This window comes from Streptomyces daghestanicus (assembly GCF_020521275.1).
In the GTDB taxonomy this organism is placed as follows: domain Bacteria; phylum Actinomycetota; class Actinomycetes; order Streptomycetales; family Streptomycetaceae; genus Streptomyces; species Streptomyces griseoviridis.
In genome coordinates this window covers 1,358,619-1,412,730 of record NZ_BNDX01000002.1, presented here as the reverse complement: position 1 = coordinate 1,412,730, position 54,112 = coordinate 1,358,619, and the positions used below count along the sequence as shown (strand labels likewise).

59 protein-coding genes and 1 pseudogene (2 of these 60 only partly in view) are annotated in these 54,112 nt (G+C 74.5%); 34 read left to right on the top strand and 26 right to left on the bottom strand.

Going from position 1 to position 54,112, the window contains the following annotated elements; genetic code table 11:
• The 8 genes from Sdagh_RS06290 to Sdagh_RS06255 all read left to right on the top strand — a co-directional run.
• A protein-coding gene (locus tag Sdagh_RS06290; protein WP_190078109.1) for an NAD(P)/FAD-dependent oxidoreductase crosses the window boundary here: on the top strand, positions 1–953 show its 3' portion. 724 nt of this gene lie to the left of the window's left edge; 953 of the gene's 1,677 nt are visible here — the last part of the coding sequence; the start codon falls outside the window, past its left edge; the stop codon is at positions 951–953.
• Positions 950–2,407, top strand: a complete 1,458-nt coding sequence (locus Sdagh_RS06285; RefSeq protein WP_226534650.1) for an ATP-binding protein — start codon at positions 950–952, stop codon at positions 2,405–2,407. Before Sdagh_RS06290 ends, Sdagh_RS06285 begins: the two co-directional genes overlap by 4 nt.
• The gene (locus tag Sdagh_RS06280; protein WP_189420516.1) at positions 2,404–2,766 is read left to right on the top strand and encodes a UBP-type zinc finger domain-containing protein; all 363 of its coding nucleotides are present in this window, start codon (positions 2,404–2,406) and stop codon (positions 2,764–2,766) included. The genes Sdagh_RS06285 and Sdagh_RS06280 overlap by 4 nt, the downstream gene beginning before the upstream one ends.
• A 58-nt stretch (positions 2,767–2,824) precedes the next feature.
• A complete protein-coding gene (locus Sdagh_RS06275; protein ID WP_190078110.1) occupies positions 2,825–4,159 on the top strand; it encodes a CAP domain-containing protein in 1,335 nt (444 codons plus the stop codon).
• Between the two features lie 64 nt (positions 4,160–4,223).
• Positions 4,224–4,901, top strand: coding sequence for an AIM24 family protein (locus Sdagh_RS06270; protein WP_189420520.1), 678 nt, complete (start codon positions 4,224–4,226; stop codon positions 4,899–4,901).
• Positions 4,902–4,918: 17 nt separating this feature from the next.
• Positions 4,919–5,878, top strand: coding sequence for a threonine/serine dehydratase family protein (locus Sdagh_RS06265; protein WP_190010960.1), 960 nt, complete (start codon positions 4,919–4,921; stop codon positions 5,876–5,878).
• Positions 5,879–5,935: 57 nt separating this feature from the next.
• Positions 5,936–6,913 (top strand): LLM class F420-dependent oxidoreductase, encoded by a 978-nt coding sequence (locus tag Sdagh_RS06260; protein WP_189420522.1) that lies wholly within the window; start codon positions 5,936–5,938, stop codon positions 6,911–6,913.
• Positions 6,914–7,012: 99 nt separating this feature from the next.
• Positions 7,013–7,438, top strand: a complete 426-nt coding sequence (locus Sdagh_RS06255) for an SsgA family sporulation/cell division regulator (RefSeq protein WP_189420524.1) — start codon at positions 7,013–7,015, stop codon at positions 7,436–7,438.
• Positions 7,439–7,446: 8 nt separating this feature from the next.
• Here the strand turns inward: Sdagh_RS06255 and Sdagh_RS06250 are convergent, their stop codons facing one another.
• Positions 7,447–7,938, bottom strand: coding sequence for a DUF6328 family protein (locus Sdagh_RS06250; protein ID WP_189420526.1), 492 nt, complete (start codon positions 7,936–7,938; stop codon positions 7,447–7,449).
• 147 nt (positions 7,939–8,085) lie between these two features.
• Here Sdagh_RS06250 and Sdagh_RS06245 point away from each other — a divergent pair, with 147 nt between their 5' ends.
• Complete coding sequence (locus tag Sdagh_RS06245; protein WP_189420528.1) at positions 8,086–8,433, top strand: hypothetical protein; 348 nt, start codon at positions 8,086–8,088, stop codon at positions 8,431–8,433.
• A 30-nt stretch (positions 8,434–8,463) separates the two neighbouring features.
• Here the strand turns inward: Sdagh_RS06245 and Sdagh_RS06240 are convergent, their stop codons facing one another.
• Both Sdagh_RS06240 and Sdagh_RS06235 read right to left on the bottom strand, forming a co-directional pair.
• Positions 8,464–9,447, bottom strand: coding sequence for an aldo/keto reductase (locus Sdagh_RS06240; RefSeq protein ID WP_189420530.1), 984 nt, complete (start codon positions 9,445–9,447; stop codon positions 8,464–8,466).
• Positions 9,448–9,460: 13 nt separating this feature from the next.
• Positions 9,461–10,696, bottom strand: a complete 1,236-nt coding sequence (locus Sdagh_RS06235) for an FAD-dependent monooxygenase (protein WP_190078111.1) — start codon at positions 10,694–10,696, stop codon at positions 9,461–9,463.
• Between the two features lie 137 nt (positions 10,697–10,833).
• On the opposite strand from Sdagh_RS06235, the gene Sdagh_RS06230 reads away from it, so the two are divergent.
• Entirely contained in the window at positions 10,834–11,283 is a 450-nt protein-coding gene (locus Sdagh_RS06230; protein WP_189420535.1) for an SRPBCC family protein, read from the top strand.
• A gap of 15 nt (positions 11,284–11,298) precedes the next feature.
• On the opposite strand, the gene Sdagh_RS06225 is transcribed toward Sdagh_RS06230, so the two are convergent.
• Positions 11,299–12,003, bottom strand: a complete 705-nt coding sequence (locus Sdagh_RS06225; protein WP_189420537.1) for a ribonuclease H family protein — start codon at positions 12,001–12,003, stop codon at positions 11,299–11,301.
• A 98-nt stretch (positions 12,004–12,101) separates the two neighbouring features.
• Positions 12,102–12,590: a VOC family protein gene (locus Sdagh_RS06220; RefSeq protein ID WP_189420539.1), complete on the bottom strand. Its 489-nt coding sequence runs from the start codon at positions 12,588–12,590 to the stop codon at positions 12,102–12,104.
• A gap of 121 nt (positions 12,591–12,711) precedes the next feature.
• On the opposite strand from Sdagh_RS06220, the gene Sdagh_RS06215 reads away from it, so the two are divergent.
• The 3 genes from Sdagh_RS06215 (at position 12,712) to Sdagh_RS06205 (ending at position 15,289) form a co-directional block, all read left to right on the top strand.
• A complete protein-coding gene (locus Sdagh_RS06215) occupies positions 12,712–13,929 on the top strand; it encodes an epoxide hydrolase family protein (RefSeq protein ID WP_226534726.1) in 1,218 nt (405 codons plus the stop codon).
• 110 nt (positions 13,930–14,039) lie between these two features.
• Positions 14,040–14,684, top strand: a complete 645-nt coding sequence (locus Sdagh_RS06210) for an ATP-dependent Clp protease proteolytic subunit (protein WP_189420543.1) — start codon at positions 14,040–14,042, stop codon at positions 14,682–14,684.
• Positions 14,685–14,686: 2 nt separating this feature from the next.
• On the top strand, positions 14,687–15,289 hold the full coding sequence (locus tag Sdagh_RS06205; protein WP_189420545.1) for a ClpP family protease: 603 nt from the start codon (positions 14,687–14,689) through the stop codon (positions 15,287–15,289).
• A 67-nt stretch (positions 15,290–15,356) separates the two neighbouring features.
• On the opposite strand, the gene Sdagh_RS06200 is transcribed toward Sdagh_RS06205, so the two are convergent.
• Complete coding sequence (locus Sdagh_RS06200) at positions 15,357–15,773, bottom strand: helix-turn-helix domain-containing protein (protein ID WP_189420546.1); 417 nt, start codon at positions 15,771–15,773, stop codon at positions 15,357–15,359.
• Positions 15,774–16,016: 243 nt separating this feature from the next.
• Here Sdagh_RS06200 and Sdagh_RS06195 point away from each other — a divergent pair, with 243 nt between their 5' ends.
• Positions 16,017–16,904 (top strand): RNA polymerase sigma factor SigF, encoded by an 888-nt coding sequence (locus Sdagh_RS06195; protein WP_189420548.1) that lies wholly within the window; start codon positions 16,017–16,019, stop codon positions 16,902–16,904.
• Positions 16,905–17,016: 112 nt separating this feature from the next.
• On the opposite strand, the gene Sdagh_RS06190 is transcribed toward Sdagh_RS06195, so the two are convergent.
• A complete protein-coding gene (locus Sdagh_RS06190) occupies positions 17,017–17,472 on the bottom strand; it encodes an ATP-binding protein (RefSeq protein ID WP_189420550.1) in 456 nt (151 codons plus the stop codon).
• A 188-nt stretch (positions 17,473–17,660) separates the two neighbouring features.
• Between Sdagh_RS06190 and Sdagh_RS06185 the strand changes: the two genes are divergently transcribed.
• Genes Sdagh_RS06185 through Sdagh_RS06175 form a run of 3 tightly spaced genes read left to right on the top strand, consistent with a single transcriptional unit; the run spans position 17,661 to position 18,819 of the window.
• Positions 17,661–17,807: a hypothetical protein gene (locus tag Sdagh_RS06185; RefSeq protein WP_189420552.1), complete on the top strand. Its 147-nt coding sequence runs from the start codon at positions 17,661–17,663 to the stop codon at positions 17,805–17,807.
• A complete protein-coding gene (locus tag Sdagh_RS06180) occupies positions 17,804–18,406 on the top strand; it encodes a PRC-barrel domain-containing protein (RefSeq protein WP_189420555.1) in 603 nt (200 codons plus the stop codon). Before Sdagh_RS06185 ends, Sdagh_RS06180 begins: the two co-directional genes overlap by 4 nt.
• Positions 18,403–18,819: a PRC-barrel domain-containing protein gene (locus tag Sdagh_RS06175; RefSeq protein ID WP_189420557.1), complete on the top strand. Its 417-nt coding sequence runs from the start codon at positions 18,403–18,405 to the stop codon at positions 18,817–18,819. The genes Sdagh_RS06180 and Sdagh_RS06175 overlap by 4 nt, the downstream gene beginning before the upstream one ends.
• 238 nt (positions 18,820–19,057) lie before the next feature.
• On the opposite strand, the gene Sdagh_RS06170 is transcribed toward Sdagh_RS06175, so the two are convergent.
• Positions 19,058–19,549, bottom strand: a complete 492-nt coding sequence (locus Sdagh_RS06170; protein WP_189420559.1) for a carboxymuconolactone decarboxylase family protein — start codon at positions 19,547–19,549, stop codon at positions 19,058–19,060.
• 131 nt (positions 19,550–19,680) lie between these two features.
• Here Sdagh_RS06170 and Sdagh_RS06165 point away from each other — a divergent pair, with 131 nt between their 5' ends.
• Positions 19,681–20,616 carry an RNA polymerase sigma-70 factor gene (locus tag Sdagh_RS06165; RefSeq protein ID WP_190078112.1) on the top strand — a complete coding sequence of 312 codons (936 nt, stop codon included), beginning with the start codon at positions 19,681–19,683 and terminating at the stop codon, positions 20,614–20,616.
• A gap of 22 nt (positions 20,617–20,638) precedes the next feature.
• On the opposite strand, the gene Sdagh_RS06160 is transcribed toward Sdagh_RS06165, so the two are convergent.
• Positions 20,639–21,049, bottom strand: coding sequence for a hypothetical protein (locus Sdagh_RS06160; protein WP_189420563.1), 411 nt, complete (start codon positions 21,047–21,049; stop codon positions 20,639–20,641).
• Between the two features lie 187 nt (positions 21,050–21,236).
• Positions 21,237–22,226 (bottom strand): L-glyceraldehyde 3-phosphate reductase, encoded by a 990-nt coding sequence (mgrA, locus tag Sdagh_RS06155; RefSeq protein WP_189420565.1) that lies wholly within the window; start codon positions 22,224–22,226, stop codon positions 21,237–21,239.
• 114 nt (positions 22,227–22,340) lie between these two features.
• On the opposite strand from mgrA, the gene Sdagh_RS06150 reads away from it, so the two are divergent.
• Both Sdagh_RS06150 and Sdagh_RS06145 read left to right on the top strand, forming a co-directional pair.
• On the top strand, positions 22,341–23,225 hold the full coding sequence (locus tag Sdagh_RS06150) for a LysR family transcriptional regulator (RefSeq protein ID WP_190078113.1): 885 nt from the start codon (positions 22,341–22,343) through the stop codon (positions 23,223–23,225).
• Positions 23,226–23,251: 26 nt separating this feature from the next.
• Entirely contained in the window at positions 23,252–23,767 is a 516-nt protein-coding gene (locus Sdagh_RS06145; protein ID WP_189420758.1) for a mycothiol transferase, read from the top strand.
• On the opposite strand, the gene Sdagh_RS06140 is transcribed toward Sdagh_RS06145, so the two are convergent.
• The 3 genes from Sdagh_RS06140 to Sdagh_RS06130 form a co-directional block, all read right to left on the bottom strand.
• Complete coding sequence (locus Sdagh_RS06140) at positions 23,749–24,822, bottom strand: adenosine deaminase (protein ID WP_189420569.1); 1,074 nt, start codon at positions 24,820–24,822, stop codon at positions 23,749–23,751. The genes Sdagh_RS06145 and Sdagh_RS06140 overlap by 19 nt on opposite strands.
• On the bottom strand, positions 24,819–25,229 hold the full coding sequence (locus tag Sdagh_RS06135; protein WP_189420571.1) for a VOC family protein: 411 nt from the start codon (positions 25,227–25,229) through the stop codon (positions 24,819–24,821). The genes Sdagh_RS06140 and Sdagh_RS06135 overlap by 4 nt, the downstream gene beginning before the upstream one ends.
• A gap of 172 nt (positions 25,230–25,401) precedes the next feature.
• On the bottom strand, positions 25,402–26,289 hold the full coding sequence (locus Sdagh_RS06130; protein ID WP_189420573.1) for a glycoside hydrolase family 19 protein: 888 nt from the start codon (positions 26,287–26,289) through the stop codon (positions 25,402–25,404).
• A 209-nt stretch (positions 26,290–26,498) separates the two neighbouring features.
• Here Sdagh_RS06130 and Sdagh_RS06125 point away from each other — a divergent pair, with 209 nt between their 5' ends.
• Entirely contained in the window at positions 26,499–27,551 is a 1,053-nt protein-coding gene (locus tag Sdagh_RS06125; protein ID WP_189420576.1) for an acyl-CoA dehydrogenase family protein, read from the top strand.
• Positions 27,552–27,588: 37 nt separating this feature from the next.
• On the opposite strand, the gene Sdagh_RS06120 is transcribed toward Sdagh_RS06125, so the two are convergent.
• Positions 27,589–27,756 carry a DUF8839 family protein gene (locus Sdagh_RS06120; RefSeq protein WP_190010922.1) on the bottom strand — a complete coding sequence of 56 codons (168 nt, stop codon included), beginning with the start codon at positions 27,754–27,756 and terminating at the stop codon, positions 27,589–27,591.
• A gap of 200 nt (positions 27,757–27,956) precedes the next feature.
• Between Sdagh_RS06120 and Sdagh_RS06115 the strand changes: the two genes are divergently transcribed.
• Together Sdagh_RS06115 and Sdagh_RS06110 are read left to right on the top strand one after the other, a co-directional pair.
• Complete coding sequence (locus Sdagh_RS06115; RefSeq protein ID WP_190010921.1) at positions 27,957–29,552, top strand: SDR family oxidoreductase; 1,596 nt, start codon at positions 27,957–27,959, stop codon at positions 29,550–29,552.
• 45 nt (positions 29,553–29,597) lie between these two features.
• On the top strand, positions 29,598–30,980 hold the full coding sequence (locus Sdagh_RS06110) for a cryptochrome/photolyase family protein (protein WP_190078114.1): 1,383 nt from the start codon (positions 29,598–29,600) through the stop codon (positions 30,978–30,980).
• On the opposite strand, the pseudogene Sdagh_RS06105 reads toward Sdagh_RS06110, so the two are convergent.
• Positions 30,973–31,976, bottom strand: a pseudogene (locus tag Sdagh_RS06105) (MerR family transcriptional regulator). The gene Sdagh_RS06110 and the pseudogene Sdagh_RS06105 overlap by 8 nt on opposite strands.
• Positions 31,977–32,067: 91 nt before the next feature.
• On the opposite strand from Sdagh_RS06105, the gene Sdagh_RS06100 reads away from it, so the two are divergent.
• The 3 genes from Sdagh_RS06100 (at position 32,068) to Sdagh_RS06090 (ending at position 33,523) form a co-directional block, all read left to right on the top strand.
• Positions 32,068–32,517, top strand: a complete 450-nt coding sequence (locus tag Sdagh_RS06100) for an SPW repeat protein (RefSeq protein WP_189420583.1) — start codon at positions 32,068–32,070, stop codon at positions 32,515–32,517.
• A gap of 138 nt (positions 32,518–32,655) precedes the next feature.
• Positions 32,656–32,919, top strand: a complete 264-nt coding sequence (locus Sdagh_RS06095; RefSeq protein WP_189420586.1) for a GlsB/YeaQ/YmgE family stress response membrane protein — start codon at positions 32,656–32,658, stop codon at positions 32,917–32,919.
• Positions 32,920–33,037: 118 nt separating this feature from the next.
• Positions 33,038–33,523, top strand: coding sequence for a nucleoside deaminase (locus Sdagh_RS06090; protein WP_189420588.1), 486 nt, complete (start codon positions 33,038–33,040; stop codon positions 33,521–33,523).
• A 19-nt stretch (positions 33,524–33,542) separates the two neighbouring features.
• Here the strand turns inward: Sdagh_RS06090 and Sdagh_RS06085 are convergent, their stop codons facing one another.
• Complete coding sequence (locus tag Sdagh_RS06085; protein ID WP_190078115.1) at positions 33,543–34,280, bottom strand: chaplin; 738 nt, start codon at positions 34,278–34,280, stop codon at positions 33,543–33,545.
• A gap of 225 nt (positions 34,281–34,505) precedes the next feature.
• On the opposite strand from Sdagh_RS06085, the gene Sdagh_RS06080 reads away from it, so the two are divergent.
• Positions 34,506–36,119 carry an alpha/beta hydrolase gene (locus tag Sdagh_RS06080; protein ID WP_190078116.1) on the top strand — a complete coding sequence of 538 codons (1,614 nt, stop codon included), beginning with the start codon at positions 34,506–34,508 and terminating at the stop codon, positions 36,117–36,119.
• Positions 36,120–36,127: 8 nt separating this feature from the next.
• Here the strand turns inward: Sdagh_RS06080 and asnB are convergent, their stop codons facing one another.
• Entirely contained in the window at positions 36,128–37,969 is a 1,842-nt protein-coding gene (gene asnB, locus Sdagh_RS06075) for an asparagine synthase (glutamine-hydrolyzing) (RefSeq protein ID WP_189420594.1), read from the bottom strand.
• Positions 37,970–38,308: 339 nt separating this feature from the next.
• Here asnB and Sdagh_RS06070 point away from each other — a divergent pair, with 339 nt between their 5' ends.
• The 3 genes from Sdagh_RS06070 to Sdagh_RS06060 all read left to right on the top strand — a co-directional run bounded on the left by Sdagh_RS06070 (position 38,309) and on the right by Sdagh_RS06060 (position 42,052).
• Positions 38,309–39,403: a baeRF3 domain-containing protein gene (locus tag Sdagh_RS06070; protein ID WP_189420596.1), complete on the top strand. Its 1,095-nt coding sequence runs from the start codon at positions 38,309–38,311 to the stop codon at positions 39,401–39,403.
• Positions 39,404–39,486: 83 nt separating this feature from the next.
• A complete protein-coding gene (locus Sdagh_RS06065) occupies positions 39,487–40,512 on the top strand; it encodes a Gfo/Idh/MocA family protein (protein WP_189420599.1) in 1,026 nt (341 codons plus the stop codon).
• 247 nt (positions 40,513–40,759) lie between these two features.
• On the top strand, positions 40,760–42,052 hold the full coding sequence (locus tag Sdagh_RS06060; protein ID WP_190078117.1) for a PAS domain-containing protein: 1,293 nt from the start codon (positions 40,760–40,762) through the stop codon (positions 42,050–42,052).
• Here the strand turns inward: Sdagh_RS06060 and Sdagh_RS06055 are convergent.
• Positions 42,049–43,545, bottom strand: a complete 1,497-nt coding sequence (locus Sdagh_RS06055; RefSeq protein WP_189420604.1) for a DNA-binding protein NsdB — start codon at positions 43,543–43,545, stop codon at positions 42,049–42,051. The genes Sdagh_RS06060 and Sdagh_RS06055 overlap by 4 nt on opposite strands.
• A gap of 266 nt (positions 43,546–43,811) precedes the next feature.
• Between Sdagh_RS06055 and Sdagh_RS06050 the strand changes: the two genes are divergently transcribed.
• Both Sdagh_RS06050 and Sdagh_RS06045 read left to right on the top strand, forming a co-directional pair.
• Entirely contained in the window at positions 43,812–44,942 is a 1,131-nt protein-coding gene (locus Sdagh_RS06050) for an aminoglycoside phosphotransferase family protein (RefSeq protein WP_189420606.1), read from the top strand.
• Between the two features lie 259 nt (positions 44,943–45,201).
• Entirely contained in the window at positions 45,202–47,103 is a 1,902-nt protein-coding gene (locus Sdagh_RS06045) for an N-acetylmuramoyl-L-alanine amidase (protein ID WP_190078118.1), read from the top strand.
• 10 nt (positions 47,104–47,113) lie between these two features.
• Here the strand turns inward: Sdagh_RS06045 and Sdagh_RS06040 are convergent, their stop codons facing one another.
• The 7 genes from Sdagh_RS06040 to Sdagh_RS06010 all read right to left on the bottom strand — a co-directional run bounded on the left by Sdagh_RS06040 (position 47,114) and on the right by Sdagh_RS06010 (position 52,430).
• Positions 47,114–47,611, bottom strand: coding sequence for a hypothetical protein (locus tag Sdagh_RS06040; protein ID WP_189420610.1), 498 nt, complete (start codon positions 47,609–47,611; stop codon positions 47,114–47,116).
• 89 nt (positions 47,612–47,700) lie between these two features.
• Positions 47,701–48,609: a universal stress protein gene (locus Sdagh_RS06035; RefSeq protein ID WP_189420612.1), complete on the bottom strand. Its 909-nt coding sequence runs from the start codon at positions 48,607–48,609 to the stop codon at positions 47,701–47,703.
• Between the two features lie 36 nt (positions 48,610–48,645).
• Positions 48,646–48,888: a DUF397 domain-containing protein gene (locus Sdagh_RS06030; RefSeq protein WP_189420614.1), complete on the bottom strand. Its 243-nt coding sequence runs from the start codon at positions 48,886–48,888 to the stop codon at positions 48,646–48,648.
• A gap of 141 nt (positions 48,889–49,029) precedes the next feature.
• Positions 49,030–49,221: a DUF2795 domain-containing protein gene (locus Sdagh_RS06025; protein WP_189420616.1), complete on the bottom strand. Its 192-nt coding sequence runs from the start codon at positions 49,219–49,221 to the stop codon at positions 49,030–49,032.
• Between the two features lie 79 nt (positions 49,222–49,300).
• Positions 49,301–50,890, bottom strand: coding sequence for a phytoene desaturase family protein (locus Sdagh_RS06020; protein ID WP_190078119.1), 1,590 nt, complete (start codon positions 50,888–50,890; stop codon positions 49,301–49,303).
• 177 nt (positions 50,891–51,067) lie between these two features.
• Entirely contained in the window at positions 51,068–51,940 is an 873-nt protein-coding gene (locus tag Sdagh_RS06015) for an oxygenase MpaB family protein (RefSeq protein ID WP_226534639.1), read from the bottom strand.
• A 115-nt stretch (positions 51,941–52,055) separates the two neighbouring features.
• A complete protein-coding gene (locus Sdagh_RS06010; RefSeq protein WP_189420620.1) occupies positions 52,056–52,430 on the bottom strand; it encodes a four-helix bundle copper-binding protein in 375 nt (124 codons plus the stop codon).
• A 163-nt stretch (positions 52,431–52,593) separates the two neighbouring features.
• On the opposite strand from Sdagh_RS06010, the gene Sdagh_RS06005 reads away from it, so the two are divergent.
• Positions 52,594–52,953 (top strand): DUF6479 family protein, encoded by a 360-nt coding sequence (locus Sdagh_RS06005; protein WP_189420622.1) that lies wholly within the window; start codon positions 52,594–52,596, stop codon positions 52,951–52,953.
• 39 nt (positions 52,954–52,992) lie between these two features.
• On the top strand, positions 52,993–53,343 hold the full coding sequence (locus Sdagh_RS06000) for a DUF8129 domain-containing protein (RefSeq protein ID WP_189420624.1): 351 nt from the start codon (positions 52,993–52,995) through the stop codon (positions 53,341–53,343).
• A gap of 206 nt (positions 53,344–53,549) precedes the next feature.
• Here the strand turns inward: Sdagh_RS06000 and Sdagh_RS05995 are convergent, their stop codons facing one another.
• Positions 53,550–54,112 carry the 3' end of a LamG-like jellyroll fold domain-containing protein gene (locus Sdagh_RS05995; RefSeq protein WP_190078120.1) on the bottom strand. 1,453 nt of this gene lie beyond the right edge of the window, so the window shows 563 of its 2,016 coding nt (coding positions 1,454–2,016); its start codon lies beyond the right edge, outside the window — the gene reads right to left on this strand; its stop codon occupies positions 53,550–53,552.

Sequence of the window (54,112 nt, the reverse complement as noted above, 5' to 3'; positions counted from 1 at the left end):
CGGCCGGGCTGGGCGCGGCCGTGTACGGGGCGTCGGAGGGGCTGCGCACGGTCCTGGTGGAGCGGTCGGCGACCGGCGGGCAGGCCGGGCAGAGCAGCCGCATCGAGAACTACCTGGGCTTCCCCGACGGCGTCTCCGGCGCCCAGCTCACCGACCGGGCCCGGCGGCAGGCGGCCAAGTTCGGCGCCGAGATCCTCACCGCGCGGGAGGTGACCGGCCTGGAGGTCAACGGGGCGGCGCGCACGGTGCGGTTCTCCGACGGCTCGGCCATCGCCGCGCACAGCGTGATCCTGGCCACCGGCGTCTCCTACCGGGAGCTGACCGCGCCGGGCACCGAGGCCCTGACCGGCTGCGGTGTCTTCTACGGCTCGGCGCTGACCGAGGCGGCGGCCTGCCAGGGCAACGACGTGTACATCGTCGGCGGCGCCAACTCCGCCGGACAGGCGGCGATGTACCTGGCCCGGGGCGCCAAGTCGGTGACGCTGCTGGTGCGCGGGGAGTCGCTGGCGGCGTCGATGTCCCACTACCTGATCCAGCAGATCGAGGAGACGCCCAACATCGTGGTCCGCTGCGGCACGGTCGTGGAGTCCGCGCACGGCGACGGCCGGCTGGAGGGGCTGACACTGCGGGACGCGCACAGCGGGCAGCGCGAACTGGTCGACGCGCAGTGGCTGTTCGTGTTCATCGGCGCGGCCCCGCTCACCGACTGGCTGGACGGCACGGTGGAGCGGGACGAGCGCGGGTTCATCCTGGCCGGGCCCGACCTGACCGCCGACGGGCGCCCGCCGGCCGGCTGGGAGCCCGACCGGGCGCCGTACCACCTGGAGACCAGCGTGCCGGGTGTCTTCGTGGCGGGCGACGCCCGGCACGAGTCCGCCAAGCGGGTCGCGTCCGCCGTAGGAGAGGGTGCCATGGCCGTGATGCTCGTCCACCGGTATCTGGAGCAGTCGTGAGCGGGCGGCCGATGCCGTGCAGCCCCGGTGAGATCGGTTCGCTGTTCCTGTTCGAGAAGCTCTCCCCCGAGCAGCTCGGGCGGCTGTGCGCCGAGGGCCGGGTGGAGCTGTTCGAACCCGGCCCGGTGTACGCCGAGGGCGACCCCGCCACCTGCTTCTACGTGCTGCTGGAGGGCACGGCGGTGCTGTCGCGGCGGGTCGGCGGGGACGACGTGGAGACCAACCGGACCTCCCAGCGCGGGGTGTACGCCGGGGCGATGCAGGCGTACCTCGGGGACCGGGTGCCGCAGGTCTACACCAATTCTCTGCGGGTGACCGCGCCGACCCGGTTCTTCGTGCTGCCCGCGGACACCTTCGCGGGCGTGGTGCAGGAGTGGTTCCCGATGGCCGTGCACCTGCTGGAGGGGCTGTTCTTCGGGTCGAAGAACACCCAGCGGGCCGTCGGGCAGCGCGAGCGGCTGCTGGCGCTGGGTTCGTTGTCGGCCGGGCTCACCCATGAGCTGAACAACCCGGCCGCCGCGGCGGTACGGGCCACCGCCTCGCTGCGCGAGCGGGTGGCGAAGATGCGGCACAAGCTGAGGGTGATCGCCGAGGGGCCGTTCTCCCGGGAGGCGCTGGCCGCGCTCATCGACATCCAGGACCGCACCGCCGAGCGGGTGGCGAAGGCGCCCGTGCTGAGCCCGATGGAGGCCGCCGACCGGGAGGACGCGGTCACCGACTGGCTGGACGGCCACGGCATCCGGGACGGCTGGCAGCTCGCGCCGACCTTCGTGCAGGCCGGGCTGGACAGCGAGTGGCTGGACCAGGTCGCGGCGGCCGTGGACGAGGAGATCCTGCCGAACGCGGTGGGCTGGCTCAACTACACGGTCGAGACCGAACTGCTGATGAACGAGATCGGTGACTCCACCGCCCGCATCTCCCACCTGGTCGACGCGGCCAAGCAGTACTCCCAGCTCGACCGGGCCCCCTACCGCAGCGCCGACGTCCACGAACTCCTCGACTCCACGCTGCTGATGCTGTCGGGCAAGATCGGCCCGCGGATCAAGGTGGTCAAGGAGTACGACCGCACCCTCCCGGACGTGCCCGCCCATCCGGCGGAGCTGAACCAGGTGTGGACCAACCTGATCGACAACGCGGTGTCCGCGATGGACTCGGCCGGCGGCGAGGGCACGCTGACCGTGCGGACGGCCCGCGTCCACGACCGGCTGCTGGTGGAGTTCCGCGACACCGGCCCCGGGGTGCCCGCGGAGATCCGCGACCGGATCTTCGATCCCTTCTTCACCACCAAGCCGGTGGGCGAGGGCACCGGGCTCGGCCTGGACATCTCCTGGCGGATCGTGGTCAACAAGCACCACGGCGCCCTCCAGGTGGACTCCCGGCCGGGCGACACCCGTTTCCAGGTGCTGCTGCCGCTGACCGCGGCGGCACCCGACCCGACCGAGGAGCCGGTATGAACGACGTACGCGACGACAGCGGTATCGACCCCGTCGTCCCGCCGAGCGGCGCGGGCTGCGCCGAGTGCGAGAGCGCGGGCGGCTGGTGGTTCCACCTGCGGCGCTGCGCGGCCTGCGGTCACGTGGGCTGCTGCGACAGCTCGCCGGGACAGCACGCCACCGCCCACTTCCGGACCACCGGCCACCCGGTGGTGCAGAGCTACGAACCCGGCGAGGACTGGTTCTGGGACTACGCGGCGGACGAGCTGCGCGCCTCCGGGCCGGCCCTCGCACCGCCGGTGAGCCACCCCGAGGGCCAGCCGGCGCCCGGACCGGCGGGCCGGGTCCCGGCGGACTGGGCGCGCTCGCTGCGCGGCTGACCCGCGTTCCACCGCCGGGCCGGGGAACCACCGGGGCGTTCGGCCCGTTCTGGGAGTCATGAAGGAGTTGGTCCCGGGCGGCAACCTCCCCCTGCCCGCAGGTCCCGTGCAGGTCCGGGTGCCCGGCGGCTTCGACGTGTCCGCGCTGATCACGGACGACGGCGGAAAGGTCGCCGGGGACGCGGACTTCGTCTTCTACAACCAGCCCGAGGCCCCCGGAGCCCGGCTGGCCCCGGCCGACGGCACCCTCACCGTCGATCCGCGCGGGCTGCGGGCCGGGGCGACCCGGGTGACGATCGCCGTCAGCGCAGCCGACCCGGACACCGCGCTGCGCCTGCTGCCCGCGCCCGCGCTGCGGCTGACGGGCCCGGACGGCGCGGCGCTGGCCCGGTTCACCCCGCCGCGCCCGGACCGGGAGACGGTGCTGCTGCTCGCCGAGCTGTACCGGCGCGGCGACGGCTGGAAGCTCCGCGCCCTGGGGCAGGGGTACGCGGACGGACTGGCCGGTCTCGCCCGCGACTTCGGCGTCGACGTGGACGACGGCCCCCCGGCGGCCGGCGACGGCGACTTCCTGCTGCCCGCCCCGGCCGCCGGTGACTTCCTGCTCCCCGCACCGGCCGGCGACGGCTTCCTGGACCGGGTGAACTCCGCCCGCGCCGCCGCCGGTTCGCCGCCGGTCGCCCTGGACGCCCGGCTGACCGAAGCGGCCCGCGCGCACGCCTCCGCGATGGCCGAGGCGGGCGCCCTGAGCGTCCAGACCCGGGACGGGGTCTCCGTCTACCGGCGCGCCCTGGCCGCCGGATACCCGTTCCTGACGGTCGGCGAGCACCTGGTGTCCGGCCCGCGCACCCCCGCCGAGTTCGTCAGGTACTGCCTGGGTGCCGACCGCACCCGGCGTGCCCTGTGCGACGCGGCGTTCACCCACGTCGGGCTTGCCCACGTCACCGGCGGTCCGGCGGGCGACACCTACTGGACGGCGCTGTGGGCCGCGCCGCTGACCCCTGGCGGGCTGGCCCGCACCGTCGCCGAGGTGGTCGCGCTGACCAACCGGGAGCGGGCCGCGGCGGGGCTGCCGCCGCTGGCCGCCGACCCCCGGCTGACCGCCGCGGCGCAGGCGCACAGCGCGGACATGGTGGCGCGGGACTTCTACTCCCACACCTCCCCCGGCGGCGCGGGGCCCCAGGACCGGGCCGTCGCCGCGGGCGCCGCGTACGGCACGACCGGGGAGAACATCGCCTGCGGCCAGCGCTCCCCGGCCGACGTGGTGGAGGGCTGGATGAACAGCCCGGGGCACCGCGCCAACATCCTCGCCCCCGGCTTCACCCACCTCGGGGCGGGACTGGCCGGCGGCGGGCGGGCGGGCACGTACTGGACGCAGCTCTTCGGTGGCTGACCGTCCCGGAACCGGTGGGCGGCCGATCCTGGCGGAAGCCGGCCGTCCGGGACAGGATGCCCGCATGAAGGGTGACCTCTTTTCCAGCGAGCACATGGTGCGGCCCGCGCAGGCGCCGGGTATGACCGTCGAGAACTCCAAATGCATCCGGTACGCGGTGGACGGCGAGATGCTCGCCCGCCAGGGCGCCATGGTCGCCTACCGCGGCGACCTCCAGTTCGAGCGCAAGGGCCAAGGCGTGGGCGGCATGCTCAAGCGCGCGGTCACCGGCGAGGGCCTGCCGCTGATGGCGGTGCGCGGACAGGGCGAGGCCTGGTTCGCCCACGAGGCGCAGAACTGCTTCGTCGTCGAGGTCGGCCAGGGCGACGAGTTCACCGTCAACGGCCGCAACGTGCTCTGTTTCGACGCCTCGTTGTCGTACCGCATCGCCACCGTGAAGGGCGCCGGGATCGCCGGGGGCGGCCTGTTCAACAGCGTCTTCACCGGCCAGGGCCGGCTGGGGCTGGTGTGCGAGGGCACGCCGCTGGTCATCCCGGTCTCGCCGCAGTACCCGGTGTACGTCGACACCGACGCGGTCGTCGGATGGACGGCCGGGCTCCAGCCCTCGCTGCACCGCTCGCAGTCCATCGGCTCGATGCTGCGCGGCGGTTCCGGCGAGGCGGTGCAGCTGATGCTCCAGGGCCAGGGGCACGTCGTGGTCCGGCCCAGCGAGGCGACCCCGCAGAAGGCACAACAACACTGAGAGGCACTTCCTTGAGCTTGGTCACGATCACGGAGATCGAAGCCGCCGCGCGGCGCGTCGCCGGGCACGTCGTCCGCACCCCCACGGTCCCCAGCCCCGGCCTGTCCGGCCTGCTCGGCGTGGAGGTCACGGCGAAGCTGGAGCTGCTGCAGCGCACCGGCTCCTTCAAGGCGCGCGGCGCGGTGGCGAAGCTGCTGTCGCTGACCCCGGCCGAACGGGCCGCCGGGGTGGTCGCGGTCAGCGGCGGCAACCACGGCATCGCGCTGGCGGTGATGGCCGCCGCCCTGGACATGAAGGCGACCGTGGTGATGCCGCGGTCGGCGCCCGCCCGTTCGGTGCGCACCGCCGAGGACGCCGGGGCGGTGGTGCGGCTGACGGACTCCATGGCCGAGGCGTTCGCGCTGGCCGAGCGGCTGGGCACGGAGGGGCTGACGCCGGTGCACCCCTTCGACGACCCGGTGGTGATCGCCGGGCAGGGCACCGTCGGGCTGGAGCTGGCCGACGACGCCGGCGAGCTGACCGACGTCCTGGTGAGCATCGGGGGCGGCGGGCTGGTCTCGGGCGTCGCGGCGGCGCTGCGGGCCCGGCGTCCGGACGTCCGCGTGTGGGGGGTGGAGACGGAGGGCGCCGAGGCGATGTCCCGGGCGCTCGCGGCGGGCGGGCCGGTACGGGTGGAGGTGTCGTCGATCAGCTCCACGCTGAGCGCCCCGGCCGTCTCCCGGCTGACGTACGACCATGTGTCGGCGCTGGTCACCGAGGTGCTGGTGGTGCCCGACCGGGAGGCCGTGCGGGGGTCGCTGGAGCTGGCCGAGCACGCGAAGGTGTGGACCGAGCCGGCCGCCGGCTGTCTGCTGCCCGCCGCCCGGCGGGTGATCGAGCGGGTCGGCCCCGGCGCCCGGCTCGGCCTGGTGGTGTGCGGGGGCAACGCGACGGTCGCCGACATGGCGGCCTGGTCCGCCCGCTTCGGGCTGGAGTGAGCGCCGGCCGCCGGGTTCCGCCCGTTTTCCCCCGGCCCGGACGGGGACCCGGCGGTCATGGTGCACATCGGATACACAATGATGACCGAGCAGGCCGGCCCCCGGGAGCTGGTCGGCCACCTGGTACGGGCCGAGGAGGCGGGCTTCGACTTCTCCGTCACCTCCGACCACTACTTCCCGTGGCTGCGTTCACAGGGGCACTCCCCGTACGCGTGGAGCGTGCTGGGCGCGGCGGCGCAGGCGACCAGCCGCATCCCGCTGATGACGTACGTGACGTGTCCGACGATGCGGTACCACCCGGCGGTGGTCGCGCAGAAGGCGGCCACCATGCAGCTGCTGTCCGAGGGACGGTTCCGGCTGGGGCTCGGCTCGGGCGAGAACCTCAACGAGCACGTGGTGGGCCGGGGCTGGCCGGCCGCCGACGTACGGCACGAGATGTTCCAGGAGGCCGTCGAGATCATCCGGGCCCTCTTCGACGGCGGCCACGTGAACTACCGGGGCAAGCACTTCGACGTGGAGTCCGCCAAGCTGTGGGACCTGCCCGACAGCCCGCCGCCCATCGGCATGGCCGTCTCCGGCGAGCAGTCCTGCGCGCTGGCGGGCCGCCTCGCCGACCTGGTGATCGCGACCGAGCCGAAGCCGGACCTGCTGGAGTCCTTCGACCGGCACGGCGGCGCGGGCAAGCCGCGGGTGGGCCAGTTGCCGGTGTCGTACGACCCGGACCGGGAGACGGCGGTGCGCCGCGCCCATGACCAGTTCCGCTGGTTCGGCAACGGATGGAAGGTGAACTCCGAGCTGCCGCACCCGGATTCCTTCCAGGCGGCCACCCAGTTCGTCACGCCGGACGACGTCGCCGCGTCGATCCCGTGCGGCGACGACCCGGAAACCTTCGTCGAGGCGGTGCGGCCCTACGCCGAGGCCGGGTTCACCGAGATCGCGCTGGTGCAGATCGGCGGCGAGTCCCAGCCGGCCTTCCTGGACTGGTCCGAGAAGACGCTGCTGCCCGCGCTGCGCGAGGCGCTGGGCGGCTCCTGAGAGTCACGGATCGAGTACATCACCCGGTCGCCGGAGCATTTTCCCGGTTCCGGGGGTACCAGGAGGGTTCCAGGCAGGTTCTTTCCCGGAGGCCCTTTCGTGAACTCCCCCGTGCACCAGACCCTCGTCGTGCAGCTCCAGGCGGGCGAGACGGACCGCTGCCCCGTCTTCGCCCACCTGGCGTACGACGCGGCGGACCCGTTCGCGCTCACCGTGGTCTTCAGCCACGACGGCCATGTGCTGGCCCGCTGGACGCTGGACCGCGAGATGGTCGCCGAGGGTCTGCTGCGGCCGGTCGGGATCGGTGACGTGCGGATGCGCCCGGTGTCCAACGGGACGCTGGACGAGCTGCGGCTGGAGTTCCTGGGCGATCCCCGGACGGACGGGGACCGCCATCACGCGGTGGTGTACGCCTGGGCCCCGGCGGTCTCCGCCTTCCTGCGGGACACGTACGCCGTCGTCCCGCAGGGCCAGGAGGAGGTCCGGGTCGACGACTTCCTGGCGGAGGTCATCGCCGGGGGCTGAGCGGCGGGTCAGTCCGCCGTGTGGCGGTGGCGGGTCCACAGCGGCAGGACGAACCAGCACAGCAGGTACCAGGCGACGACCCCCGCCACCAGGTAGGGCACGAACCCGTCGTGCGTGGCGACCCGCAGGATCAGCAGCAGGGACGCGGTCGTGGTGGCGAGCAGCAGCACCAGGCCGAGCAGGGTGAGCCGGGAGGCCCAGCGCACGGCCTGCGGCTTGACGCGCCGTCCGGAGACGAGGCGGTGCAGGGAGACCGGCCCGATCAGCGCGCCCGTCGCGGCGGCGCCGAGGACGACGGTGATCAGGTAGATGGTCCGGTCGGTGTCCGACAACTGCTCGTACTTGGGCTGGAAGACGACGGTCAGCAGGAAGCCGAAGAGGATCTGCACGCCCATCTGGGCGACCCGGACCTCCTGGATCAGTTCCGTCCACATCCGGTCGGCGCGCTCCTCCTCGGTCTCGTCGCGCCCCCGCCGCCTGCCCGTCCCCGCGTCCGTCACTGAATCCTCCCGGTGGTCGTGGCCTGCCGGACCTTTTCCCGGGTTCCCCGAAGTCAGGCGCGCTTGACGCACATATGTGCTGTTTGGCGGGCGCGGGCACGGTTACACGGACGGCGACCGGAACACCGTACGAGGAGGTCGTCAAGGATGTCCGACACGCAGCTCACCGTGACGCTGGACGGCGGCGGGATCGAGGACGCGCGGGCGGTGGTGCGCGCGCTGGAAGGCGTGTTCGGGGCGCCGGACGACCTCCCGGCGGACGAGCGGGCGACGGTCCGCACCGCCACGTTCAGCTCATCGTCGGCCCCCGAGCCGTCCGGGGCACCCGAGTCCGGCGGCGGGCGGCTGTCCGCGCCGGTGACGGTGACCGTGCAGGGCACCCCGCAGGCCGTGGCGGCGGCGAGCGAGACGCTGGCCCGCGCCTTCACCACCAGCGACGAGGGCGCCGCCTCCGGCGACCAGGAGCAGGAGCGGGAACTCCACCTGGTGCCGTGAGGCGGCGCCACGGGGGTCTGCCGGCGGGGTCTACCAGCGGCCCTCGACCTGGGCCTTGATACGGCGCTCGTACAGCTCGGTGATCGCGTCGAGCGTGGCGTCGGACAGGTCGGGCAGCGCGGCGGTGGCGGCGTTGGCGCGGGCCTGCTCGGGCGAGCGGGCGCCGGGGATGACCGTGGTCACGCCGGGCTGCCGCACGATCCAGCCCAGCGCGAGCTGGGCCGGGGTGTAGCCCTCGGGGGCGAGCGCGGCGAACTCGGCGGCGGCCTCGACGCCCGTCGCGTAGTCCACCCCGGAGAAGGTCTCGCCCTGGTCGAAGGCCTCGCCGTGCCGGTTGAAGGAGCGGTGGTCGTCGGCGGCGAAGACGGTGTCCTCGGTGTACTTCCCGGACAGCAGGCCGGAGGCGAGCGGCACCCGGGCGATGATCCCGACGCCGGCCTTCCGGGCCGCCGGGAGGACCTCGGCGAGCGGCTTCATCCGGAACGGGTTGAGGATGATCTGCACGCTGGCGACGTTCGGCCGCGCGAGCGCGGTGAGCGCCTCGGCGCAGGTCTCGACGCTGACGCCGTACGCCTTGATCCGCTCCTCGGCGACCAGGGTGTCCAGGGCGTCGAACACCTCGTCCGAGGAGTAGACGGGCGTGGGCGGGCAGTGCAGCTGGACGAGGTCGAGGACGTCCGTGCCGAGGTTGCGGCGGGAGCGGTCGTTCCAGGCGCGGAAGTTGTCCAGGACGTAGTTCTCGGGGAGCTGCTCGGCGCGGCGTCCCATCTTGGTGGCGACGGTGATGTCCAGCTCGGGCCGGGACCGCAGGAACGTGGCGATGGTCTGCTCGCTGCGGCCGTCGCCGTAGACGTCGGCGGTGTCGAAGAAGGTCACCCCGGCCTCGGCCGCGGCCTCCAGGACCGCGAGGGCCTCGGTGTCGTCGACGTCGCCCCAGTCGGCGCCCAGCTGCCAGGTGCCCAGGCCGATGACGGAGGCGTGCTGCCCGGACCTGTCGAATGCGCGTTCTTCCATGGGCGTCAGTGTGTCATCCGTCCGCCCGTGCCAGGGCTCTGGCCTGCGCGGTGCGGGCCAGGTGCCGGCCGAGCCGCCGCTTGAGCGCCCGCGCCGGCGCGAACTGTCCGGCGGCCCGGTCCAGCCGGTGGTAGAGGCGGGGCGGGAGGTACGGCAGCAGCGGCGAGTGGCGCTGGCCGAGCAGGGCGAACATCTGCTCCGGGGGGAGGGCGAGGTAGCGGGGCAGGTTCTCGTAGAACCGGGCGCTGTAGCGGGCGGCGCTCTGCACGGGGAGCAGGGCGGCCCGGCGTTCGCGTTCGTAGCGGGCCAGGGCGTCGGACAGGGCGGGGCGCGCGCGCCGGGCGCGGGGCACGCGCAGGGCGGCGGCCAGGGCGGCGGCGTCCTCCAGGGCCAGGGTGGTGCCGGCGCCGATGGAGTAGTGCGTGGTGTGGGCGGCGTCGCCGAGCAGGACCAGGTTGCCGTGGGACCAGGTGCGGTTGGTCAGGGTGCGGAAGGGCTGCCACGGGAGCGGGCCGCCGCCGGGGCGGGGCCGGGTGGTCAGCGGGTGTCCGTCGAGCAGGCCGGCGAAGAGTTTCTCCAGGAGCACCAGCCCCTCCCCCTCGTCCGCGCGGTCCAGGCCGAGGCCGGTCCAGGTCTCGGGGGCGCACTCGACGACACAGGTGCTGTGCGCGGGGCCGTAGCCGTATCCGTAGGCCCAGATCCAGCCGTGGGCGGTCTCGGTGAAGGCGAAGGTGAACGCGTCGAAGACCTTGGTGGTGCCGAGCCAGAGGTAGCGGTTGCGGCCGGGCCGCACCCGGGTGCCGAAGGCTCCGGCGTGCCGGCCGCGCACGGCGCTGCCCGCGCCGTCGGCGGCGACGACGAGGTCGGCGGCGGGCGGATGCGCGCCGGTGATCTCGTCGCCGTACGCCAGCCGGACGCCGAGCGAGCGGGCGCGGGCGGCGAGGATCTCCAGCAGCCGGTGCCGTCCGATGCCGTGGCCGGTGTCGCCGCGGTGCCGGACCGTCGCCCCGCCGACGTGGGCGACGCCGTCCCGCCAGCTGACCGAGTGCTCCTCGACGGCGCGCGCGGACTCGGGGTCGTGCCGGTGGAGGGCGTCCAGCAGGGGACGCCAGTAGGTCACGCCCCAGCCGTAGGTGGAGCCCTCGGGGTCGCGTTCGTGGACGGTGACGTCGTGGCCGGGGTCGTCCCGCTTCAGCAGGATCGACAGGTACAGCCCGGCGGGGCCGCCACCGACGCAGGCGATCTCCATACAGCCTCCTCGAAGCGTGACACAACGGTCATATAGGGCGAGGCTACCGTCACGTGACGGGCATTCAGGAGATTCGCCCCGAGGACGCCGGGTACTCGGCCCATCCACCCGACGCAAGCCGAAGGAGGCAGAACCTGATGTCGCAGGTCGAGGAGTCCATCGAGGTCGGCGTGCCGGTCCACACCGCCTACAACCAGTGGACCCAGTTCGAGTCGTTCCCCGAGTTCATGAGCGGCGTGGAGCGGATCGAGCAGCGCACGGACACGCTCACCCACTGGGTGACGAGCGTGGACGGCGTGCACCGGGAGTTCGACGCGCGGATCACCGAGCAGATCCCGGACGAGCGGGTCGCGTGGACCACGGTCGACGGCGAGACCCGGCAGGCGGGGGTGGTCACCTTCCACCGCCTGGACGACGAGCACACCAAGGTGATGCTGCAGATGGAGTTCCGCCCCGACGGGCTCGCCGAGAAGGTGGGCGACAAGCTCGGGGTCGTGCAGCGGCAGACCAAGGGCGACCTGAAGCGGTTCAAGGAGTTCATCGAGCGGCGCGGCCGGGAGACCGGTGGCTGGCGCGGCGCGGTCTGACCCACCGCGCCCGGGTCACCCCGCGGCCGCGGTGCGGCACTCCGGGTGGCCCCAGCCCTGCGCGTTCTTGGCGATGGGCTCGCCGGCCGCGTAGGAGCGTCCGCACAGGCAGCGCCCGGCGAACTTCGCCTTGATCGTCCGCGTGCCGCCTCCGCCCCCGCCGCCCTTCCGGGCGGTGGGGGCTTTCCTGCGCGGGGCCCTGCCCGCCGGGGCGTCCGGCGCGGGCGGCGGTTCGGGGGAGCCGAGGGCGCTGCCCGCCGTCTCCTGAACGGTGGCGGCCTGGCTGGCGGCGCGGTCCGCGAAGTCGTTGAGCCGGTCGCCGTCGACCTGGTGCGCGGGCACGTAGCGGAACTCGACCGAGCGGCCGTCGAGCAGCGCGTCGATCCGGACGACCAGTTCCTGGTTGGCGACCGGCTTGCCGGCCGACGTCTTCCAGCCGTTGCGCTTCCAGCCGGGCAGCCAGGTCGTGACCGCCTTCATCGCGTACTGGGAGTCCATCCGGATCTCCAGCGGCACCGCCGGGTCGGTGGCGGCCAGCAGCCGCTCCAGCGCCGTGAGTTCGGCGACGTTGTTGGTGGCCCGGCCCAGCGGCCCGGCCTCCCAGCGGTCCGGGATCTCGCTGTCGTCGGCGACGACCCAGGCCCAGGCGGCCGGACCGGGATTGCCCTTCGAGGCCCCGTCGCACGCGGCCACAACACGTTCACGCATGGCCCCGATCATGCCATGGCCGGGCGGGGCCCCCGGGCGGGGTCCACGGGACGCCGGGATCTCCGGCGGCTCGGCGAAACGCCCGCCGCCCCGGCACCGCACCGCGTGGGTCACTCGCCGGCGAACGCCTTCTCCAGCGCGGCGATGTCCAGCTTGCGCATCGACATCATCGCCTCGTTCGCGCGGGCCACCTTCGCCGGGTCGCGGTCGGCGAACATCTCGATGAGCCGCTCCGGCACGACCTGCCAGGACACCCCGAACCGGTCCTTGACCCAGCCGCAGGGGCCCTGCTCGCCGCCGTCCTCGGTCAGCCGGGCCGCGTAGTGGTCGACCTCCTCCTGGGTGTCGCACATCACCTGGAAGGAGATCGCCTCGTTGAAGGTGAACTGCGGTCCGCCGTTGAGGCCGACGAACTTCTGCCCGTTGGCGGTGAACTCGACGGTCATGGGCTTCGCGGAGGCCGTGCCGGACCCCTCCGGGTAGCGGATGACGTCGCCGACCCGGGAGCCGGAGCCCTCGAAGACCGAGACGTAGTAGTGGGCGGCCTCCTCCGCCTGGTCGTCGAACCACAGACACGTGATGAATCCGTCGGTGACCATTGCTGCCTCCTGGGCGTGTGGACGCGGTCATCTGTGTGGACCGGCCCGCGGCCCGGAACTCATCGGCCGCGCGGCAATCCCGTCGACCGGACACCTCCGCCGCGTCTACCATCCGCCGGTGATCTCCTCCACGCCCGCCGAGGGCTCCCCCGTCTCCCTGCGCCCCTTCCGCCTGGACGTGCCGCAGCGCGACCTCGACGACCTGTACGACCGCCTGGACCGGACCCGCTGGCCGGACCAGCCCGCCGGGGCGGGCTGGTCGTACGGGGTGGAGCGGGAGTATCTGCGGGAGCTGGTGCGGTACTGGCGCCACGACTACGACTGGCGGGCCGCCGAGGCCGAGCTGAACACCTGGCCGCAGTTCACCACGGTCGTCGACGGCGCGACCGTGCACTTCGCCCATGTCCGCTCCCCCGAGCCGGACGCCACCCCGCTGCTGGTCACCCACGGCTGGCCGGGGTCGGTCGCGGAGTTCCTCGACGTGGTGGGGCCGCTGACCGACCCGGCCGCGCACGGCGGGGACCCGGCCGACGCCTTCCACGTCGTGCTGCCGAGCGTGCCCGGCTTCGGCCTGTCCGGACCGGCGCCGGACACCGGCTGGGAGGCGGGCCGGATCGCGGACGCCTGGGCCGAGCTGATGCGCCGCCTCGGCTACGGGCGCTACGGCCTCCAGGGCGGCGACTGGGGCGCGGGGATCTCCCGCGAGCTGGGCCGCGTCCACCCGGACCGGGTGATCGGCGTGCACCTCAATCTGCTGCCGGGCGCGCAGCAGGCCACCGAGCCGACCGCCGCGGAACTGGCCGGGCTCGACCCCGCCGAACAGGAGCGCACCTGGCGGTCGTGGCGCCGCTACGACGCCTGGGCCCGGGAGGGCACCGGGTACGCCGCCCTCCAGGCGACCCGGCCGCAGACCCTGGCGTACGCGCTGACCGACTCCCCGGTCGGGCAGCTCGCCTGGATCGTGGAGAAGTTCGCCGAGTGGACCGACTCCGAGACGTTCCCGGAGGAGGCCGTCGACCGCGACCGGCTGCTGACCAATGTGATGCTGTACTGGCTCACCGGTACGGCGGGCTCGTCGGCCCGCGTCTACTACGAGCGGGCGCACGCCACCGGCCGCAGGGCCGCCCCCGAGGAGCCCTCCGCCGCCCCGACCGCGCTGGCCTTCTTCGCCGCCGACCCGCAGATCCCGCTGCGGCACAAGGCGGAACGCACCGAGAACCTGGTCCGCTTCACGGAGTTCGACCGGGGGGGCCACTTCGCGGCGCTGGAGCAGCCGGAGCTGCTCGTCGGCGACGTACGCGCCTTCTTCCGGCAGCTGCGCGAGGGCCGGGCGGGCTGACGGCTCTGCCCTGGGCGAATCTGCCGCGGGCAGAGAAACCCCTGGTGGGGGCGGCCCCGGGCCGACAGTGGGGACGACGGCACCGTCCGGACGAAGACGAAGGAGCGCCGATGTCCCCTTTCACCACCCCTCTCGTGCTGCCGCGCGCCGAGGAGGACGGCACCCGCCCGAGCCGGTTCGACGACCAGCTCGCCGCGCAGTTGCTCGCCCAGCGGATCGTCGTGCTGGGCACCCAGGTCGACGAGGTCTCCGCGAACCGGGTCTGCGCCCAGTTGCTGATCCTGTCCGCCGAGGACCCGCGCACCGACATCAGCCTGTACATCAACTCCCCCGGCGGCTCGGTCCACGCGGGGCTGGCCGTCTACGACACGATGCGGCTGATCCCCAACGACGTCTCCACCCTCGCCGTGGGGTTCGCCGCCAGCATGGGCCAGTTCCTGCTGAGCGTGGGCGCGGCGGGCAAGCGGTACTCGCTGCCGAACGCGCGGATCATGATGCACCAGCCGTCGGCGGGGATCGGCGGCACCACCGCCGACATCGAGATCCAGGCGGACAACCTGGAGTTCACCAAGCGGACCATCGAGCGGATCACCGCCGAGCACACCGGCCAGTCACCCGAGACGATCTCCCGGGACGGCGACCGGGACCGCTGGTTCACGGCCGAGGAGGCCCGGGAGTACGGGATCGTGGACCGGGTGGTGGAGTCCCTCGCGGACGTCCGCCCGGCCGTCACGCGGCGACGGATGGGACTGTGACCATGGGGACCTACACCATCCCGAACGTCGTCGAACGCACCCCGCAGGGCGAACGGTCCTACGACGTGTTCAGCCGGCTGCTGGCGGAGCGGATCATCTTCCTCGGCACCGAGATCGACGACGGCGTGGCCAACGTCGTCATCGCGCAGCTCCTGCACCTGGAGTCGTCGGCGCCGGAGCACGAGATCTCGATCTACCTGAACTCCCCCGGCGGCTCGTACACCTCGCTGATGGCGATCTACGACACCATGACGTTCGTCCAGGCGCCGATCTCGACGTACTGCGTCGGGCAGGCGGCGTCCACGGCGGCGGTGCTGCTGGCGGGCGGCGACCCGGGGCGGCGGTTCGTGCTGGAGCACGCGCGGGTCCTGCTCGGGCAGCCGGCCAGCGGCGGACGCCAGGGCACGGTCTCCGATCTGGCGCTCCAGGCCAAGGAGATGGTGCGCATCCGCTCCCAGGTGGAGGAGGTGCTGTCCCGGCACACCGGTCACGAGATCGCGGCGCTGCGCGCGGACATGGACCGCGACAAGGTGTTCACCGCGCACGAGGCGGTGGCGTACGGGCTGGCCGACGAGGTGCTCAGCCGGCGGCAGGTCAGGGTCTGACCCCCCTCCCCCCACCGCCGGCGGCTCCCGGTGCCCGCGCGTGGGGCGCCGGGAGCCGCCGGCGCGGTCAGGCCGCCAGGCAGAGCCCGTCGAACCGGGACGACGTGGCGCCCCGGCCGCCGGCCGGGTGCCGGGCGGTGACACGGACCAGCTCCCCGTGGACGCGGGTCAGCAGGTCGCCGAGGTTCAGCCCGAGCGCCCGCGCGGCGGCGGCCAGCACCTCCGAGGACGCCTCCTTGCGGCCGCGCTCCACCTCCGACAGGTACGGCATGGAGATCCGGGCCGCCTCGGCCACGTCCTTCAGCGTCCGCTCCTGCGCGAGGCGTTCGCGGCGCAGCACGTCGCCGACCAGGTCGCGCCAGAGCGGCTCGCGGGGCAGGGGCGCCGGGGGCTGCGGGGGCCGCGCGGCGGGGCGGGCCGCCGGGCGCGCGGCGTGCGGGCGTAAGGGGATGACACGGGCTTCGTCCGATGTGTGGCTGCTCACCCTCCCAGCCTAGGAAGGCTCCGTGGGAAGGGAAGGGAGCGGTGTTCCGCCCTGAGGGAAACCCCGGGGGGACCGGGGCGGCGGGCCGCCCGGGGCGCTGACGTGTGGCCGGGCTGCGGCCCGGATATCCTGGGCGGGACGGTATCCGCCGTGACCGGGACGCAAGTGCCGACGTGACCTGGGAATCCGCACCGCCGAAGGATGTAGGGAGACGTCGAGACCGTGACTTTCGTGGGAGAGGCAATGGACACGGACACCGCCGTGATCCGGCCGGGGGCGCGGCGCGCCGGGAACACCACCGGGACGTGGACGGGCGAGGCGTCGGGAGCCGTGGACGGCCGGTCCGTGGCGCCGCGTGACGCGCGGGAGCTGTCCCGGCAGTTCTTCCGGCGGCTGGCCGAGCTGGAGGAGGGCACCCGCGAGTACCAGTACGCGCGGGGCACCCTGATCGAGATGAACATGTCCCTGGTGCGCTTCGCCGCGGGCCGGTTCCGCGGCCGGGGCGACGACATGGAGGACGTGGTCCAGACCGGCATGATCGGCCTGATCAAGGCGATCGACCGGTTCGAGCTGTCGCGCGAGGTGGAGTTCACCTCGTTCGCGCTGCCGTACATCGTCGGTGAGATCAAGCGCTTCTTCCGGGACACCACCTGGGCGGTGCACGTGCCGCGCCGGCTCCAGGAGCTGCGTGTCGAGCTGTCCCGGGCCCGTGAGGAGCTGTCCAGCCGGCTGGACCGCGAGCCGACCGTCGCGGAGCTGGCCACGCTGCTGAACATCGGCGAGGACCAGGTGATCGAGGCTCAGATCGCCGCCAACGGCTACCACTCCTCCTCCCTGGACGCCGCACTCACCGGTGACGGTCCCGAGGGCGGCGAGGCGGTGCTGGCGGACTTCATCGGCGTGGAGGAGCACGGGCTGCGGCTCGTGGAGGACTTCCACTCGCTGGCCCCGCTGATGGCCGAACTCAGCGACCGCGACCGGCAGATCCTGCACCTGCGGTTCGTGGAGGAGGCCACCCAGGCGGAGATCGGCGAGCGGCTCGGCTGCACGCAGATGCACGTCTCCCGGCTGATCAAGCGGATCATCGCCCGGCTGCGCGCGGGCATGCTGGACGACCTGGACCGCGTCTGACCCGCACCCCGGACCGACCGGTCGGCGGCCGCCCTCCTCCGGGGGCGGCCGTCGTGCTGTGCCGGGTCGTACGCGTCGTGCCGTACGGGGCCGTACGGGGCCGTACGCCGGGTCAGTCCCCGGTGAGCGGGACGACCGCGCGGACCCGCTTGCCGACCGGGACGCGTTCCACCACGAGTTCGGCGGCCAGCGCGTGCACGATCTCCAGGCCGTGCCGGCCGACCCGTTCGGGATCGCGCGGGAAACGCTTGGGCAGCGCCGCGCTGCTGTCGTAGACGGACACCGTCACCGACGTGTCCGTGCCCTCCAGCTCCAGGATGTACGGCCCCTTGCTGTGCCGGTCGGCGTTGGTGACCAGCTCGCTCACCACCAGAAGGACGGCGCCGTCGGCGGGGCGGCCGATCTCCGCGCACCACTCGGTCCTCAGCTGCTCGAGGAAGAGCGACGCGAAGGCACGCGCCTCGGCGATGCATCCCGGATCGCCGGTGTAGTGTGCCGCCCGCCGTAGCGGTTCCACGGGCACGTCGAAACCAGTCGGTATCACTGCCCCGTCCAGGTGGTCGATCATGCGTTTCTCTCTCGGAAGCCGGACTGGCCGGACGCTGCTGCACCAGTGCGCATACCCAGGCGGCGCCCGAGCAGTCCCCCCCGACCCGCCCTGCGGGAATTGTCACAGGCGGGCGGGGCACCCGGTGGGTGACGGGACCGGCCGCGGGTGGCCGGGGCGGAGCACCCGAGGAGCACCGGAGGTGGGCGGTGGCCTGGTGGACATGGCTGGTCGTGGCGGTCGCGGTGCTGGTCGCCGCGGTGCTGCTGGCGCTGGCCGTACAGGCCCGGCGGCGGTCGGGCACGGTCGTCGCGGTGCGCCACGGGCGCCGCTCGGGCGGGAAGGGCGTGCGGTGAACGAGCTGATGGCCGCGCGGAGCCTGACCACCCGGCCGGTGGTGACCCTGGGCGGGGACGCGGTGGCGCAGGTGAAGGACACCGTCTTCGACGCGGAGGCCGGCCGGATCACGGGGTTCACGCTGAGCGGCCGGGGTCTGCTGTCCGGTCCGCTGCGGCAGAGCCTGCCCTGGTCCGCGGTGCATGCCCTGGGCCATGACGCGGTGGTGATCCGGGACCGGCGGGAGCTGGCGGACACGGCCGCCGTGGTGGCCCGGCGGGAGGCCGCGCAGGGCCGGGTGCTGGGCGCGCGGGTGCTGACGGACGCGGGCGCCGATGTCGGCACGGTGCTGGACGTGGTGGTGGAGGGCGGGGACAGCGGCCGGGTGGTCGGCTTCCGGGTGGCCGCGAGCAAGGACCTGGCCCCCGGCTCCAGACGCCGCCGGCGCCAGGTGTACGTGCCGCGCGGCGAGACGCTCGCCGTGTCCGGCCGGGCGCTGGTGATGCCCGCCGACGCGGTCCGGCACGTCGTCGGCGGGCTGGCGGAGCTGGCCGCGCTGACCGGTGGCGGGCCGGGCCGCCGGAGTGGTCCCGAGAGTGGGGAAGGCCCGCTGTCATGACGTTCTTCTCCGAACTGCGCGGCCTGCCCGTGCTCACCGTGACCGACGCGGCGGAGCTGGGCGAGGTCCGCTCCCTGACCGTCGACGCCGCCTCGGGCACCGTCACCCACCTGCGGGTCCGCGGCCGGCGTCCGCGCCGGGAGACCGTGCTGCCCTGGGCGGCCGTGCACGCCGTCGGGCCGGACGCCGTACTGGTCCGCTCGGCCGACCCCGCCGACCCGGCGCCGCCGCCGCACGACCCGGTGGACCGCCGGGTGCTGACGGACGCGGGCGACGAGCGGGGCACCGTCCGGGACCTCGCCTTCGACCCCGGCACCGGCCGGATGCGGTCGGTCGTCACCACCCTCGGGGAGATACCGGCCGACCGGCTGCTGGGCCTCGGCGACCACGCCCTGATGATCCGCGCCGGGTGAGGGCACCGCCGGGCGGCACACCGTCGAGGTGCCCCTCGGGCGGGGGCTGCCGGACGGCCTCGGCGGCCTGGGCGGCGGGCCGTCCGGGGAGCTGCGCCCCCGGCCCCGGTCGCGGGTGGCGGCGCTCCGCGACCGGCGGCCGGGTTCCTCGGCGCGCCGCTCGTGCGCCCGGCACGCCGCCGGGCGGCGCGGCACCGGACCGTTTCCGCGTGGCCCCGGTGCCCCGCCGCCCGTCCGCTCACCCGTGGAATCCGGCGAACGCCCCCACCTCGTAGGAGCCGCCCTTCTGCCCGGTGATCACCGCGAGCCGGTTGGCGGCGTTGATCAGCGCGACCTGGCAGACCAGCGCGGCCGTCAGGTCGTCGTCGAAGTGCTCGCGCACCTGGCTCCAGGTCTCGTCGGACACGCCCCGGTGGGCGTCCGCGAGCCGGGTGCCCTCCTCGGCGAGCGCCAGCGCGGCCCGCTCGGCGTCGGTGAAGACCGTGGACTCGCGCCAGGTGGCGACCAGGCCGAGCCGGACCGCGCTCTCCCCCGCCGCCGCGGCCTCCTTGACGTGCATGTCGACGCAGTGCCCGCAGCCGTTGACCTGGCTGGCGCGCAGCGACACCAGCTCCTGCAGGGACTTCGGCAGCGACGATTGCTGGATCACCAGGGCGGTCCCCGCGAACCGCTTGGCGAACCTGGCGGCGAGATCGTTCTCGAACAGGTCGAACCGGGCTTCGTTCCCCATGATGTGGTCCTCACTCGTGTTCCGGTGCCGGATGCCCACAGGACGCCGCCGTCCCGTGCCCTGTGACGGACGGCGAGGGTGATGTACGTCACCGGCCGGGGCTGTCACGGCGGCGCGGCGGGCGGCGTCTCGTGCACGTGACATCGACGGAGCCGGACGGACGGGAGCGACGGGTGGAGCACGGACACGGCGAGGACGCCACCGAGGCGTTCGTGGCGCATCGCAATCTGCTGTTCACCGTCGCCTACGAGCTGCTGGGTTCGGCGGCCGACGCCGAGGACGTCCTCCAGGAGACCTGGCTGCGGTGGGCGGGCGTCGACCTCGGCGCGGTACGGGACCGGCGGGCCTATCTGGTGCGGATCGCCACCCGGCAGGCGCTGGGCCGGCTCCGCGCGCTGGGCCGCCGCCGGGAGTCCTACGTCGGTTCCTGGCTGCCCGAGCCGCTGCTGACCGCCCCGGACGTGGCCGAGGACGTCGAACTGGCCGAAAGCGTCTCGATGGCCATGCTGCTGGTGCTGGAGACGCTGGCCCCCACCGAGCGGGCCGTCTTCGTACTGCGCGAGGTGTTCGGCCTCGGGCACGACGAGATCGCCGAGGCCGTCGGGAAGAGCCCGGCCGGGGTCCGGCAGATCGCGCACCGGGCCCGCGCCCATGTCGCCGCCCGCCGGCCCCGCGCGGCCGTCTCCGCCGCCGACACCCGCAGCGCGCTGGACGCGTTCCGCCGGGCGGTGGAGACCGGCGACCTCCAGGGCCTGCTGGACGTCCTCGCCCCGGACGTCGTCCTGCTGGGCGACGGTGGTGGCGTGAAACAGGCCGTCCTGCGGCCCGTCGAGGGCGCCGGCAAGGTGGCCCGGCTGCTGATCGCCGGGATGGGCCGGCTGACCTCCTCGGTGGCGCTGCGCCCCGCCGTGGTCAACGGCTGGCCGGCGCTGGTCGTCCGGCTCGACGGCGAACTGGACACCGTGGTCGCGGCCCACGTCGAGGACGGCCTGATCACCGGCCTGTACACCGTGCGCAACCCCGAGAAGCTGGCGTACATGGACCGGGAGACGCGACTGAGCCGCTGAGGCGGGGCGCGACGGGCTCGGCTCAGGCGACGGGGAGGACCAGGGCCGGCCCGGTGCGCTGCATGCGCAGGGCGTCCACGGACTCCGCGAGCAGTTCGTACTCGGTCGTCTCGTCGCTGGTGGCGACCCGCACCAGCCGCCCGGCGGCCAGTTCCTCGCCGACCAGTTCCTGCTGTACGGCGTCGGCGCACCAGGCGCGCAGCACCCGCGGCACGTCCGGGGCGTCGTCGGCGACCGGTGTCAGCGCGCCGCGCGGCAGGTGGGGCCGGTCGGGCTGCGGATCGAGCCGCTCGGCGATCCAGGAGGCCCGGTCGCGCAGCCACCACAGGGCGAGGGCGAGGGTCGGCGCACGGTAGGTTCCCAACGGGACGCCGATCCGCCGCCCGTCGCAGACTCCGTAGGCGGTGACATGGCACAGGAACTCGTCGTGCACGTCTCCCCTCCCCCGTCGCATGGCCCGTGTGCTGTGGGTGAGGACGCTGTCGCGTGGCGTGATGCGCCCTAGGAGTCGAGTATGTTCACCACTGAACCACTGTCACCATGGCTTTCCGGCCAGTCTCTTGGCATATTCAGAGGTTCGACTGGCCGGTTCCTTTCGGGCCGAAGGGAAGGGCCGCTCGTCAGCCGACGATCTCGTCGATCCGGGCCAGCTCCTCGGCGTCGAAGTCCAGGTTGCCGACGGCCGCGACGCTGTCCGCGAGCTGCTCCGGACTGCTCGCGCCGACCAGCGCGGAGGTCACCCGGCCCCCGCGGAGCACCCAGGCCAGGGCCATCTGCGCCAGGGACTGGCCGCGGGACTTGGCGATGCCGTCCAGTTCGCGCAGCTTGGCGACCAGGTCCTCGGTGACCGCGTCGGAGTCGAGGAACGGGCTGTCGCTCGCCGCCCGCGAGCCCTCCGGGATGCCGTCGAGGTAACGGGCCGTCAGCAGGCCCTGCTCCAGCGGGGAGTAGGCGATGGAGCCCGTCTCCAGCTCGTCGAGGGTGTCGAGCAGGCCCTCGGTCTCGGGGCGGCGGTCCAGCATCGAGTAGCGCGGCTGGTGGATCAGCAGCGGGGTGCCGAGGTCGGCGAGGATGCGGGCGGCCTCGCGGGTCTGCTCCGCCGAGTAGTTGGAGACGCCGACGTAGAGGGCCTTGCCCTGCCGCACCGCCGAGTGCAGGGCGCCCATCGTCTCCTCCAGCGGAGTCTCCGGGTCCGGGCGGTGCGAGTAGAAGATGTCGACGTACTCCAGGCCCATCCGCTTCAGGCTCTGGTCCAGGGAGGACAGCAGGTACTTGCGCGAGCCCCATTCGCCGTACGGGCCGGGCCACATCAGGTAGCCGGCCTTGGTGGAGATGACCAGTTCGTCGCGGTACGGCGCGAAGTCGTCCTTCAGGGCCTCGCCGAGCGCGGACTCGGCGGCGCCGGGCGGCGGCCCGTAGTTGTTGGCGAGGTCGAAGTGGGTGACGCCGAGGTCGAAGGCGCGGCGCAGGATGGCGCGCTGGGTCTCCACGGGGCGGTCCGGGCCGAAGTTGTGCCACAGGCCGAGCGAGAGCGCGGGGAGCTTCAGGCCGCTGCGTCCGGTGCGCCGGTAGGGCAGGGTCGCGTAGCGGTCGGGGTGTGCGGTGTACAACGCGTCTCCATGGGGATTGCGACGAGGGGTGGGACCGGTCCTACTCTGGCCCGTCGCGCGGCGAGCGGTCCAACAGGAGAATCCGATGGGATTCAGCGACTAGGCTTCTCAGTCGTGGAACTACGCCATCTCCAGCACTTCGTCGCGGTCGCCGAGGACCAGCACTTCACCCGGGCGGCGGAGCGGCTGGTGGTCTCCCAGTCGGGGCTGTCGGCGTCGATCCGGACGCTGGAGCGGGAGCTGCGGGCACCGCTGTTCGTGCGGACCACGCGCCGGGTGACGCTGACCGAGGCCGGCCGGGCGCTGCTCGGCGAGGCGCAGCGCATCCTCGCGCAGGTGCGGGCGGCGCACGAGGCGGTCGCGGCGGTGCAGGGCGTGCTGCGCGGCACGCTGTCGGTCGGCACCGAGCAGTGCATCGCCGGGGTGCCGGTGGCGAGGCTGCTGGCCGCGTTCCGGCGCCGCCATCCGGACGTGGAGATCCGGCTGCGGCAGGCGGGCTCCGGCGAACTGGCGGAGGAGGTCGCCGCGGGCCGCCTGGACCTGGCGTTCGCCTACCGGACCCGGGGGGACACGGACCGGCTGCGCTCGGTGGCGCTGTCGTCGGAGCCGATGACCGTGCTGTGCCACCCGGGCCACCGGCTCGCCGAGCACGGCGCGGTGCTGGCACTGTCCGACCTGGCCGGCGAGGTCTTCGTCGACTTCCACCCGGACTGGGGGCCGCGCCGGGTCACCGACACCGCGTTCGCCGCGGCGGACGTGGGGCGCACCGTCGCGCTGGAGGTCAACGACGTCCACGGGCTGCTCGACCTGGTCGACGAGAACCTGGGCGTCGCCGTCGTCCCGCGGCATTTCCGGCACAAGCGGGCCTCCCTCACCTCGCTGCCGCTGAAGGAGGCCGACGAGGTGCGGTACGAGACCGTCGCCCTGCTCCCGCCGGCGCAGGCCACCAGCCCGGCGGCCCGGGCGCTGATGGGACTGCTGGAATCGGGGAGCGCCTGAGGAGCGGGTGCGTCATGGTGGACCGTATGCATGCCAAGGACATTCTCATCGAAGGCTACGGACGCATCCGGGAAGAGGTCCACGCCGCCGTCGACGGCTTGGGCCCCGACGACCTGGCCGCCCGGCCCGCCGCCGACGCCAACTCCATCGCCTGGCTGATCTGGCACCTCACCCGGGTCCAGGACGACCACGTCGCGGACGCGTTCGGCCTGGGCCAGGTGTGGCTGACCGAGGGCTGGGAGGGACGCTTCGACCTCGGCCTGCCCGCGCGGGACACCGGCTACGGCCACAGCCCGGCACAGGTCGCGAAGGTGCGGGTCGCCTCCGCCGACCTGCTGACCGGCTACTACGACGCCGTGCACGAGCAGACCCTCGGCGCCCTGCGCGCGCTGTCCGCCACGGACCTGGAGCGGGTGGTGGACGACAGCTGGGACCCGCCGGTCACCCTGGCCGTGCGGCTGGTCAGCGTGCTGTCGGACGACCTCCAGCACGCCGGCCAGGCCGCCTACGCGCGCGGGCTCCTTCAGAGCACCGGGGCGTAACCGGGCAGGACCACGTCCTCGATCAGGGCGTTGCGCTCGTCGAACGGGAGGAAGGCGCTCTTGAGGGCGTTCACCGTGACCGTGCGCAGGTCCTCGGCCGTCCAGCCGGCCTCCTCCACCAGGAGGGACATCTCCCGGGTCATCGTCGTGCCGGAGACCAGCCGGTTGTCGGTGTTGACGGTGACCCGGAAGCCGAGGTCCTTCAGCGCGGTGACGGGGTGCTCCGCGACGGAGGCCGCGGCGCCGGTCTGGAGGTTGGAGGTGGGGCACATCTCCAGGGCGATCCGGCGGTCGCGCACCCAGCCGGCCAGCCGGCCGAGCTTGCCGGCCGCGAGGTCGGGGATGTCGTCGGTGAGGCGCACGCCGTGCCCGATGCGCTGGGCGCCGCACACCTGGACGGCCTGGTGGATGCTGGGCAGGCCGTACGCCTCGCCGGCGTGGATGGTGAACGGCACGTTCTCGCGCCGCAGGTGCTCGAAGGCGGCGAGGTGGGCGGCGGGCGGGAAGCCGTCCTCGGCGCCGGCGATGTCGAAGCCGACGACGCCCGCGTCCCGGAACGCCACCGCGAGGTCGGCCGCCTCGCCGACCCGGTCGAACATCCGCATCCCGCAGAGCAGGGTGCGGACCTGGACCGGTGTCCCGGCGGCCGCCGCCTTCGCCATGCCGGCGGCCAGGCCCTCCTGCACGGTCTCGACCACCTCGGGCAGGGTCAGCCCGCGCTCCAGCATCAGCTCGGGGGCGTAGCGCACCTCGCCGTAGACCACACCGTCGGCGGCCAGGTCGAGGACGTACTCCTCGGCCGCGCGCAGCAGGCCCTCGCGGGTCTGGAGCACGGCGAGGGTGTGCTCGAAGGTGGCGATGTAGCGCACCAGGTCACCGGAGTTCGCGGCGTCGTAGAACCAGGCGGCGAGCCCGTCGGGGTCGCCGGCCGGCAGGGTGTGCCCGGCCTCGCGGGCCAGTTCCACCACGGTCGCGGGGCGCAGGCCGCCGTCGAGGTGGTCGTGGAGCACGGCCTTGGGGAGCCGGCGGAGGGTCTCGGTGTCGAGCGTGGTCATGCGGTGGTGTCCTCGGTCGTGGAGCGGGGCTGGAGCAGGTCCCAGCGGTTGCCGTAGAGGTCCTGGAAGACGGCGACCGAGCCGTACGGCTCGTGCCGCGGCTCCTCCAGGAAGGTCACCCCGGCCGCCGTCATCCGGGCGTGGTCCCGGGCGAAGTCGTCGGTGTGCAGGAAGAAGCCGACGCGCCCGCCGGTCTGGTCGCCGACCCGGGCCCGCTGGTCCGCGCCCTTGGCCCGGGCCAGCAGCAGCGCGGTGCCGCCGGGGCGGGCCGGCTCGACGACGACCCAGCGCGAGCCGTCGGGCCGCGGCGTGTCCTCGGCGAGCCGGAAGCCGAGGGCACCGGTGTAGAAGCGGACGGCCTCGTCGTAGTCGTCGACGAGGAGGGCGACCAGCGCGATGCGGGACATCGGAACCTCTCCTGGGGGGTGAGGGGAGAGGGTAGTACGAGAACAGTTATACGTAAAACTGCCCGCGTTCGCGCCCTGTGGGCGGGCGCGGGCACCCGGGTGCCGTCCGTGCGCGGCGCGGGGGCCGGTACGGCGGACGGGGAGGTCGCCGCACCGGCCCCCGCGGTGCGGGTCAGCAGTAGAGGTTGCCGCCCGGGTCGACGCCGAGGATCTGGGCGAAGCGCTGATAGGTCGACACCCGGCTCTGCACCTGCGCGGGGTTGCCGCCGTCGCACTCCAGGGAGCCGTTGATGGCGCGGATGGTGTGGCCGAAACCGGCGCCGTTGACCATGGCGTTGTGCGGGGTCATGCTGCCGGGACCGGACTGGGTGTTCCAGTACCACAGGCCGGTCTTCCAGGCCACGGCCGCGTCGTTCTGCACCAGCCAGGGGTTGCCCAGCAGGTCGATGCCGAGTGCGTCGCCCGCGGCCTTGTAGTTGAAGTTCCAGCTCAGCTGGATCGGGCCGCGGCCGTAGTAGGCCGCCTGGCCGGCCGGGCAGCCGTAGGGCTGGCTCCAGTCGCAGTAGTGCGGGTAGTTGGCGGTGTTCTGCTCGACGATGTGCACGAGACCGCCGGTCTCGTGGCTGACGTTGGCGAGGAAGGCGGCGGCCTCCCGCTTCTTCGTGGTGTCGCTGCCGGTGGTGGCGAAGCCGGGGTAGGCGCTGAGCGCGGCGGTGAGCCCGCCGTAGGTGTAGAAGCCGTTCCGGCTCGGGAACATCTGGTTGAACTGGGCCTCGGTGACCACGAAGGTGCCGACCGGGGTGGAGCCGCTGTCGCAGCCGTACGGCTCCCAGTACCAGGTGCTGATGGTGGGGTCGTAGCCGGGGTTGGCGTGCTCGGCGATGTAGGCCTTGCCGTCGGTGTAGCGGACGATGTCGCCGGCCGCGTAGGACTTGCCCGCCACCCAGCTCGGGTAGCTCGAACAGGCGGCGGCGGAGGCGGGCGTGGCCGGTACGAGGGCGGGCACGGCACCGGCGAGGGCGAGGACGGCCACGGCCGCGGAGAGACGACGTCTCGACACGGGATCAACTCCTTCACGGAGCACGGCCGCTCCCCCGGGCGTGCCGGGGCAGGGAGGAACCGGGCCTGGTGGGGGACGGCCGTGGTGGGGGGTGGGTGAGCACACTCAACCGTATTGGTATGTACCAGTCAAGGGTGTAGACCAGTCAACTCCACGCCGGACGGACCGGGTTGCGGGCGCGACGCCGGGCGGCTCGTCAGAATCGGCTCATGACCACGACACCGCACCCCCTCGTCACCCGTGCCCGGCGGCTCGCGGACGAGCTGCTCGTCCCCTCCGCGTCCCGCGTCGACCAGGAGGGCGTCCCGGTCTCCCACATCGGGGCCGTCCGGCGTTCCGGGCTGCTGGGGGTGAGCGCGCCCGGGGAGTACGGCGGGGCGGGCGCGCCGGACGCCGTGGCGCGGGAGACGGCCGAGATCCTGGCGGGGGCCTGCTGCTCCACCTGGTTCGTGCAGACCCAGCACCACACACCGGTGCGCCTGCTCGCCAGGGCCGAACGGGGGCTGCCGGTCCGGGAACGCCTGCTCCCCGCCCTGGCCACCGGCGAGCTTCTGTCGGGGGTCGCCTACGCGCACGTGCGCGGCTGGCCGCGGGTGCCGGTGCGGGTCACCCCCGAGCGGGGCGGCTGGCGCTTCGACGGGACGGTGCCCTGGTACACCGGCTGGGGGCTGAACGACGTACTGCTGCTGGCGGGCGTGACCGACGACGCGGAGGTGGTGTTCGCGTTCACCGACGCCCGCGAGCAGCCGGGGCTGCGGCCCTCCCCGCCGATGCGGCTGGCCGCGCTGACCGCCGCGCGGACGGTCTCCCTGGCCCTGGACGGACTGTGGGTGCCCGGCGAGGCGGTGGTACTGCGCCGGGACCGGGCGGAGTTCGCCCGGACCGACATCCCCCGCAGCGCCAACACCTCACCGGCGGTGTTCGGGGTGGCGTCAGCCGCGCTGGACCTGCTGGACGGCGTGCCCGACGCCCGGGACACGGCGGCCGCGCTGCGTACGCGCCTGGACGGTCTGCGCCGGCGTGCCTACGCCCTCGCCGACCACCCCGTCCCGCACGAGCACGTCGAGGAGCGGCTGGAGCTGCGGGCCCGGTCCCACGACCTGCTGCGCGCGGCCACGACCGCGGCGGTGGTGGCCGGCGGCGGCCGGGCGATGGACCTGGGCGGCACGGCCCAGCGGCTCGCCCGGGAGGCCATGTTCCTGCTGGTGCAGGGCCAGACGGCCCCGGTACGGCGGGCCCATCTGGCGGCGCTGGGCACCTGAGGCCCGCCGGGTCGGGACCGGGGTCCGGAAGGTCGGGTCAGTCGTCGTCGGAAGCCGGGACTATGACGAGGAACGCGTCCGACTCCAGGTCCATGACGACGGTGGCGGGCTCGCCCTGGGCCCGCCGGGCGGCGGCGAACTCCTCCGCCGGCCACGAACCGCGCGGGGAACCCGCGGGAAACCGCTCCAACACCTTCGCGCTCATAACGGCAGACATAGCGGCAGCCACCTCCAGCAGTCGGGAACCGGCACCCGGCGCCCTCGGCCGAGCAGGTTCCGCCTGCCCCCGTTCACCCCGCTCATACCCCGTCCGCCGCGCATCCGGTGGAGGCCCGCCCAGCGAAGTGATCACATGGGGAGGGAGCAGGGACGACCGGGGGGCCGCCGACCGGAGGGCCGAGCACCATGCGTGACGACGACACCGGGACCGGACCGGCCACGCCGGGTGACGCGGACCCCGGGGCTCCCGGGGCCGGGGCACGCTGTCTGGTGACCGGTGCCACGGGGTACATCGGCGGCCGGCTCGTGCCGGAGCTGCTCGCCGCGGGGTTCCGGGTGCGCTGCCTGGCCCGCACCCCAGGCAAGCTGCGCGACGTGCCCTGGGCCCGCGAGGCCGAGGTGGTCCGCGGTGACGTCACCGACCGGGCCTCGCTGGCCGCCGCGCTGCGCGGTGTGGACGTCGCCTACTACCTGGTGCACGCCCTCGGCGCCGGGGAGGGCTTCGAGGACACCGACCGCCGGGCGGCCCGCCTCTTCGGTGAGCTGGCCCGGTCCGCCGGGGTGCGGCGCGTCGTCTACCTGGGCGGTCTCGCCCCCGCCGGCGTGCCCGAGCACGTGCTCTCCCCGCACCTGCGCTCCCGGACCGAGGTGGGCCGCATCCTGCTGGCGTCCGGCGTGCCCACCACCGTGCTGCGGGCCGCCGTGATCATCGGTTCGGGCTCCGCCTCCTTCGAGATGCTGCGCTACCTCACCGAGCGGCTGCCGGTGATGGTGACCCCGAACTGGGTGCACACCCGCATCCAGCCCATCGCGGTCCGGGACGTACTGCGCACCCTGGTCGGCAGTGCCCGGATGCCGGCCGACGTCAACCGGGCGTTCGACATCGGCGGCCCGGAGGTCCTGACGTACCGGCAGATGATGATCCGGTACGCGGCCGTCGCCGAGCTGCCGCACCGGTTCGTCGTACCGGTCCCCGTCCTCACCCCCCGGCTGTCCGGATACTGGGTGGGGCTGGTGACGCCGGTGCCCGCCTCCATCGCCCGGCCGCTCACCGAGTCGCTGCGCCACGAGGTGGTCTGCCGGGAGCACGACATCGCGCGGTACGTGCCCGACCCGCCGGGTTCGCCCCTCGGATTCGACGAGGCGGTACGGCTGGCCCTCCGGCGCGTCCAGGAGGCGCAGGTGGCCACCCGCTGGTCCAACGCCTCGGTGCCCGGCGCCCCCAGCGACCCGCTGCCCACCGACCCCGACTGGGCGGGCGGCAGCCTCTACACCGACCTGCGGGAGCAGCCCGTCGACGCCTCGCGCGAGCGGCTCTGGCAGGTCGTCGAGGGCATCGGCGGGGAGCACGGCTGGTACTCCTTCCCGCTCGCCTGGTCCGTGCGCGGCCTGCTGGACCGGCTGGCCGGCGGGGTGGGGCTGCGCCGGGGCCGGCGGGACGCGACGCGGCTGCGGGCCGGGGACTCGCTGGACTTCTGGCGGGTCGAGGAGATCGAGCCGGGCCATCTGCTGCGGCTGCGCGCGGAGATGCGGCTGCCGGGCCTGGCCTGGCTGGAGATGTACGCCGAGACGGACGGCGCCGGCCGCACCCGCTACCGGCAGCGGGCCCTGTTCCACCCGCACGGTCTGCTCGGCCACCTGTACTGGTGGAGCGTCTCCCCCTTCCACGCCGTCGTCTTCGGCGGCATGGCCCGCAACATCGCCCGCGCGGCGGCGAGCGGCACCGTCCCGGCCCGTCCGGGGCGCCGGCCGCGTCCGCGCGCCGCGCGCGGACGGAAGTAGTGCACGGCACCCCGCCGCGCAGTCCCGCACCCTGGAAGGACGCGCATGCACGTCTCGGTCGTCCTGTTCACCGCCGATCTGCGGCTGCACGACCATCCGCCGCTGCGGGCCGCCTGCGACGGGGGCGGCCGGGTCGTGCCGCTGTTCGTGCGGGACCGCGCGGTGGACGCGGCGGGGTTCGCCGTGCCCAACCGGCTGGCGTTCCTCGCCGACTGCCTGCGCGACCTGGACGCGGGCCTGCGCGCCCGCGGCGGCCGGCTCGTCGTCCGCTCCGGTGACGTGGTCGAGGAGGTCTGCCGGGTGGCCGCCGAGGCGGACGCCGACGAGGTGCACATGGCGGCCGACGTCAGCGCCTACGCCCGCGCCCGCGAGGGGCGGCTGCGGCGGGCCCTGGAGGGGGCCGGGCGCCGGCTGCACGTCCATGAGACGGTGACCACCGTGGTGCCGCCGGGCGCGGTGACCCCGGCGGCCTCCGACCACTTCGCGGTCTTCACGCCCTACCTCCGGCAGTGGTCCCGGCTGTCGCCGCGTCCCGTCCTCGCCGCGCCGCGCGCGCTCCGGGTGCCGGACGGCGTCCGCTCCGGACCACTGCCGGACCGCGCCGCCCTCGCGGGCAGCGCCGGCCTGTCGCCGGGGCTGGCCCGGGGCGGGGAGGCCGAGGGCCGCCGACGGCTGGCGGCCTGGCTCCGCGGCCCCGTCGCCCGGTACGAGGACCGCCACGACGACCTGGCCGGCGACGCCACCTCCCGGCTCTCGCCCCACCTCCACTTCGGCACGCTCTCCCCCGGCGAGGTCGTGCACCGCGCCCGCCGGGCGGGCGGCCCCGGCGCGGAGTCCTTCGTACGGCAGCTCGCCTGGCGCGACTTCCACCGGCAGCTCCTCGCGGCCCGGCCGGCCGTCTCCACCGCCGACTACCGCACCCGCCACGACCGGTGGCGCACGGGCCCCGGCGCGGAGGCGGACGCCGCGGCCTGGCGGGCGGGCCGCACCGGTTTCCCGCTGGTCGACGCCGGCTTGCGCCAGCTCCGCCACGAGGGCTGGATGCACAACCGGGCCCGGCTGCTCACCGCGAGCTTCCTCACCAAGACGCTCTACGTCGACTGGCGGGTGGGCGCCCGGCACTTCCTGAGCCTGCTGGTCGACGGGGACGTCGCCAACAACCAGCTGAACTGGCAGTGGGTGGCCGGCACCGGCACCGACAGCCGCCCGCACCGGGTCCTCAACCCCGTCGTACAGGCCCGGCGGTACGACCCGGACGGCGCGTACGTCCGGCGCTGGGTGCCGGAGCTGGCCGGGGCGTCCGGGCGGGCCGTGCACGAGCCGTGGACGCTGCCGGACCGGGAGCGCGCCGGGCTCGGCTACCCGGCACCGGTGATCGGCCTCGCGGAGGGCCTCGCCCGGTTCCGGGAGGCGCGCGGTCTCACGTGAGGGGCGCGGCGGAGGCCGCCGCGAGCGAGCCGAGCACCTCGGGCAGGGTGGAGGGCCTGGCGGTGCCCGTCCCGGAGCGCCCGGCCCAGCCGGGACCGCCGAGCAGCACCAGGGGCCGGCGCCGGGTGCCGGCCACGCGCCACCGGGCCCCCGCGGCATGGCGGGCCGGGGGCGACGGCCACCGGGTGCCGGGCCTGCGCCCACAGCAGCACGGCGACCGGGCCCAGCCGGCGCACGGCGGCGGTCGGCGCCCGGGCCGGGACGGCCGCGCCGAGCATCCGGAGCGCGAGGCCGCGCTCGCTCAGTACGGCGTCGAGCGCCCCGATGGGCAGCGAGTGCTCCTCGCCGGGCACGCAGGCCAGGACCATGGGCGCGGCGGTGCCGCGCGCGGTGGCGGCGGGGGCGGGTGTGGCGGCGCAGCGTGGTGGAGACGTCCCAGGACAGCAGGTGCTCGACCTCGACGTAGCGGTCGCCGGAGGTCTCCCAGGCGCGTCCCACCGCGGGCGGGGCCGGCACCGTCACCTCCTGCCAGGCGGTGCTCAGCCCGTGCCGGTCCACGGCGGCGCCCAGCGGCTCCCGCACGGCCGGCGCGTCCAGCCGTACGGCGGCGCGGGACAGGCCCCGGGGCTCCCCGCGCAGCTCCACGGCGGACGCGGAGGGCTCCCCCGGCCCGGGGCGGGCCGGCCGGGCGGCCTCGGCGGGTGGCACCCCGGACGCCGTCGGCCGGCACATGGTCTCCAGCAGCCGGACGTCCTGCGGCGCCCAGCGACGGTGGCGGCCCTCGGCGCGGACGGCCGGCCCGATGCCGTATCTGCGGTCCCGGGAGCGCAGCGTGGTGGGGGAGACGCCCAGCCGCCGGGCCAGGGCGCCGGTGGTCAGGCCGGCACCGGCCGGCACGGGACTCGTCGGCTCGTGCGTGAGCGCACGAGCCGACGCACGGCCGGCGCCCGGTGAAGCCTCCGGGGATTTCCGACCAGGGCACCCGGGCCCGCGCATAAAGGCGAGGTAAGGAGCAGAATGGAGGTATTGCGGCATTCGTCGCATACCGCACCAGACGCGGACGGTCTGCCAGTAAAAGGAGACGACCATGGCCAACGTCTCGCACACCAGAGGCGACACCACCCACGACCTGGGCAGCCACCCCGACGCCCCCGAGATGCGGGCCCGCTACGACCGCGTGCTCGGCGGCCGGGACGTGATGCTCATGGACGGGCCGGTGTTCCTGCTCGGCCTGTACTGCGCCGTGTCCCCGTGGATCCTCCACTTCACGTCCAGCCAGCCCTCGCTGGTCGCCCACAACCTGGTTCTGGGCATCGCGATCGCCGTGCTGGCGCTGGGATTCACCCGGGCCCCGGAACGGATGTACGGCCTCAGCTGGGCCATGTGCGGCATCGGCATCTGGATGATCATCTCGCCCTGGGTCGTGGGCTCCAGTCCGGACACCGGTGTCATATGGAACAACATCATCATCGGCGCGCTGGCCCTGATCCTCGGGACGGCGTGCGCCGGTGCGGCGGCGAAGGCGTCCAAGCACTAGGCCCGTCCGGCACCGCGTGAGGCCGGTCCGCGCGTGCGGACCGGCCTCACGCGCGCTCCGGCGCGAAATCGCGCATGCGTGCGCCCGCCGCCAGCGGGCAGACGGCCGGTGCGGGGGCAGAGACAGAAAGGGGCGGAGATGGGGATCGACGGGATCTTCAGTGCCATCATCATCGGTATCGTCATCGGCGTTCTGGGCCGGCTCGTGGTTCCGGGCCGCCAGCGCATCGGCATTCTGTGGACGATCCTGGTGGGCATCGTGGCCGCGCTGATCGGTACGGCGATCGCGGGCGCGTTCGGGGTGGCCGAGACGGACGGTCCGGACTGGATCGAGTGGCTGATCCAGATCGCCCTGGCGGCGGTCGGCGTGGTGGCACTGGACCGGGCGAAGGCGCGCCGCTGACGGCGGCGGCCGGACTCCGCACCGGCGGGCGGCGCACCCGGGACGACCCGGGGCGCCGCCCGCCGCCGCGTCTAGGCTGGGTCCGCCGTATCACCCGAGCCGCCCGGAAGGACGCCGTATGACCGTGAAGGACACCGAGCTGCCGCTGCTCCGCCGCTGTGTGGAGCTGGCCGCCGAGGCGCTGGCGGCCGGGGACGAGCCCTTCGGCTCCGTGCTGGCCGGCGCGGACGGCACGGTGCTGGCCGAGGACCGCAACCGGATCGCGTCCGGCGACAGCACCCGGCACCCGGAGTTCGCGCTCGCCCGCTGGGCGGCGGAGCACCTGGACCCGGCCGAGCGGGCGGCGGCGACGGTGTACACCTCCGGCGAGCACTGCCCGATGTGCGCCGCCGCCCACGCCTGGGTGGGCCTCGGCCGCATCGTCTACGTCGCCTCCTCGCGGCAGCTCTCGCAGTGGCTCACCGAACTGGACGTCCCCGCCGCCCCGGTCCGGGCGCTGCCGGTGCGGGACATCGCGCCCGGTGTGACCGTGGACGGCCCCGTCCCGGAACTGACGGAGGAGATCCGGGCGTTGCACGTCCGGTTCCACGCCGGGCGGGGCTGACCCGCGCCGCCGGTCCCGCTCAGCCGCGGGCGCGGGGCCGGAAGCGCCGGTGCAGGGCGGCACCGCCGAGGACCAGCGCGGTACCGCTCAGCAGGGCGGGCAGGGTCTGGTCGGCCCCGGTGCGGGCGAGGGCGGACGTGGCGGTGTCCGGCGCGGCCAGCTCCGGCTCGTGCGCGGGCGGCTCCTCCTCCCCCGCGGGCGGCGCGGACGACCCGGGCTCGGGCTCCGGCTCCGGTTCGGGTCGCGGGGCCGGGTGGCGCGGGGGCTCCGGGCGGTCGTCGCCGGGGCCGTTCACGGACTCGTTGCCGGTGACGGGGTTGCCGATGCCCACCACGTTCACCGAATTGCCGCTGATGTTGACCGGAAGGTCGACCGGCAGCTGCACGCCGTTGCCGGTGAGCACCCCGGGCGAGTCCTCGGTGCCGCTCGCGGCGGACGCGCCGCCGGGGCCGCCGCCCTCCCGCCCGCCGGGGCCGCCGCCCCTCGCCCCGCCCGGGCCGCCGCTCCCCCCGGTGTTCGCGCAGGTGTTGCCCGCGGCCGGGTTGAGCAGCCCGGCCACGTTCACGGTGTTCCCGCACACGTTCACCGGGACGTCCACCGGGAGCTGGACGATGTTGCCGGAGATCAGCCCGGCCGAGCCGGCCGCCGCCCCCCGCGCGTCCGCGCCGCCGGCCGCGAGGGCCGAGCCGGCCGGGACCGACACGGCCAGCGCGCCGGACGCGGCGACGAGTACTCCGATTCGGGTAACCCTTGTCATAGGCTCCCTGCCTTCCAGACATGATCGCGGGCACTCACCCGCACTGGTGACAACGCGGACGAACCATCCGAGTTATGGCTTATCCGCCTTTCACCCCGTCGAGTGGCCCCGGCGTCGAACGCCCGCTCGGTGCGCGCCCGGCCCGGAGGCGGGGTCCCGGCACCCCGCTTATGGTGGGCGAGGGCGCCGCTCTCCGGTCCCCGACGGGGCGCCCGGGAGGCATCGATGCTGGCCAAGCTGTCGACCCGGCCCACCGCGCTGCGCTGGGCGATACCCGGCGCGCTGGGGCTGTCCCTGCTGGGCGCGGCCCTGCCCGCGGCACCCGCGGCCGGCCCCGGCTCCGGCGAGTCCGGGCCCGGCCTGTCCCGCTACTACGACCAGCGGGTGAAGTGGTCCGCCTGCTCGGGCCTGGAGATGCCCGAGGACCTCCAGTGCGGAAAGGTCACCGTGCCGCTCGACTACGCCCGGCCCCGCGGGAAGACACTCGAGCTGGCGCTGGCCCGCTACCGGGCGACCGGCCACCGCAAGGGCTCGGTCCTGCTGAACTTCGGCGGCCCCGGCAGTTCCGGCGTCAGCGAACTGTCCGCCGGCGCCGAGGACTTCATGCACCTCACCAACGGCTACGACGTGGTGACCTTCGATCCGCGCGGCGTCGGCCGGTCCTCCCCGGTGAGCTGCGGACCGGGCTCCGCGGAGATCATGGCGGCGACCGACGGGGACGAGGGGATGAAGCACCCCCGGCGGGCGCTGGACCGGCTGCGCAAGGCGGCGGACCAGTGCGCGGAGCACTCCGGGCCGGTCCTGCCGCACATCGGCACCGTCAACGCCGCCCGCGACCTGGACGTGATGCGCCGGGCACTCGGTGACGACAAGCTCAACTACCTGGGCTTCTCCTACGGCACCCGGCTCGGCGCGGTGTACGCCGCGCAGTTCCCCGGGCGGGTGGGCCGGATGGTCCTGGACGGGGTGGACACCCTGACCGATTCCCTGCCCGAACAGGGCGTGGCGGGCGCGCGGGGACAGCAGACGGCGCTGGAGAACTTCCTCGACTGGTGCGTCAAGGAGGACATCGCCTGCCCGTTCGGCCAGGACGGCCGGCAGGCCCGGCGGGAGGTCGTACGGCTGGTCGGCTCGCTCGACGAGGAGCCGGTGCCCTCCGCCTTCGGCGAGCCCTTCACCGGGCAGGACCTGGTCAGCGCCCTCGGCCAGGCGCTCTACAGCCGGGAGCTGTGGCCGGCGCTGGAGCGGGCCGTGGCGCAGCTGGTGGAGAACGGCGACTCCTCGGGCCTGGAGAGCTTCACCTCCGGCGGCGTCGGCTTCCCCGTCCGGCGGGCGGCGGGCGGGAGGACCGAGGGGGCGCTCACCGACCCGGAGGACGTCCCGCTGGACAACCTCCCGGCGGCGCTGATGGCCATCAACTGCGCCGACGACCCCGATCGCCCCGGCGCGGACCGGGTCGCCCGCTCCCTCGGCCCGCTGCTGCGGCGGTACGAGGAGGCGTCCCCGGTCTTCGGACGCTACCGGCTCACCCAGGTGCTGATGTGCTACGGCCGCCCCAAGGGCACCGACTACATCCGCGACGAGGTCAAGGGCGTCGACACGGCGAAGATGCTGCTGGTCGGCACGCGCGGCGATCCGGCGACGCCGTACCGCTGGACGCAGGAGACGGCCGAGCGGCTGGGCCCCTCGGCCGTGGTCCTCGACAACAAGGGCGAGGGGCACACCGGGTACGCGTCCTCCGCGTGCGTGCACCGCAAGGTGGACGACTTCTTCCTGCACGGCACCCTGCCGCCCAGCGGCAGCTCCTGCGGACCGGAGGGGGACGCGTCCGGCGACTGAGCCGCGCGTCAGTCCAGGACGATCTCCGGCCGGTACAGGTCCAGCCAGAGGGCGAGGTCGAGGGCGCGTTCGAGGCCGCGCCGGTCCCCCTGGCCGGTCATCGGCGCCTCCCGTTCCGCGGCGCGGCGGAGCCGGTCGGGGTCGACGAGGTCGAAGACCGGGTGCCCGGTGCGGGCCAGCAGGTCGCGGGCCTGGTCCTGGAGGGCCGCCGCGTACTTGGGGTCCTGGGTGGACGGGTAGGGGCTCTTGACCCGGTCGTAGACCGACCGGGGCAGGACGTCGGCGGTGGCCTCGCGCAGCAGGGTCTTCTCGCGGCCGTCGTAGGACTTGAGCGCCCAGGGCGTGTTGTAGACGTACTCCACGAGCCGGTGGTCGCAGAACGGGACGCGGACCTCCAGGCCGACGGCCATGCTGGCGCGGTCCTTGCGGTCGAGCAGGACGCGGACGAAGCGGGTCAGGTGGAGGTGGGAGATGCGGCGCATCCGGTACTCGAAGTCGCTCTCGCCGTCCAGGCGCCGGATGCCCGCGACGGCGTCGCGGTAGCCGTCGGCGACGTAGGCGGGCAGGTCGAGGGAGCGGTTCAGCTCCGGGCGCAGGACGTCGGCGTCCTCCCCGAAGTGGCGGCCCATCGTGACCAGCCAGGGGAAGGCGTCGGCGGTGCGGGCGCGTTCGTCGAAGAACTGGAGGTAGCCGCCGAAGACCTCGTCGGCGGACTCGCCGGACAGGGCGACGGTGGAGTGCTCGCGGATGGCCCGGAAGAGCAGGTGGAGCGAGGCGTCCATGTCACCGAAACCGGCGGGCAGGTCCCGGGCCCGGACGACCTTCTCGCGGATCGCGGGGTCGGCCAGCGCCTGCGCGTCGAGCACGATGTCCTGGTGGTCGGTGCCGGAGGTGCGGGCCACGTCGTGCACGAACGGGGTGTCGGGGGTGCCGCGCAGTTCGTCGGCGACGAAGTTCTCGGTCTGGCCGGCGAAGTCGACGGCGAAGCTGCGGATCTTCTCGCCGTCCCCGGCCAGTTGCCGGGCGCCGAGCGCGGTCAGCGCGGAGGAGTCGAGCCCGCCGGAGAGCAGGGTGCAGCGGGGCACGTCCGCGACGAGCTGGCGGCGCACGATGTCGTCCAGCAGGGTGCGGACCCGGGCGACGGTGGTGTCCCGGTCGTCGGTGTGCGGGCGGGTCTCCAGCTCCCAGTAGCGGCGGGTGCGGACGCCGTCGCGGTCGACGGTGACGACGGTGCCGGGCTCGACCTCGCGCATGCCGTCCCACACCGCGTGGCCCGGCGTCTTGATCATGGTGAAGAGTTCCCGCAGCCCGTCCAGCTTGACCCGGCGGCGGGCGAGCGGGTTGGCGAGGATCGCCTTGGGCTCGGAGCCGAAGAGGACGCCGTCGGCGGTGGGGTGGAAGTAGAAGGGCTTGATGCCCATGCGGTCGCGGACCATGAGGAGCTTGTCCGCGCGGCCGTCCCAGACGGCGAAGGCGTACATGCCGTTGAGGCGTTCGGGCAGCGCCTCCCCCCACTCCAGGTAGCCGCGGAGCACGACCTCGGTGTCGGAGTCGGTGGTGAAGCGGTGGCCGCGGCCGGTGAGTTCGCGGCGCAGCTCGGTGAAGTTGTAGGTCTCGCCCGAGTAGACGAGGGCGACCGTGCCGTGCGGGGTCCCGGCGGTCATCGGCTGCCGGCCGCCGGGCAGGTCGATGATGGCGAGCCTGCGGTGGCCGAGCGCCGCGGGGCCCTCGGCCCAGACGCCCCGGTCGTCCGGTCCGCGGCAGGCCATCGTCTCCGTCATCGCGTCCAATGCCGTCTTCTCGGCGCGCAGGTCGCGGTCGAAGGAGACCCAGCCGGTGATGCCGCACATGTGCTACCTCCTGCGTCCGGTCCGCCCGGAGGACCGCTCCGACCTGGCACGTCGGAGTGCTTCGCGGGTGCGAGCACGCACGGGCGGCCCTTCCGGCAAACCAGTTGTAGTTGCCATCTACAACCTGAGCCTGCGCTCCGCCGGTACGCGCGGTCAACGCGGCCGTAACACGACGGACACATAAGGCTCGTGCTTTCGGCCACACTTTGCTTCAGCGATACCTCACCGTCCGGCCCGTACGGACCCCGGCCGCACCGAACCGGCCATCGGCAAAGAGTTCTCCAACCGGCCCCGGCCGCTCCACGTGCCAGCCGGACAGAACAGACCTATCGTGCTGGCATGGAGCACGATCTGAGCCCCGCCACCCTCGCCGAACTCCGGCGCCCCCGCCCCTATCCGGCCGTGTCGGTGCTGACCCCGACGCACCGCCGGGAACCCGGCAGCGCCCAGGACCCGGTGCGCCTGCGCAACGCGGTCGCCGAGGCAAGGAGACGGCTGGAGGCCGATCCGGCGGTCACCCGGGAACGCCGCGCCGAGGTCGAGGAGCAGCTCGACCGGGCCCTCGCCGAGATCGACCCCGCCGAGACGGAGGACGGACTGGCGATCTTCGCCGCGCCGGGCGAGCACCAGGTGTGGACGCTGGCCCGCTCCGTGCCCGAGCGCGTGGTGCTCTCGGACACCTTCCTGACCCGCAACCTGGTCGCGGCCCACTCGGCCGAGCGCCCGTTCTGGGTGCTCTCGGTCTCCGCCGACCGCGCCACGCTGTGGAACGGCGGCACCGACCGCGTCACCGAGGAGCGCTCCGGCGGCTTCCCGCTGACCAGGCCGCCGGAGGACTTCGACCCCGAGCGCCAGGAGCGGATCGGCGACTCCCCCAGCGCCTTCCGCGACGAGCGCACCCGCCAGTTCCTGCGCGACGCGGACGCCGCGCTGGGCCGGCTGCTGCGCGACCGTCCGCGTCCGGTGTACGTCACCGGACCCGAGGCGGCGCTGTCACTGCTCGACGACGCGGGCGGCGCCGTACGGGGCGCGGTGCACCTCCCGCACGGCGGCCTCGCGAACGGCACCCCGGAAGCCGTGTGGCAGGCGGTACGGCCGCTGGTCGCCGCCGAGGCGCGCCGGGCCGCCGACGCGGTGACCGGCGAACTGGAGGCGGCGCGCGGCCGGCGGGAGTACGCGGCCGGCGTCGACGAGCTGTGGCGGAGCGCCCTGGCCGGGCGGGTCCGGCTGCTGGCCGTCGAGGAGAACTACCGCGCGACGGTGGTGGACGCCGGCGACCATCTGGAACCCGCGGACCCCCGCGACCTCGACGCCCGCGAGGACATCGTGGACGAGATCGTCGAACAGTGCCTGGAGACCGGCGCGGAGGTCCGCTTCGTCCCGGACGGCACCCTGCGGGACGCGGACGGGATCGCCGGGGTGCTGCGCTACTGAGCGTCCCGGCCGGTCCTCGCGCCGCCGCCCTTGACGGCCGTGACACCCTGGCGGCAGTGCCGACCGGGAGGAGCCGACGGGAGATGGGTCAGTCACTGGGCGTGGCGGTCCTGGGCGCGGGACACATGGGCGCCGATCACATCCGCCGGCTGGACCGCGTGGTGGGCGGCGCCCGGGTGGTCGCCGTCGCCGACCCCGACGCGGAACGGGCGAAGGAGGCCGTCGCCGGGCGGGAGGGCGTCGCGGTCCGCACGGAGGCCGAGGCCGCGCTGGACGCGCCCGGCGTCGAGGCCGTACTGATCGCCTCCCCCGGCGAGGCGCACGAGGAGGCGCTGCTCGCCGCCTTCGCCCGGAACCTGCCGGTGCTGTGCGAGAAGCCGATGGTCCCCGACCCGGCGGGCGCGCTGCGGATCGTGGAGGCGGAGGCGCGGCTCGGCCGGCGGCTGGCCCAGATCGGCTTCATGCGGCGCTACGACTCCGAGTACACGCGGCTGAAGGCCCTGCTGGACGGCGGGCGGCTGGGCCGGCCGCTGATGCTGCACTGCGTCCACCGCAACGTCTCCTCACCGCCCGGCTTCACCTCCGCGATGCTGGTGAACAGTTCCGTCTCGCACGAGATCGACGCCGCCCGCTGGCTGCTCGGCCAGGAGCCGGTCGCGGTGACCGTGCACCGGCCTCGGCCGTCCGCCGGAGCGCCCGCGGGGCTGCTCGACCCGCAGTTCGTGCTGTTCGAGACCGACGGCGGCGCCCTGGTCGACGTGGAGGTCTTCGTCAACTGCGGCTTCGGCTACCAGGTCCGCTGCGAGGCCGTCTGCGAGGCGGGAAGCGCCCGCATCGGCGAGGAGCGGGCCATGGCGGTGACGGCGGCGGGCGGCCTGCGCGAGGAGGTGCCGCAGGACTACCTCGTACGGTTCGCCGACGCCTACGACCGCGAGGTGCGCGCCTGGGTCGACGCCGTGCGGCACGGCCGGGTCACCGGCGCGAACGCCTGGGACGGCTACGCGGCGTCCGCGGTCGCCGAGGCGGGAGTGCGCGCCCTGGAGTCCGGCGTCCGCACCCCGGTCGACCTCGCGCCGCGCCCGGCGCTGTACGGGGGGACCGGGGCGTAGGGCACCGGTGCCGCATCCGTTCGCCCCTCAGCTCCCGTAGTGCGCCTACGCGACGGTCCACGGGGAGGGCCTGCGGGACGACCGGGTGAGTCGATCGCCCGGGACCATGGCATATGCCGTCGGCATCGCCGTAGCGTGTGTCACCGAATCCCCCCCCAGGGCGTCGCGCGCTGTGCAACAGTCGTGAGGTCTTCCGCGCCCGACCCGGTTCCGCCCTGGCCGTACCGTCTGCACACCGGAGTGCGTCATGCCGTCCCCCCTCTCCGCGGACCACCCCGCCGCCCAGCCGTCAGGGCCCGGCACGGTGGAGGCGCTGATATCGCAGACGCGGCGGCTCAAGGGCGAGGTGGACGCCGTACGGCGGGACGCGCGGCACGACGGATCGGACCCCACGGGCCGCTGGCAGCGCGCCCTGTACGATCTGGCGCTGCATCAACTGGACGACGTCGACCGGCACTTGGCGCAGTTGCGGGACGGCCCGCCGCTCCGGTCGGCGCCCGCCGGTTCCGGCCGGGCCGGCTCGTCGCCCGGCCTGGTCGGCAGCGCGGAGTGGGATCTGCTGACGGACGGGGCCCACTGGTCCCCGGAGCTGTACCGCATCCTCGGCCGGGACCCCGCCGCTGCCCCGCTCACCCTCGACGAACTGCCGTCCGTCGTCCTGGCGGAGGACCGGCCCGGCCTGACCGCGATGGTCACCGGGTGTCTCGTCGACGCCCGCCCGATCGACGGCGAGTTCCGTGTCGTCCGGCCCGACGGCACCGTACGGACCGTGCACATGAGGGGCCGGCCCGTCCTCGACGCCCATGGCTCCACCGTCTCGTTGTGGGCGGTGCTGCGCGATGTCACCGCCCTGCGCCGCGGCCGGCGGGCGGTCAGCGAGTCCCGTGCGTCGCTCCCCGACCCGGCCTCCGCCGCGCCGGCGCGACCGGCCGCGCCCCGCGCCCGGCCCGCCCCTCCGCGGCTGCCCGGCGCCGCCGGTCTGGACCTGGCCGCCGTGCTGCCCCCGGAGTCCGCCGAGGGAGCCGGCGCCCTCTGGTACGACGCCTGCGCCACGGCCGGGGGCGAGGCCCTGCTGAGCATGGTCCGCCTGACCGGCCCCGGCCCGGACGGGGCCCCGGAGGCGGCGTTGCTGGCCGGCACCCTGCGCGGCCTGGCGCTGGCGGGCCTCGCCCCGGGCACCCTGCTGGACCGGCTCGCCCGGCAGCCCGGCGCCACCGGCCGGCCCGCCCTGGACACCGCGGTGTGCTGCCTCTACCGGGCGGCCGACCGGACCCTGCGGTGGGCGTGCGCGGGCCACCCCGCCCCGCTGCTCTTCCGCGGCGGAACGGGGCGGCTGCTCGGCCCCCGGGCCGAGGAACCCCTCGAAGCCGGTGACCTGCTGGTCCTGCACACCTCGCCGGCCCCGCCGGACCGGCTCCTGGCCCTGGCCCCGCGACTGGCCGCGGCGGAGTCGGCCGGGGAAGCGTCACGGGTCGTGGCGCGGGAGTCCGCCGGACACGGGAACGAGGTGTGCGTGCTGACCGCCCGGGTGGAAGGCTAGACGGGTGCGCCGGCGCCCGGCTTCCCCTTTCCCTTCGGGAGCGCCAGCCTGATCTCCTCCCGCAGTTGCCGGATCCGCGGGTGGCTCGCGTACTCCGCGGTCAGGCGGTACATCTCGCGCAGCCGGTCCCAGGTGCGCAGGGAGGAGTTGGACCCCATCGCCATCAGGGCCAGCCGGGCGTAGCGGTCCGCCTGTTCGGGGTCGTCGGCGATGAAACAGGCCGAGGCCATCGAGAGATGGTCGAAGATCTTCGACCGCTCGCGGCCGTCGACCCTCAGGTCCAGCGCCTTCTCCGCGTAGTACTGGGCGTGGACCGCCGCGGCCGGGTCGAACTCGGCCAGGGTGCGGTAGGCGAGCGCGGTCATGCCGTACAGATCCTCGTCCTTGAAGGTCTGCATCCAGTCCGGCGTCCCGGCGTCGTCATGGTCGGCGACGAAGAGGTCCTCCGCCTGTCCGAGGGTGCGGCGCATCGCCTGGCCCTTGCCCATCGACGCCTGCGCCCACGCCTCGATGGTGTGGAACATCGCCCTGGTGCGGGGCAGCAGCCGGTCACCGGAGCCGGAGGTGGCCAGCTTCATCAGGTCCAGCGCGTCGTCGGGCCGGCCGAGGTGCACCATCTGGCGGGCCGCCCGGGAGAGCGCCTCGCCTGCCCGGGGCCGGTCACCGCCCTCCCGGGCGGCGTGGGCGGCGATGAGGAAGTACTTCTGGGCCGTGGGTTCCAGGCCGACGTCGTGCGACATCCAGCCGGCCAGGACGGCGAGGTTGGCGGCGACGCCCCACAGGCGCCGCTGGAGTTGGGGGGGGTGGTGGTAGGCGAGCATGCCGCCCACCTCGTTGAGCTGGCCGACCACCGCCTTGCGCTGGAGACCGCCGCCCCGGGCGGCGTCCCAGGCGCGGAACACCCCGACCGAGTTCTCGAGTTCCTCGACCTCCTGCCACCCGACGGGGGCGGCCTCGTAGCGGTCGGACCCGGCGGGGTCGGCGGTGTGCAGGGGTCGGTCGAGGTCGGGGGCGTCGGCAGCCAGGGCAGGGTCGGTGTGGAGCCAGTCGTGCATGGCGCCGCTGAGTGCGGAGCCCGCGGCGAGCGCGGCGCCCGCGCCCACCAAGCCGCGTCGGTTGAGCATGAGGTCCATTCCCGTGAATTCGGTGAGGACCTCGGCGGTCCGCCCGGGCGCCCACGGCACTTCGCCGGGAAGTTCCTCGCTCCCGCCGCCCTGCCGTTTCCCCGCGCGCCCGTGTCGTACCAGACCGAGGTCCTCGATGGTCACGACACGGCCGAGACGCTCGGTGAACAGGACCGCCAGCACCCGCGGCACCGGATCGCGCGGGATCTCTCCCCTGTCGATCCACCGCCGCACCCGTGAGGTGTCGGTCGCCAGCTGGGGGTGGCCCATGGCCGCCGCCCGCCGGTTGACCAGCCTCGCGAGTTCGCCCTTGGACCAGCCGGCCAGGCCGAACAGGTCCGAGAGGCGGGTGTTGGGTCGTCCGCTCACGTCAAGCCCCCAGGTTCTCGGCTGAGTTGACAGTAGCCCGCAGGGAGATGCCGGGCGACTATTCGCCAGGGCTTCGCCAGGGTCCGCCACATGGTGTGCCAGGGCCGGTCGGGTGTCAGGTAGGAACGCGTCTCCCCGACCTGGCCCCCGCCGGGACACTCCCCAGGGTGGCCCTCGGACGGCCGGTCGGGCGGACGCACCCCGCACGCGACAAGGCACGGCACGCACAGCACGCAAGCAGGAACACGAAGGGATCTGTCTCGCCCATGCACGCAGCATCGTCCTCCGTGTCCGCCCCGCCCCGGTCCCCGCACGTCCGCCCGGCGGGCGGCGGCCCCTACCTCGCCCCTGCGCGCCCGGCGGCCCCCGTCCTCGGGGCGGGCAGGACCCGGCGCGGGGCCGGACCCGGCACCGCGCCCCTCAGCGGAAGGATCGACCTGTCCGGCCCCCAGGGCACCCAACTGCGCACGGCGCTCGCCTCCGTCCACCGGATCTGTCCGGAGTTCTCCCCGGTCCAGGTGCTCCGGCGCAGCGGCCGGTCCGTGCTGCTGGTCGGCACCACGGGACGGAGCACGGCCGTCGCCAAGTGCCTCCTGGACCACTCTCCCGCGTGGGCGGAGCGCATCCGGCACGAAATAGCGGTGTACCGCACGTTCGTCCGGCACCGCCCGCCGACGCGGGTGCCGAGGCTGATCGCGGCGGACCCGGACAACTGCACGCTGGTGATCGAGCGGATGCCGGGGCGGGTGACCGCCGTGCAGCGGCACCCGGCGGAGGCCCCGCCGCGGGCGGACATCAAGGCGGCGCTCGGCGCGATCCGCCGGCTCAACGCCTGGTGTCCCCCGCCGGACACCTTCGGCAAGCCGTTGAACTACGCCAAGCGGATCTCGCGCTTCCACGAACTGGGGCTGCTCACCGACCGGGACCTGGGCGACCTCCAGAAGCTGCTGCACGGCATCGCGCACCGGGCCGGCGGGCACGACATCCGCCAGTTCTGCCACGGTGACGCGCTGCTGTCCAACATCCTCGTGTCCCCGGCCGGTCCCGTGCTGGTGGACTGGGAGCACGCGGGCTGGTACCTGCCGGGCTACGACCTGGCGACGCTCTGGTCCGTGCTCGGGGACGCGCCGGCCGCCCGGCGCCACATCAGCCAGCTCGCCCAGTCGGCGGGGCCCGCCTCGCGGGACGCGTTCCTGGTGAACCTGATGCTCGTGCTGACGCGGGAGATCCGTACGTACGAGACGGCCGTGCAGCGTTCGATGCGCGAGACGGCACCGGGCGCGGCCCAGCCGGGTGCCGTGCCGTCCGGTGAGGAGCAGCGGCTGCTGCTGCGGCGGCTCCACGACGACTGCCAGCTGGCCCGCCGGGCCGTCCGGGCGGCGGTCGGCACCCGCTGAGGGACGCGGGAGGTCCGCGGCACGCCCCGCCAGGCGTGCCGCGGATCTTCCGTGTCCGTGCCATTGGCACAGACCACTGGCGCCGTGGCCAGGGAAAATTCCGGTGCGCGAGGGTGATTGACGGATCGTCGGACCGCCGGGTACCACTGACGCACGCCCGGCCCGCACGTCCCGCCAACGCCCCAGGTCACAGGAGGCCGTCTTGCGAGGAACCGTTCCCGGCCCGATCCCCCTCCCCGGCGGCCGTCGCCGGCGTGCCATGGCCGGTGGCGTATCCGTGGCGGCGCTGCTGCTGCCGCTGCTCGGCGCCGCGCCGCCCACCGGTCCGGCGCCAGCCCCCGACCGTCTGCAGCGCGCCTTCGCTGCGGCGGCGCGGGAGTACCGGGTGCCCCCGAGCGTGCTGCTGGGCGTCTCCTACCTCCAGTCCCGCTGGGACGCGCACGGCGGCGCCCCGAGCGTGACCGGCGGGTACGGGCCGATGCACCTCACCGACGCCCGCGCCGCGCTGGCGAGGGCCTCCTCGCACCACGACGCGGGCGCCGAGGACCCGCGGGGCGACGACGCCCGTCCCGCGCTGCGCCCGGCGGCGGGCCCGGCGGCCCCGGCCCTGCCGGCCCGGCTGACGACCCTGCCGACGGCGGCCCGGCTGACCGGACTGAGCGCCGAGGCGCTGCGCACCGACCCGGCCGCCAACGTGGCAGGCGGCGCGGCGCTGCTCGCCGCCGCGCAGCGCACGCTGGGTGAGCCGCCGAGCGCGGACCCGGCGGACTGGTACGGGGCGGTGGCCCGGTTCTCCGGCGCGGACGACACCGCGACCGCCGCGGCCTACGCCGACGACGTGTACGCGGTGATCCGGTCCGGTGAGCGGCGTGTCACGGACGCCGGGCAGCGGGTCGAGCTGGCCGCCCGGCCGGAGGTGGCGCCGGAGACCGGCCAGGTGGCGCGGGCCGGGCTGCGAACCGTCCCGGGGGCCGGCACCGAGTGCCCGCCCACCGTCTCCTGCGAGTGGATACCGGCACCGTACGAGGAGTTCGGGGACGGCGACTACGGCAACCACGACCTGGGCGACCGTCCCGCCTCCCAGCGGATCCGGTACATCGTCGTGCACGACACCGAGGGCGCCTGGGACGGCGTGCTGAACATGGTGCGGGACCCGACGTACGTCTCCTGGCACTACACGCTGCGCTCCACCGACGGCCACATCGCCCAGCACGTGCGGACCAGGGACGTCGCCTGGCACGCGGGCAACTGGTACGTCAACGCGGGCTCGATCGGGCTGGAGCACGAGGGATTCCTCGCCGCACCGGACGCCTGGTACACGGAGGCCATGTACCGGTCGTCGGCGCGGCTGGTGACGTACCTGGCGAAACGGTACGGCATCCCGCTGGACCGGCAGCACGTCCTGGGCCATGACAACGTGCCCGGGCCGACCGCGTCCGCCGTCCCCGGCATGCACACCGACCCGGGGCCGTACTGGGACTGGGCGCACTACTTCGAGCTGCTGGGCCGGCCCGTCCACCCGACCGCCGGGAAGCACGCCCCGGTGGTGACGATCCGTCCCGACTACGCCGCCAACCGGCCGGTGTACACCGGCTGCGCGAGCGCGGGCGAGCCGTGCGCGGGGCACGGGTCCAGCGAGGTGCGGCTGTACGCCGACCACGACGAGGACGCGCCGCTCATCAGGGACGTGGGCCTCGGCACGGCCCCGACCACGGGGGTGAACGACCTGTCCTCCCGGGTCTCCACCGGCCAGCGTTACGCGGTGGCCGGCCGGTGGGGCGAGTGGACGGCCATCTGGTACCTGGGCCAGAAGGCGTGGTTCCGCGACCCGCCGGACGCGCCCGCGGCGGTGCCCGCGCGGGGCGTCCGGGTGCGGGCGAAGGCGGGGGCGGAGAGCGTGCCCGTGTACGGGCGGGCGTACCCGGAGGCGGCGGCCTATCCGGCGGGCGTACCGGTGCAGGCGGTGTCCCCGCTGCCGTACCGGCTGCCCGCGGGACAGGCGTACGTGGCCGGTGACGTGGTGCCGGGCGAGTACTACTACGCGGTCACCTTCACCGAGGACACGCACCGGGTGGTGCGGGGCGAGGAGCGGTACTACGAGATCCAGTACGGCCACCGGGTGGCGTACGTCCGCGCCGCCGACGTCGAGGTCGTCCGCTAGCTCGTGTGCCTCAGCCCTGCTGGAACAGCTCCGCCGGGAGGGGTTTCAGCAGGGTGTACAGGTCGTCGGTGATGGGGCGGTCCCAGGCGGCGATGGTCACCAGGACATTGTCGCTGCGGTCGAACTGCACGCAGGAGATCCGGCTCTCGGAGAGCTTGAGGCGGCGCACGATCAGGAGGTTGTCGCCCTGCATCACGGGGACGTCCTCGGTGCCGACGACGGTGACCTCCTCGTCGTTCTCCAGGGCCAGCAGCAGCTGGGCCACCTCGAAGGGGATCTCGCCCTCGGGGACCTCGCGGGCCGGTGAGCCCTCCGGCAGATTGCCGATGATCATCGCGGGGCCGCGGCCGCCGAACAGGTCGTAGCGGAGGAACACGCCCTGGCAGGTGCCGTCCGGGGCGGGCAGCAGCCCGGCGCCCAGATTGCCGGGCCAGTCGCCCGGGTCCATGGCCAGTACGTCGAAGTCGGGCCCGGCGGGAGTGGCACTGCGGCGGCGGAGGAACGACATGCCGCCCATGGTACGTGGTCCCGCCCGACGGGCTCGGCGGTCCGGGCCACTTCACCGGCGGGCGGGGGTATTCCCCCGTCATGCCTCTGTCACTCCTCCGGGGGCGCGGGCGGCACCACCGCGACCGGGGCGGCGGCGTGCAGCAGCACGGCGTGGGCGACCGAGCCCATCATCCGGGTGGGGGCCAGCAGCCGTCTGCGGTGCCGGCCGACGACGACCAGGTCGGCGTCCCGGGATGCGGCGACGAGGTTCCCGGCGGCGTCACCCGGCAGGACGTGGGTCTCGGCGCGGACCCCGGGGTGGCGGCCCCGGTGGGGGGCGAGGAGACCGTCGGCGAGGACCCGGGTCTCGCTCGCCACGGCGGCCTCGTCGATCACCGGCGCCACCACCTGGCCGGGGGGTGTCATCCAGGTCTGCACCGGCCACGGGTAGGCGGCGACGACCTGGAGGCGGGCGTCGCGCAGCGCGGCCTCGGTGAAGGCGAAGCCGAGCGTGACCTCGTCGGGGCTGTCGACGTGCAGTCCGACGACCACCCGGGGGCCGGTCCCGAGGTCGAACGGCGGTGCCTGCACCTCGCGGCCGGGGCGGGGCACCACGATCACCGGGCACTCCGCGTCCCGGGCGGCCGCCAGGGAACTGGAGCCGAGCAGCAGACTGGCGAAGCCGCCGCGGCCCCGGGAGCCCAGTACCAACAGCTGTGCGTCGGCGCTCAGTCGGGGCAGGGCGACGGCCGGGGCGCCCTCCGGGGCGGCGTACTCGGCGGCCGGGGTGTCGTCGCGCTCGCCCAGGTGGGCGCGGGCCGCGTCGAGGACCGGGTCGCCGTCGGGGTCGGGCGGGCCGGCCACCAGGACATCGGGCTGGGCCCAGGGCGCGTACTGCCGCACGTGCGCCACGCGCAGCGGGGCGGCGCGCAGGCGGGCCTCTTCCACGGCCCGGTCCAGGGCGCGCAGACTGTCGTCCGAACCGTCGATCGCCGCGACTACCGGCAGGGTGCTCATGGTTCCTCGCCTTCGGGGCTCGGGCCCGCCGGCGGCTCAGGTGAGGTCGAACTCCCCTTGCCGCGCTCCCGACACGAAGGCCCCCCACTCGTCGGGGGTGAAGATCAGGGAGGGGCTTTCCGGGCGGGCGCTGTTGCGCATGGCGATGAAACCCTCGACGAAGGCGATCTCGACATCGCCCAGGCCGCGGCTGCTGGACTGCCAGTGCGCGTTGCTGAGGTCCAGCTCCGGCTTGTCCCAGCCGGTGAGCGGGCGCTGGTGGGTGGTGGTCTCGGCCACGTCCGTGCTCCTCCCGATGCGTCGTCCGCGGGCCAGCCTAGCTTTCGGGCCGGACCGCCGACAGGTCATCCGGGCAAGGAGCTTGCGGGGGCCGGTCCGTCGCGGCCGCGGTGGCGGCGCGGTGCGCGGGCCGGCCGGCGGCTACCCGTTGAAGACGGCCTTCTGGACCTCGTTGGGGCCGTCGAAGGTGTCCTGCTTCAGGCCGTCGAGGCGGCTGACGACCTTGTCGTCGGCCTTGTTCTCACGGGCGCGGTCGACGAGCGACTTCTTGTCCGCCGGGTAGTCCATGCCGCTGAGGGCCTTCTGCAGATCGATGGGGCTGAGGTCAGCCATGGCGGCCTCCTTGCATTCCGGTATTGCCGATTTTTCCCGTTATGTCGCGGTACCCGTTCCGGGGTGGCGCATGCGCCCGTCAGCGGGCCGGGCTCTCCAGGACGGCCATGGCGGCGTTGTGGCCGGGCACCCCGCTGACCCCGCCGCCGCGCACCGCGCCCGCGCCGCAGAGCAGGACGTTCGGCCGCCCGGTCGCCACGCCCCAGCGGCCGGCACCGTCCCGGGCGTACGGCCAGGACAGGTCGCGGTGGAAGATGTGGCCGCCGGGCAGGCCGAGGTCGCGTTCCAGCTCGGGCGGGGTCCGCACCTCCAGACAGGGGCGGCCGTCGGCGTCGGTGGCGAGGCAGCCGGCGAGCGGTTCGGCGAGGTGGGCGTCGACCTGGGCGAGGGTGGCGGCGAGCAGGTCGTCCCGCACGGCGTCGTGGTCCCGGGCGAACAGCCGGGCCGGGGTGTGCAGGCCGAACAGGGTGAGGGTGTGGTGACCCCGCCGGGCGAGGTCCGGGCCGAGGATCGTGGGGTCGGTGAGCGAGTGGCAGTACAGCTCGGCCGGCGGGGCGGCGGGCGGTGTGCCGGAGGCCGCGCTCACCTGGGCGGCGGCCAGGTTCCGGTAGCCCTCAGCGACATGGAAGGTGCCCGCGAACGCCTCCCGGGGGTCGGCCGCCGGGTCCCGCAGGGCGGGCAGCCGGGTCAGGAGCATGTTGACCTTGAGCTGGGCGCCCTCGGCGGGCGGGGGCGGCGCGTCGCCGGTCAGCGCCGCGAGGACCTGGGGCGCGGCGGCGACGAGGACGTGCCGGGCGGCGACGGTGTGCTCGCCGTCGGCCGTGCGGCAGGTGACCTCGGCGGTGTGCCCGTCGCTGTCGATCCGTACCGCCTCATGGCCGGTGGCGAGTTCGGCACCGGCCCGTACGGCCGCCGCGGCCAGCGCGTCGGTGAGCGCCCCCATGCCGCCGACCGGCACGTCCCAGGCGCCGGTGCCGCCGCCGATGACGTGGTACAGGAAGCAGCGGTTCTGCCGCAGGGACGGGTCGTGGGCGTCGGCGAAGGTGCCGATCAGGGCGTCGGTGAGGACCACGCCGCGCACCAGGTCGTCGGTGAAGTACGCCTCGATCACCCGGCCGAGGGGTTCCTCGAACAGCGCCCGCCAGGCGTCCTCGTCGTCGACGCGGCGGCGCAGCTCGGCCCGGGTGGGCAGCGGTTCGGTGAGGGTGGGGAAGACCCGGCGGGCGACCCGGCCGGTCATGCCGTGGAAGCGGCGCCAGGACCGGTACTCGCGGTCGCCGCCGGTGAGCCGGGCGAGGGAGGCGCGGGTGCGCTCCTCGTCCCGGGCGACCAGCAGCCCGGTGGGCCGCCCGGCTCGCCGCGCGGGGGTGTACGAGGAGACGGCGCGGGGCCGGAGCGTCAGGTCGAGGCCGAGGTCCCGCACGATCTTCGCCGGCAGCAGGCTGACCAGGTAGGAGTACCGGGACAGCCGGGCGTCGACGCCGGGGAAGGGGCGCGTCGAGACGGCCGCGCCGCCGGTGTGGCCGAGCCGTTCCAGCACCAGGACCGAGCGTCCGGCGCGGGCCAGGTAGGCGGCGGCGACCAGCCCGTTGTGTCCGCCGCCTACGACGACGGCGTCGTAGCGCCGGGTGCCCCGCCCGCTCTCATGACTTCCTTTGTGTGGGGTCATGGCCCTTGGTAGCACGAGGCCGGTGACTCCGTCGCGGGCCCGCCACGCCTCCCCCATGCCACCGTGTCCGATCGGGTCGAGCAGCCGGTACCGGCCGTGGATCAGCGTGCCGTCCCCGATAGAAGCGCGCCTCGCCGATGTCGCTCCGCCCTCCCCCGGCCCGTCCGGTACGGCGGTCTATGCGCCGAGTTTGCACGGGGTCGGGCGGGCCCCGGGACCGAGCCGTCGCATGGCGCGGACGATGTGCTTCGGGGGCAGTTGCCAGCGCAGCCGGGCGGGGACCGCGCGCAGCGCGGTGCCGGTGAGCCGCAGGCGGCGGGTGACCGCTTCGGGCTCGGGGGCGGGACGGCCGTACAGCTCGTGGGCGTACGGCGGGAGGGAGCCGTAGGCGAGGTTCGCGACCCGCGTCCACAGCAGCCGCCGGGCGGGGGTGAGCAGGGGGTGGACCGGCGGCCGGCGCAGGAAGTCGTCGATCTCGCGGGCCTCGGGTCCGGCGGCCAGTTCGGGGCGTACGGCCTCGAAGTAGGCGCTCAGCCCGGCGCGACTCGCCGGGACGCCGGCGGGGTCGAGGCCGACCAGGCGGGCGCCGGTCCGCTGCTCGGCGAGGTAGCGGTCGGCCGCGGCGTCGGTGAGCGGGTAACCGGAGCGGCGCAGGACGTGCAGGTAGGAGCCGACCTCGGCGCAGTGCACCCAGCGCAGCAGCGCGGGTTCGTCGACGCCGTAGCGCTCCCCGGTGTCCGGGTCGGTGGCGCCGAGCAGCCGGTGGATCCTGCGGACCCGGGCGCCGGCGCGTTCGGCGGCCGTGGTGTCGCCGTAGGTCGTGGTGCCGACGAAGTCGGCGGTGCGCAGCAGCCGTCCCCAGGCGTCCTCGCGGAAGTCGGAGTTCTGGAGGACGCCGCGGACGGCGCGCGGGTGCAGGGCCTGGAGCCAGAGGGCGCGGACGCCGGCGATCCACATCATCGGGTCGCCGTGCGCCTGCCAGGTCACCGAGCCGGGTCCGAACAGCCCGGGGTCGCCCGATGCGTCCGCCGTTCCCGTCGTTCCCGTCACTCCTGTCGTTCCCGTCGTCCGCGTGGCCGTCTCCCTCCCGCTCGGTCCGCCCGCCGGTGTGCGAGCCACGGGCCGGAGATCAACGCCGTGCCCGCGGCCTGCCCAGGGCGCGTGGTCAGCGCAGGGTGGCGAGGAACTCCCCGCACGCGCGGGCGCAGGCCCGGCAGGCGGCGGCGCTGTCCTCGGCGCCCGGCTGCTGGTCGAAGACGTGCGCGCTCTCCAGGCACACCTGCCGGCACCACTCCAGCTGGACGCGGATCGCCTCCTCGTCCACCTGGTTCTGCTCGGACAGCACCCGGCACGTCGCGTCGCACACCTCGGCGCACATGATGCCCTTGCGGCGTACGAGTTCCTGGTTCTCCGTGCCTTCCGGGTCCACGAGGCTCGCCCGCAGCGCGCACGCCCGCGCGCACTCGGTGCACGCCTGTGCGCATGCGAAGCGGTCCTCGAGGAACTGGAACAGCTCCTGCTGTGAAGTCGAGGTAGTCACACCGCGCGGGTTGCCGCTGCGGTGGGCGCCAAACCCGCGCCGCCCGGTGTTCCCAAGGGCTCCGGCCGTTTTCCGCCGACGGCCCCGGGCACCCGGGTCCGCCCGCGCGCACGACCCGGAACGGAGAGGTGCTTGAGCGCGGCTCCGGGGGTACTCGGGGTTCATGACTAGCGCATGGATGGACATGGCCGCGAGCAACGGTGCCATGAGCGTCGGGCTGATCGTGGCGGCTTTCGTGGTGGTGGCGCTGCTGATCGGCGCCTTCGCGGTCGGCATCCGCGTCAAGCGCCGGGAGTCGCCGCCGCCGACCCCGGACGAGCAGCCGCACCTGCCGCCCGGCGGCCCGGTCCGGGAGACCCAGGAGACCCGGACGGCGGAGGAGGTGCCGCGCAGTGACGAGCGGATGCTGCCGCACGATCTGCACCGGCAGGGCACGCGTTCCGCGCCGGGGCAGCCGCGGCGCCGCTGGGACGAGGGCAGCAGCGGTTCGTTCGGCAGCGGCGGCCCCGGCGGCGGCCACTGAGGCACCCGTGACCCGGTCCGTACCGAGAAGGTGAGAACGATGGCCGACCACGCCCGCGACGCGCTGCCGTTGCCCGACTACGACCATCTGCCGACCGGCAGCCTGGAGAGCCGGGTGCGTTCCCTCGGCGCCGACGAGGTGGAGGAGCTGCTCGCCTACGAGCGCTCGCACGCCGACCGGCTGCCGGTGACGGAGGTGCTGGCGGCCCGGCTGGAACAGCTGCGGGCCGGCGCGGTGCCGACCTCCGGCGACCCCGGTGCCCTCCGTCCCGAGCAGGGCCAGGGGCGGGGTGGCTCGCCGGTGTCGCCAGCGACCTCGCCGCAGCCGTTCGGCGCGCCGCCGCACGGCACGCCGGACCAGCGGGGCAAGCCGAAGGGCGACCGCACCTGAGGTGGTGTCAAGCACAAAGCTCCGCCGTCCCCCGAGGGGGACGGCGGAGCTTTGTGCTTGGGGGGCCGGGGGTGCGGTCAGGACCGGCCGCGGCCGCTCGGTGGCGGGGTGCGCGGGGCGGGGACGGCCTTGTCGTCGTGGCCGTCGCCGGGACGCCCGGGTCGGTGTCGAGGTGACGGACCCGTCCGTGCCGTGCCCGGCCGTGGTCAGGCGTTCATGAACTGCCGGGGCGACAGCGCCCGTCCGGTGATCCGTACGTCGCCGATGGTGCCGTGGAAGACCTGGTCGACGGCGTCGGCCCACTGGTAGCCGCCCAGCAGGAAGGGCAGGCCGAGGGAGGTCAGGCCGACGGCCCTGCTCGTGGGGTTGCGGCCCTCCTCGCAGCCGTTGACGTAGAGCTTGCTGAGCCGGCCGTCGTTGACGACGGCGACGTGCCACCACTCCTCCTTCTGGAGGAGGTGGCTCCAGGCGGTGGTGGCGCCGTTCCGGTTCAACGGGTAGGCGTTCCACTGGAGTTCGATGGAGCTGGACAGGCTGAGGGTGAGGACCGGTTCCTCGGGGGTGGCACCGGGGCCGTTCTTGCCGGCCGCGGCGGCCGTGCCCGCGCGGCTGAGCAGCGCCGACCAGCCGTTGCGGCCGCCGTCCCAGTCGGCGGGCACCTTGAAGAAGACCTCGAAGGTGTAGCCCCGCTCGAACGTCTCGTGGTTGAGGGGTGCCTTGCCGACGGTCCGCAGGTAGCTGCCGCTGACCGGGCCGCCCTGTCCGGCGA

Coding starts and splice junctions, on each gene's coding strand:
- Sdagh_RS06035 (WP_189420612.1), bottom strand. CDS start 48,609: ATGAGCACCCTGCCGGTAGTCGCGGCGATCGACGGTTCGGACGACAGT.
- Sdagh_RS06235 (WP_190078111.1), bottom strand. CDS start 10,696: ATGGAGATCGCCTGCGTCGGTGGCGGCCCCGCCGGGCTGTACCTGTCG.
- Sdagh_RS06080 (WP_190078116.1), top strand. CDS start 34,506: ATGCTGGCCAAGCTGTCGACCCGGCCCACCGCGCTGCGCTGGGCGATA.
- Sdagh_RS06145 (WP_189420758.1), top strand. CDS start 23,252: ATGCATGCCAAGGACATTCTCATCGAAGGCTACGGACGCATCCGGGAA.
- Sdagh_RS06085 (WP_190078115.1), bottom strand. CDS start 34,280: ATGACAAGGGTTACCCGAATCGGAGTACTCGTCGCCGCGTCCGGCGCG.
- Sdagh_RS06000 (WP_189420624.1), top strand. CDS start 52,993: ATGGCCGACCACGCCCGCGACGCGCTGCCGTTGCCCGACTACGACCAT.
- Sdagh_RS06005 (WP_189420622.1), top strand. CDS start 52,594: ATGACTAGCGCATGGATGGACATGGCCGCGAGCAACGGTGCCATGAGC.
- Sdagh_RS06170 (WP_189420559.1), bottom strand. CDS start 19,549: ATGGGGAACGAAGCCCGGTTCGACCTGTTCGAGAACGATCTCGCCGCC.
- Sdagh_RS06205 (WP_189420545.1), top strand. CDS start 14,687: ATGGGGACCTACACCATCCCGAACGTCGTCGAACGCACCCCGCAGGGC.
- Sdagh_RS06240 (WP_189420530.1), bottom strand. CDS start 9,447: ATGGAAGAACGCGCATTCGACAGGTCCGGGCAGCACGCCTCCGTCATC.
- Sdagh_RS06195 (WP_189420548.1), top strand. CDS start 16,017: ATGGACACGGACACCGCCGTGATCCGGCCGGGGGCGCGGCGCGCCGGG.
- Sdagh_RS06125 (WP_189420576.1), top strand. CDS start 26,499: ATGACCACGACACCGCACCCCCTCGTCACCCGTGCCCGGCGGCTCGCG.
- Sdagh_RS06120 (WP_190010922.1), bottom strand. CDS start 27,756: ATGAGCGCGAAGGTGTTGGAGCGGTTTCCCGCGGGTTCCCCGCGCGGT.
- Sdagh_RS06175 (WP_189420557.1), top strand. CDS start 18,403: ATGACGTTCTTCTCCGAACTGCGCGGCCTGCCCGTGCTCACCGTGACC.
- Sdagh_RS06135 (WP_189420571.1), bottom strand. CDS start 25,229: ATGTCCCGCATCGCGCTGGTCGCCCTCCTCGTCGACGACTACGACGAG.
- Sdagh_RS06230 (WP_189420535.1), top strand. CDS start 10,834: ATGTCGCAGGTCGAGGAGTCCATCGAGGTCGGCGTGCCGGTCCACACC.
- Sdagh_RS06070 (WP_189420596.1), top strand. CDS start 38,309: ATGGAGCACGATCTGAGCCCCGCCACCCTCGCCGAACTCCGGCGCCCC.
- asnB (WP_189420594.1), bottom strand. CDS start 37,969: ATGTGCGGCATCACCGGCTGGGTCTCCTTCGACCGCGACCTGCGCGCC.
- Sdagh_RS06245 (WP_189420528.1), top strand. CDS start 8,086: ATGTCCGACACGCAGCTCACCGTGACGCTGGACGGCGGCGGGATCGAG.
- Sdagh_RS06115 (WP_190010921.1), top strand. CDS start 27,957: ATGCGTGACGACGACACCGGGACCGGACCGGCCACGCCGGGTGACGCG.
- Sdagh_RS06275 (WP_190078110.1), top strand. CDS start 2,825: ATGAAGGAGTTGGTCCCGGGCGGCAACCTCCCCCTGCCCGCAGGTCCC.
- Sdagh_RS06270 (WP_189420520.1), top strand. CDS start 4,224: ATGAAGGGTGACCTCTTTTCCAGCGAGCACATGGTGCGGCCCGCGCAG.
- Sdagh_RS06045 (WP_190078118.1), top strand. CDS start 45,202: ATGGCCGGTGGCGTATCCGTGGCGGCGCTGCTGCTGCCGCTGCTCGGC.
- Sdagh_RS06190 (WP_189420550.1), bottom strand. CDS start 17,472: ATGATCGACCACCTGGACGGGGCAGTGATACCGACTGGTTTCGACGTG.
- Sdagh_RS06020 (WP_190078119.1), bottom strand. CDS start 50,890: ATGACCCCACACAAAGGAAGTCATGAGAGCGGGCGGGGCACCCGGCGC.
- Sdagh_RS06225 (WP_189420537.1), bottom strand. CDS start 12,003: ATGATCGGGGCCATGCGTGAACGTGTTGTGGCCGCGTGCGACGGGGCC.
- Sdagh_RS06220 (WP_189420539.1), bottom strand. CDS start 12,590: ATGGTCACCGACGGATTCATCACGTGTCTGTGGTTCGACGACCAGGCG.
- Sdagh_RS06060 (WP_190078117.1), top strand. CDS start 40,760: ATGCCGTCCCCCCTCTCCGCGGACCACCCCGCCGCCCAGCCGTCAGGG.
- Sdagh_RS06110 (WP_190078114.1), top strand. CDS start 29,598: ATGCACGTCTCGGTCGTCCTGTTCACCGCCGATCTGCGGCTGCACGAC.
- Sdagh_RS06140 (WP_189420569.1), bottom strand. CDS start 24,822: ATGACCACGCTCGACACCGAGACCCTCCGCCGGCTCCCCAAGGCCGTG.
- Sdagh_RS06090 (WP_189420588.1), top strand. CDS start 33,038: ATGACCGTGAAGGACACCGAGCTGCCGCTGCTCCGCCGCTGTGTGGAG.
- Sdagh_RS06100 (WP_189420583.1), top strand. CDS start 32,068: ATGGCCAACGTCTCGCACACCAGAGGCGACACCACCCACGACCTGGGC.
- Sdagh_RS06065 (WP_189420599.1), top strand. CDS start 39,487: ATGGGTCAGTCACTGGGCGTGGCGGTCCTGGGCGCGGGACACATGGGC.
- Sdagh_RS06280 (WP_189420516.1), top strand. CDS start 2,404: ATGAACGACGTACGCGACGACAGCGGTATCGACCCCGTCGTCCCGCCG.
- Sdagh_RS06210 (WP_189420543.1), top strand. CDS start 14,040: ATGTCCCCTTTCACCACCCCTCTCGTGCTGCCGCGCGCCGAGGAGGAC.
- Sdagh_RS06050 (WP_189420606.1), top strand. CDS start 43,812: ATGCACGCAGCATCGTCCTCCGTGTCCGCCCCGCCCCGGTCCCCGCAC.
- Sdagh_RS06040 (WP_189420610.1), bottom strand. CDS start 47,611: ATGTCGTTCCTCCGCCGCCGCAGTGCCACTCCCGCCGGGCCCGACTTC.
- Sdagh_RS06025 (WP_189420616.1), bottom strand. CDS start 49,221: ATGGCTGACCTCAGCCCCATCGATCTGCAGAAGGCCCTCAGCGGCATG.
- Sdagh_RS06095 (WP_189420586.1), top strand. CDS start 32,656: ATGGGGATCGACGGGATCTTCAGTGCCATCATCATCGGTATCGTCATC.
- Sdagh_RS06260 (WP_189420522.1), top strand. CDS start 5,936: ATGGTGCACATCGGATACACAATGATGACCGAGCAGGCCGGCCCCCGG.